The sequence below is a fragment of the Dechloromonas hankyongensis genome, assembly GCF_022012295.1.
Classification (GTDB): Bacteria; Pseudomonadota; Gammaproteobacteria; order Burkholderiales; family Rhodocyclaceae; genus Azonexus; species Azonexus hankyongensis.
In genome coordinates, this window is record NZ_JAKLTN010000003.1 from 113079 (window position 1) to 168138 (window position 55060).

At 63.8% G+C, this 55060-nt stretch carries 57 protein-coding genes (1 of these 57 running past the window's edge); 30 read left to right on the plus strand and 27 right to left on the minus strand.

Going from position 1 to position 55060, the window contains the following annotated elements; translation table 11 throughout:
* The 6 genes from LZ012_RS16135 to LZ012_RS16160 all read left to right on the plus strand — a co-directional run.
* Positions 1-75 carry the final stretch of a DUF2189 domain-containing protein gene (locus tag LZ012_RS16135; protein WP_275711901.1) on the plus strand. 699 nt of this gene lie to the left of the window's left edge, so 75 of the gene's 774 nt are visible here — the last part of the coding sequence; its start codon lies off the left edge, out of view; the stop codon is at positions 73-75.
* Positions 76-136: 61 nt separating this feature from the next.
* The gene (locus LZ012_RS16140; RefSeq protein ID WP_275711903.1) at positions 137-2194 is read left to right on the plus strand and encodes a M3 family metallopeptidase; all 2058 of its coding nucleotides are present in this window, start codon (positions 137-139) and stop codon (positions 2192-2194) included.
* A gap of 23 nt (positions 2195-2217) precedes the next feature.
* Positions 2218-2706, plus strand: a complete 489-nt coding sequence (locus LZ012_RS16145) for a glutaredoxin family protein (RefSeq protein ID WP_275711904.1) — start codon at positions 2218-2220, stop codon at positions 2704-2706.
* Entirely contained in the window at positions 2703-3467 is a 765-nt protein-coding gene (gene xth, locus LZ012_RS16150) for an exodeoxyribonuclease III (protein ID WP_275711905.1), read from the plus strand. The genes LZ012_RS16145 and xth overlap by 4 nt, the downstream gene beginning before the upstream one ends.
* A 5-nt stretch (positions 3468-3472) precedes the next feature.
* Positions 3473-4144, plus strand: coding sequence for a Crp/Fnr family transcriptional regulator (locus tag LZ012_RS16155; RefSeq protein ID WP_275711907.1), 672 nt, complete (start codon positions 3473-3475; stop codon positions 4142-4144).
* A gap of 73 nt (positions 4145-4217) precedes the next feature.
* Positions 4218-4409, plus strand: coding sequence for a YgaP family membrane protein (locus tag LZ012_RS16160; RefSeq protein WP_275711908.1), 192 nt, complete (start codon positions 4218-4220; stop codon positions 4407-4409).
* Between the two features lie 53 nt (positions 4410-4462).
* On the opposite strand, the gene rsmA is transcribed toward LZ012_RS16160, so the two are convergent.
* Genes rsmA through LZ012_RS16180 form a run of 4 tightly spaced genes read right to left on the minus strand, consistent with a single transcriptional unit; the run spans position 4463 to position 10081 of the window.
* Positions 4463-5230, minus strand: coding sequence for a 16S rRNA (adenine(1518)-N(6)/adenine(1519)-N(6))-dimethyltransferase RsmA (gene rsmA, locus LZ012_RS16165; protein ID WP_275711909.1), 768 nt, complete (start codon positions 5228-5230; stop codon positions 4463-4465).
* Positions 5227-6216 carry a 4-hydroxythreonine-4-phosphate dehydrogenase PdxA gene (gene pdxA, locus LZ012_RS16170; protein ID WP_275711910.1) on the minus strand — a complete coding sequence of 330 codons (990 nt, stop codon included), beginning with the start codon at positions 6214-6216 and terminating at the stop codon, positions 5227-5229. Before pdxA ends, rsmA begins: the two co-directional genes overlap by 4 nt.
* Complete coding sequence (locus LZ012_RS16175) at positions 6216-7532, minus strand: peptidylprolyl isomerase (protein WP_420839542.1); 1317 nt, start codon at positions 7530-7532, stop codon at positions 6216-6218. Before LZ012_RS16175 ends, pdxA begins: the two co-directional genes overlap by 1 nt.
* Positions 7532-10081: an LPS-assembly protein LptD gene (locus tag LZ012_RS16180; RefSeq protein ID WP_275711912.1), complete on the minus strand. Its 2550-nt coding sequence runs from the start codon at positions 10079-10081 to the stop codon at positions 7532-7534. Before LZ012_RS16180 ends, LZ012_RS16175 begins: the two co-directional genes overlap by 1 nt.
* A 91-nt stretch (positions 10082-10172) precedes the next feature.
* On the opposite strand from LZ012_RS16180, the gene LZ012_RS16185 reads away from it, so the two are divergent.
* The 11 genes from LZ012_RS16185 to hemF all read left to right on the plus strand — a co-directional run bounded on the left by LZ012_RS16185 (position 10173) and on the right by hemF (position 20931).
* A complete protein-coding gene (locus LZ012_RS16185; protein ID WP_275711913.1) occupies positions 10173-11195 on the plus strand; it encodes an aminoglycoside phosphotransferase family protein in 1023 nt (340 codons plus the stop codon).
* Positions 11196-11282: 87 nt separating this feature from the next.
* The gene (gene murU, locus LZ012_RS16190) at positions 11283-11954 is read left to right on the plus strand and encodes an N-acetylmuramate alpha-1-phosphate uridylyltransferase MurU (protein ID WP_275711914.1); all 672 of its coding nucleotides are present in this window, start codon (positions 11283-11285) and stop codon (positions 11952-11954) included.
* A complete protein-coding gene (locus LZ012_RS16195; protein ID WP_275711915.1) occupies positions 11951-13249 on the plus strand; it encodes an aminopeptidase P N-terminal domain-containing protein in 1299 nt (432 codons plus the stop codon). The genes murU and LZ012_RS16195 overlap by 4 nt, the downstream gene beginning before the upstream one ends.
* Positions 13242-14387 (plus strand): FAD-dependent monooxygenase, encoded by a 1146-nt coding sequence (locus tag LZ012_RS16200; RefSeq protein WP_275711916.1) that lies wholly within the window; start codon positions 13242-13244, stop codon positions 14385-14387. The genes LZ012_RS16195 and LZ012_RS16200 overlap by 8 nt, the downstream gene beginning before the upstream one ends.
* 66 nt (positions 14388-14453) lie before the next feature.
* On the plus strand, positions 14454-15326 hold the full coding sequence (locus LZ012_RS16205; protein ID WP_275711917.1) for a 1,4-dihydroxy-2-naphthoate polyprenyltransferase: 873 nt from the start codon (positions 14454-14456) through the stop codon (positions 15324-15326).
* 70 nt (positions 15327-15396) lie between these two features.
* A complete protein-coding gene (gene dusB, locus LZ012_RS16210; protein ID WP_275711918.1) occupies positions 15397-16410 on the plus strand; it encodes a tRNA dihydrouridine synthase DusB in 1014 nt (337 codons plus the stop codon).
* On the plus strand, positions 16407-16640 hold the full coding sequence (locus tag LZ012_RS16215) for a Fis family transcriptional regulator (RefSeq protein ID WP_275711920.1): 234 nt from the start codon (positions 16407-16409) through the stop codon (positions 16638-16640). Before dusB ends, LZ012_RS16215 begins: the two co-directional genes overlap by 4 nt.
* A gap of 95 nt (positions 16641-16735) precedes the next feature.
* Complete coding sequence (gene purH, locus LZ012_RS16220; protein WP_275711921.1) at positions 16736-18328, plus strand: bifunctional phosphoribosylaminoimidazolecarboxamide formyltransferase/IMP cyclohydrolase; 1593 nt, start codon at positions 16736-16738, stop codon at positions 18326-18328.
* 3 nt (positions 18329-18331) lie between these two features.
* Positions 18332-18631, plus strand: a complete 300-nt coding sequence (locus tag LZ012_RS16225; RefSeq protein WP_275711923.1) for an excalibur calcium-binding domain-containing protein — start codon at positions 18332-18334, stop codon at positions 18629-18631.
* A gap of 27 nt (positions 18632-18658) precedes the next feature.
* Positions 18659-19936: a phosphoribosylamine--glycine ligase gene (gene purD, locus LZ012_RS16230; RefSeq protein WP_275711925.1), complete on the plus strand. Its 1278-nt coding sequence runs from the start codon at positions 18659-18661 to the stop codon at positions 19934-19936.
* A 77-nt stretch (positions 19937-20013) separates the two neighbouring features.
* Entirely contained in the window at positions 20014-20931 is a 918-nt protein-coding gene (gene hemF, locus LZ012_RS16235; protein ID WP_275711926.1) for an oxygen-dependent coproporphyrinogen oxidase, read from the plus strand.
* A gap of 59 nt (positions 20932-20990) precedes the next feature.
* Here the strand turns inward: hemF and LZ012_RS16240 are convergent, their stop codons facing one another.
* Genes LZ012_RS16240 through hemC form a run of 5 tightly spaced genes read right to left on the minus strand, consistent with a single transcriptional unit; the run spans position 20991 to position 25188 of the window.
* Positions 20991-21230, minus strand: coding sequence for a hypothetical protein (locus LZ012_RS16240; RefSeq protein WP_275711927.1), 240 nt, complete (start codon positions 21228-21230; stop codon positions 20991-20993).
* Between the two features lie 25 nt (positions 21231-21255).
* Entirely contained in the window at positions 21256-22440 is a 1185-nt protein-coding gene (locus tag LZ012_RS16245; protein WP_275711928.1) for a heme biosynthesis protein HemY, read from the minus strand.
* Positions 22437-23483, minus strand: a complete 1047-nt coding sequence (locus tag LZ012_RS16250; RefSeq protein WP_275711929.1) for a uroporphyrinogen-III C-methyltransferase — start codon at positions 23481-23483, stop codon at positions 22437-22439. Before LZ012_RS16250 ends, LZ012_RS16245 begins: the two co-directional genes overlap by 4 nt.
* Positions 23480-24256, minus strand: coding sequence for a uroporphyrinogen-III synthase (locus LZ012_RS16255; RefSeq protein ID WP_275711930.1), 777 nt, complete (start codon positions 24254-24256; stop codon positions 23480-23482). The genes LZ012_RS16250 and LZ012_RS16255 overlap by 4 nt, the downstream gene beginning before the upstream one ends.
* Entirely contained in the window at positions 24253-25188 is a 936-nt protein-coding gene (gene hemC / locus LZ012_RS16260; protein ID WP_275711931.1) for a hydroxymethylbilane synthase, read from the minus strand. The genes LZ012_RS16255 and hemC overlap by 4 nt, the downstream gene beginning before the upstream one ends.
* A 52-nt stretch (positions 25189-25240) precedes the next feature.
* Between hemC and LZ012_RS16265 the strand changes: the two genes are divergently transcribed.
* From LZ012_RS16265 to LZ012_RS16285, 5 genes are all read left to right on the plus strand, one after another.
* The gene (locus LZ012_RS16265; RefSeq protein ID WP_275711932.1) at positions 25241-25666 is read left to right on the plus strand and encodes a thioredoxin domain-containing protein; all 426 of its coding nucleotides are present in this window, start codon (positions 25241-25243) and stop codon (positions 25664-25666) included.
* Positions 25663-26268, plus strand: coding sequence for a methyltransferase domain-containing protein (locus LZ012_RS16270; RefSeq protein WP_275711933.1), 606 nt, complete (start codon positions 25663-25665; stop codon positions 26266-26268). The genes LZ012_RS16265 and LZ012_RS16270 overlap by 4 nt, the downstream gene beginning before the upstream one ends.
* A 142-nt stretch (positions 26269-26410) precedes the next feature.
* Complete coding sequence (locus LZ012_RS16275; RefSeq protein WP_275711934.1) at positions 26411-26893, plus strand: hypothetical protein; 483 nt, start codon at positions 26411-26413, stop codon at positions 26891-26893.
* A gap of 94 nt (positions 26894-26987) precedes the next feature.
* On the plus strand, positions 26988-29597 hold the full coding sequence (gene pepN / locus LZ012_RS16280; protein WP_275711935.1) for an aminopeptidase N: 2610 nt from the start codon (positions 26988-26990) through the stop codon (positions 29595-29597).
* 224 nt (positions 29598-29821) lie between these two features.
* On the plus strand, positions 29822-30346 hold the full coding sequence (locus LZ012_RS16285; RefSeq protein ID WP_275711936.1) for an RNase H family protein: 525 nt from the start codon (positions 29822-29824) through the stop codon (positions 30344-30346).
* On the opposite strand, the gene LZ012_RS16290 is transcribed toward LZ012_RS16285, so the two are convergent.
* Genes LZ012_RS16290 through LZ012_RS16300 form a run of 3 tightly spaced genes read right to left on the minus strand, consistent with a single transcriptional unit; the run spans position 30336 to position 32643 of the window.
* Positions 30336-30851: a glutaredoxin family protein gene (locus LZ012_RS16290; protein ID WP_275711937.1), complete on the minus strand. Its 516-nt coding sequence runs from the start codon at positions 30849-30851 to the stop codon at positions 30336-30338. The genes LZ012_RS16285 and LZ012_RS16290 overlap by 11 nt on opposite strands.
* 23 nt (positions 30852-30874) lie before the next feature.
* Positions 30875-31651 (minus strand): LytR/AlgR family response regulator transcription factor, encoded by a 777-nt coding sequence (locus LZ012_RS16295; RefSeq protein WP_275711938.1) that lies wholly within the window; start codon positions 31649-31651, stop codon positions 30875-30877.
* A complete protein-coding gene (locus tag LZ012_RS16300; RefSeq protein WP_275711939.1) occupies positions 31630-32643 on the minus strand; it encodes a sensor histidine kinase in 1014 nt (337 codons plus the stop codon). The genes LZ012_RS16295 and LZ012_RS16300 overlap by 22 nt, the downstream gene beginning before the upstream one ends.
* Positions 32644-32700: 57 nt before the next feature.
* On the opposite strand from LZ012_RS16300, the gene argH reads away from it, so the two are divergent.
* Entirely contained in the window at positions 32701-34089 is a 1389-nt protein-coding gene (gene argH, locus LZ012_RS16305; RefSeq protein ID WP_275711940.1) for an argininosuccinate lyase, read from the plus strand.
* A gap of 136 nt (positions 34090-34225) precedes the next feature.
* On the plus strand, positions 34226-34603 hold the full coding sequence (locus LZ012_RS16310; protein WP_275711941.1) for an OsmC family protein: 378 nt from the start codon (positions 34226-34228) through the stop codon (positions 34601-34603).
* 73 nt (positions 34604-34676) lie between these two features.
* Here LZ012_RS16310 and LZ012_RS16315 read toward each other — a convergent pair whose 3' ends face one another.
* Both LZ012_RS16315 and LZ012_RS16320 read right to left on the minus strand, forming a co-directional pair.
* The gene (locus tag LZ012_RS16315; RefSeq protein ID WP_275711942.1) at positions 34677-36038 is read right to left on the minus strand and encodes a sigma-54-dependent transcriptional regulator; all 1362 of its coding nucleotides are present in this window, start codon (positions 36036-36038) and stop codon (positions 34677-34679) included.
* A gap of 14 nt (positions 36039-36052) precedes the next feature.
* Entirely contained in the window at positions 36053-37474 is a 1422-nt protein-coding gene (locus tag LZ012_RS16320; RefSeq protein WP_275711943.1) for a sensor histidine kinase, read from the minus strand.
* A gap of 333 nt (positions 37475-37807) precedes the next feature.
* On the opposite strand from LZ012_RS16320, the gene pal reads away from it, so the two are divergent.
* From pal to pedF, 3 genes are all read left to right on the plus strand, one after another.
* The gene (pal, locus tag LZ012_RS16325; protein ID WP_275711944.1) at positions 37808-38338 is read left to right on the plus strand and encodes a peptidoglycan-associated lipoprotein Pal; all 531 of its coding nucleotides are present in this window, start codon (positions 37808-37810) and stop codon (positions 38336-38338) included.
* A gap of 89 nt (positions 38339-38427) precedes the next feature.
* Positions 38428-38952, plus strand: coding sequence for an OmpA family protein (locus LZ012_RS16330; RefSeq protein ID WP_275711945.1), 525 nt, complete (start codon positions 38428-38430; stop codon positions 38950-38952).
* A gap of 94 nt (positions 38953-39046) precedes the next feature.
* Entirely contained in the window at positions 39047-39523 is a 477-nt protein-coding gene (gene pedF, locus LZ012_RS16335) for a cytochrome c-550 PedF (RefSeq protein WP_275711946.1), read from the plus strand.
* Positions 39524-39601: 78 nt separating this feature from the next.
* Here the strand turns inward: pedF and grxD are convergent, their stop codons facing one another.
* From grxD to prfA, 3 genes are read right to left on the minus strand one after another with little or no spacing between them, the layout of a single operon-like run.
* Complete coding sequence (gene grxD / locus LZ012_RS16340; protein ID WP_275711947.1) at positions 39602-39922, minus strand: Grx4 family monothiol glutaredoxin; 321 nt, start codon at positions 39920-39922, stop codon at positions 39602-39604.
* 12 nt (positions 39923-39934) lie between these two features.
* A complete protein-coding gene (gene prmC, locus LZ012_RS16345) occupies positions 39935-40756 on the minus strand; it encodes a peptide chain release factor N(5)-glutamine methyltransferase (RefSeq protein WP_275711948.1) in 822 nt (273 codons plus the stop codon).
* Positions 40757-40758: 2 nt separating this feature from the next.
* On the minus strand, positions 40759-41841 hold the full coding sequence (gene prfA / locus LZ012_RS16350) for a peptide chain release factor 1 (protein WP_275711949.1): 1083 nt from the start codon (positions 41839-41841) through the stop codon (positions 40759-40761).
* Between the two features lie 129 nt (positions 41842-41970).
* On the opposite strand from prfA, the gene LZ012_RS16355 reads away from it, so the two are divergent.
* A complete protein-coding gene (locus LZ012_RS16355) occupies positions 41971-43596 on the plus strand; it encodes a GGDEF domain-containing protein (protein ID WP_275711950.1) in 1626 nt (541 codons plus the stop codon).
* Between the two features lie 152 nt (positions 43597-43748).
* Here LZ012_RS16355 and LZ012_RS16360 read toward each other — a convergent pair whose 3' ends face one another.
* The 6 genes from LZ012_RS16360 to LZ012_RS16385 all read right to left on the minus strand — a co-directional run bounded on the left by LZ012_RS16360 (position 43749) and on the right by LZ012_RS16385 (position 50151).
* The gene (locus LZ012_RS16360) at positions 43749-44855 is read right to left on the minus strand and encodes a PQQ-dependent sugar dehydrogenase (protein WP_275711951.1); all 1107 of its coding nucleotides are present in this window, start codon (positions 44853-44855) and stop codon (positions 43749-43751) included.
* Positions 44856-44948: 93 nt separating this feature from the next.
* The gene (gene hemA / locus LZ012_RS16365) at positions 44949-46199 is read right to left on the minus strand and encodes a glutamyl-tRNA reductase (RefSeq protein WP_275711952.1); all 1251 of its coding nucleotides are present in this window, start codon (positions 46197-46199) and stop codon (positions 44949-44951) included.
* A 71-nt stretch (positions 46200-46270) separates the two neighbouring features.
* A complete protein-coding gene (locus tag LZ012_RS16370; RefSeq protein WP_275711953.1) occupies positions 46271-47338 on the minus strand; it encodes a sulfate/molybdate ABC transporter ATP-binding protein in 1068 nt (355 codons plus the stop codon).
* Positions 47335-48201, minus strand: a complete 867-nt coding sequence (cysW, locus tag LZ012_RS16375) for a sulfate ABC transporter permease subunit CysW (RefSeq protein WP_275711954.1) — start codon at positions 48199-48201, stop codon at positions 47335-47337. Before cysW ends, LZ012_RS16370 begins: the two co-directional genes overlap by 4 nt.
* Entirely contained in the window at positions 48198-49073 is an 876-nt protein-coding gene (gene cysT, locus LZ012_RS16380) for a sulfate ABC transporter permease subunit CysT (RefSeq protein ID WP_275711955.1), read from the minus strand. Before cysT ends, cysW begins: the two co-directional genes overlap by 4 nt.
* Before the next feature lie 79 nt (positions 49074-49152).
* Complete coding sequence (locus tag LZ012_RS16385; protein WP_275711956.1) at positions 49153-50151, minus strand: sulfate ABC transporter substrate-binding protein; 999 nt, start codon at positions 50149-50151, stop codon at positions 49153-49155.
* Positions 50152-50328: 177 nt separating this feature from the next.
* Between LZ012_RS16385 and LZ012_RS16390 the strand changes: the two genes are divergently transcribed.
* Positions 50329-50910 (plus strand): OmpA family protein, encoded by a 582-nt coding sequence (locus tag LZ012_RS16390; protein WP_275711957.1) that lies wholly within the window; start codon positions 50329-50331, stop codon positions 50908-50910.
* 72 nt (positions 50911-50982) lie between these two features.
* Here the strand turns inward: LZ012_RS16390 and LZ012_RS16395 are convergent, their stop codons facing one another.
* Together LZ012_RS16395 and LZ012_RS16400 are read right to left on the minus strand one after the other, a co-directional pair.
* Positions 50983-51294: a cytochrome c gene (locus LZ012_RS16395; protein WP_275711958.1), complete on the minus strand. Its 312-nt coding sequence runs from the start codon at positions 51292-51294 to the stop codon at positions 50983-50985.
* Between the two features lie 31 nt (positions 51295-51325).
* On the minus strand, positions 51326-52339 hold the full coding sequence (locus LZ012_RS16400; RefSeq protein WP_275711959.1) for an MBL fold metallo-hydrolase: 1014 nt from the start codon (positions 52337-52339) through the stop codon (positions 51326-51328).
* Between the two features lie 149 nt (positions 52340-52488).
* Here LZ012_RS16400 and LZ012_RS16405 point away from each other — a divergent pair, with 149 nt between their 5' ends.
* Positions 52489-53097 carry a c-type cytochrome gene (locus LZ012_RS16405; RefSeq protein ID WP_338033171.1) on the plus strand — a complete coding sequence of 203 codons (609 nt, stop codon included), beginning with the start codon at positions 52489-52491 and terminating at the stop codon, positions 53095-53097.
* Positions 53098-53401: 304 nt separating this feature from the next.
* Here the strand turns inward: LZ012_RS16405 and LZ012_RS16410 are convergent, their stop codons facing one another.
* Complete coding sequence (locus LZ012_RS16410; RefSeq protein ID WP_275711960.1) at positions 53402-54679, minus strand: FCSD flavin-binding domain-containing protein; 1278 nt, start codon at positions 54677-54679, stop codon at positions 53402-53404.
* Positions 54680-54690: 11 nt separating this feature from the next.
* Positions 54691-54996: a c-type cytochrome gene (locus LZ012_RS16415; protein ID WP_275711961.1), complete on the minus strand. Its 306-nt coding sequence runs from the start codon at positions 54994-54996 to the stop codon at positions 54691-54693.
* Between the last annotated feature and the right edge of the window lie 64 nt (positions 54997-55060).

The following is a 55060-nucleotide window of genomic DNA, read 5'->3' on the forward strand; positions in this document are numbered from 1 at the left end:
CTCTTCGGGCTGGTGGTGATCATGCCGATTCTCGGCCATGCCACGTGGCACGCCTATCTCGACCTTGTAGAATAGGCTGCTGAACAACGCCAATCCACGGGCGGCGTAGGCCGCCCGTTTTTGTTACCCGACGACCATGACCTCTACCGCCAATCCGCTGCTCGATTTCTCCGACCTGCCCCGCTTCGACCTGATCCAGCCGGAACACGTCAAGCCGGCCATCGAATCCCTGCTCGCCGACGGCCGCACGCTGATCGAACGGCTGACTGCAGAATCCACCCCGGCCACCTGGACCGATTTCGCCGGCGCCTTGTCCGACGGCCTGGAAGGCTTCGGCCGCGCCTGGGGCATCGTCGGCCACCTGCATTCGGTCAACGACGTGCCGGCCTGGCGCGAGGCGTACAACGAAATGCTCCCGGAGGTCTCCCGCTTCTATACCGAACTCGGCCAGAACCTGGCCCTGTTCGACAAGTACCGCGCCCTGAAGGGCCGTCCGGAGTACGCCACGCTCAGCCGCGAGCAGCAGAAGATCATCGACAATGAGATCCGCGATTTCCGTCTCAGCGGCGCCGAATTGCCGGAAGACCAGAAGCCACGCTACCAGGCGATCATGGAAGAACTGTCGCAGTTGGCCGCCAAGTTCTCGGAAAACCTGCTCGATGCGACCAGCGCCTTCGCCGAGATCATCACCGACGAAGCCCTGCTCGCCGGCCTGCCCGACGACGTCAAGGAAGCCGCCCGCTTGAATGCCGAGAAGGCCGGTCTCACCGGCTGGAAATTCTCGCTGCACGCGCCGTCCTACGGCCCGGTCATGCAGTACGCCGACAACCGCGAGCTGCGTGCCCGCATGTACCGCGCCTTCGCCACCCGCGCCGCCGAATTCGCCGACGGGTCGAGCAAGCCGGAGTGGGACAACACGCCGATCATGAAGCGCCTGCTCGAATTGCGCGCCGAAGATGCGCACATGCTCGGTTTCGCAAACTTCGCCGAAGTCTCGCTGCTGCCCAAGATGGCCGATACCCCGACCCAGGTCCTCGCCTTTCTGCGCGACATGGCGGCCAAGGCCAAGCCTTTCGCCCAGCGCGACATGGCCGAACTGCTCGCTTTCGCCAAGGACGAGCTGGGCATCGCCGATTTCCAGCCGTGGGACGCCGCCTATGTGTCCGAAAAGCTGCTCCAGGCCCGCTATGCCTTCTCCGAACAGGAAGTGAAGCGGTACTTCACCGAGCCCAAGGTCGTCGCCGGCCTGTTCAAGGTCGTCGAAAGCCTGTTTACGGTCAAGGTAAAGCCGGACAACGCGCCGGTGTGGGACCCCGACGTGCGCTTCTACCGCATCGAAACGCCGGCCGGCGAGCTGGTCGGCCAGTTCTACATGGACCTCTACGCCCGCGAAACCAAGCGCGGCGGCGCCTGGATGGACGAGGCCAGGTCGCGTAAGCGCACCGCCGGCGGCATGCAAAAACCGATCGCCTACCTCAACTGCAACTTCGCCCGCCCGGTCGGTGACAAGCCCACCACTTTCACCCACGATGAAGTGATCACCCTGTTCCACGAAGCCGGCCACGGCCTGCACCACCTGCTGACGCGTGGCGAGGAACTGGGCGTTTCTGGCATCCACGGTGTCGAATGGGATGCTGTCGAACTGCCATCGCAGTTCATGGAAAACTACTGCTGGGAATGGGAAGTGCTGCAGGGGATGACCGCGCATGTGGATACCGGCGCACCGCTGCCGCGCGCGCTGTACGACAAGATGTTGGCCGCCAAGAATTTTCAGAGCGGCATGATGACGGTACGCCAGCTCGAATTCTCGATTTTCGACATGCGCCTGCACTGCGAATTCGATCCTAAGGGCAACAAGACCGTGATGGACCTGATCCGCGAAGTGCGCGACGAGGTCGCCGTGCTGATACCGCCGGAATGGCACCGCTTTCCGAACAGCTTTTCGCATATCTTCGGCGGCGGCTACGCGGCCGGCTACTACAGCTACAAGTGGGCGGAAGTGCTGTCTGCGGACTGCTATGCGGCTTTCGAGGAAGCCGGCAATCCCTTCGATCCGGCGGTCGGCAAGCGCTACCTCGATGAAATCCTGGCCATGGGCGGGTCGCGCCCGGCACTGGAAAATTTCCGCGCTTTCCGCGGCCGCGACCCCAGCCCCGATGCACTACTCCGTCATAGCGGTATGATTGCGACCTGAGCGGTTCGAGGGAGAGAACAACCATGCGTTACCTGCTGATGCTTTGCCTGGCCATGACCGGCGCTTCGGCCACTGCTGAAACCTACCGCTGGACCGATCCGAACGGCAAGACAGTCATTTCCGACTCGCCGCCGCCGGGCCGGACCAAATCGGTGCTCAAGGCCGGTGCCAACGCCGAGCCGGGCGACAACCTCCCCTTTGCCGTCAAGAAAGCAATGGAGGCCTTTCCCGTCACGCTGTACTCGGCCGCCGAATGCACCAACGACTGCAAACTAGCGCGCGACCTGCTGAATAGCCGCGGCGTCCCGTTCACCGAAAAAGCGGTGCAGACGCAGGCCGAAATCGACGAACTCAAGCAACTGATCGGCGAGGCCGCGGTGCCGGCGCTCAAGGTCGGCAAGCAGAGTTACCGGGGCTTCGATGCGGCAGCCTATAGCAACCTGCTCGACCTCGCCGGCTACCCGAAAACCGCCCCCTACGGCAGCAAACCTGCGGGCGCCCTGAACAAGTGAAAATCGCCACCTGGAACGTCAATTCGCTGAAGGTCCGCCTGCCCCACCTGCTCGACTGGCTGGCCGCCGCCCAGCCCGACGCGCTGTGCCTGCAGGAACTGAAGCTCGAAGACCACAATTTCCCCAAGGCTGAGATCGAAGCCGCCGGTTATCAGGTCGCCTTCTCCGGCCAGAAGACCTACAACGGCGTCGCCCTGCTTGCCCGCCAGCCTATCCACGATGTCGTTTTCGGCAACCCGCACTTCCCGGACGAGCAGAAGCGCCTGATCAGCGGCACGGTCGGCGACACGCGTATCGTCTGCGCCTACATGCCGAACGGCCAGGCGGTGGGCAGCGACAAGTACGACTACAAGCTGCGCTGGCTGGATGCCCTGGCCGTCTGGCTCGGCGAGGAAATGGCCAAGTATCCGCAACTAGCTCTGTGCGGCGATTACAACATCGCCCCCGACGACCGCGACGTTCATGATCCGCAGCGCTGGGCCGGCGAAATCCTGTGCTCGGAACCCGAACGCGCCGCGTTCCAGCGCTTCATCGGGCTCGGCCTCGCCGACAGCTTCCGCCTCTTCGAGCAACCGGAGAAAACCTTTTCGTGGTGGGACTACCGCATGCTCGGTTTCCAGAAAAACCAGGGCCTGCGCATCGACCATGTCCTGCTCTCCGCGCCCCTGGCCGCAAAATGCTCGGCTGCCGGCATCGACCGCGCCCCGCGCAAGCTGGAGCGCCCGTCGGACCATGCCCCGGCCTGGGCGACGATAGCCTGACCACAATGCCGACGGCAGCGACAACCACCGAGCGCTTGCTTAGCCTGTATCCGGCCCTGTCCGGATTGCCGGCCGAACGGCTCACCGCCCTGACGCAGGCGGCGGCCGTCATGCACATCCCGGCCGGCAGCCAGGTCTTCGCAGAACATCAGCCCTGCCAGGGCTTTCCGCTGCTGCTCGAAGGCAATATCAAGGTCATCAAGCTGGCGGCCAGCGGTCGCGAACTGATGCTCTACCGCGTCATTCCGGGCGGCTCGTGCATCATCAGCTCCAGTTGCCTGCTCGGCCATACCGACTACAACGCGCGCGGCGTCGCCGAAACGCCGCTCACCCTGCTTGCCTTGCCGGTCGACGAATTTTCGCGCCTGCTGGTCGAGCATGCGACGTTCCGCGACTTCGTCTTCCATCTGTTTACCGAACGCATCGCCGAACTGATGCAACTGGTCGAGGAAGTCGCCTTTGCCCGCCTCGACCAGCGCCTGGCCAAGCTGCTGCTGGCCCGCCATGACAATGCGCTGAATGTAACGCACCAGCAGCTGGCCGACGAACTGGGCAGCGTGCGCGAAATCGTCAGCCGCCTGCTCAAGGGCTTTGCCGCCCAAGGGCTGGTCGCCCTCGGCCGCGAGCAGCTGACCATCGTCGACCGCCCCGGCCTGCAGAAAATCGCCGCTGTGTGACCAAAGTTACATACCCCGTCATATCGGGACGTTAAAGTGCCTCCGTCCCAACCAATCTGACGGAGAAAACACCATGGCTGCAAATGTTGGCGGTATCGACAAAATCCTGCGTATCGTGGCCGGCGCCGGCCTGATCGGCGCCACCGTGGCCGGCATCCTGCCGGCCTGGGGCTATATCGGCATCGTGCCGCTTGCAACGGGGCTCATGGGCTGGTGCCCGGCCTATTCGCTGCTCGGCATCAAGACCTGCCCGGCGAACAAGTAAGCAACCGTCCGGCAATAAAAAACCCGCTGCGGCGGGTTTTTTGTCGTCTGGCGTCAGCTCAGGTAATTGGCGATCCGGACATAGCCCTCGACCGGGATATCCTCGGCCCGCCGCGTCGGATCGATGCCCAGGGCGGCAAAGCCCGCATCGTCCAGCGTCCCCTTCAGGGTATTGCGCAGCATCTTGCGGCGCTGCGAGAAGGCGGTCAGCACTACCTGCGACAGCTTGCCCAGGTTTTTGGCGTTGAGCTCGGCAGCCGGCTTGGGAATCAGCCGAACGACAGCCGAGTTGACCTTGGGCGCCGGATCGAAGCTTTCCGGCGGCACGTCGATCAGCCATTCCAGCCAGAAACGGTATTGCAGCATCACCGACATACGGCCGAAATCGGCGTCGCCCGGCTCGGCGACCATGCGCTCAACGACTTCCTTCTGCAGCATGAAATGCATGTCGTAGACGTTTTCGGCGTAATCGGCGAGATGGAAGAGCAGCGGCGTCGAGATGTTGTAGGGCAGATTGCCGACCAGGCGCAGGTTCTGGCCGACGCTGGCGAAATCGAAGGCCAGTGCATCGCCTTCATGGATAGTCATGCGGTCCGGGCTGTGCTGTTTCCTAAGACGTGCGATCAGGTCGCGGTCGATCTCGACCACATGCAGGTGATCGACCCGGGCCAACAGAGGTTCGGTAATCGCGCCCAGACCGGGACCGATCTCGACGACGGTATCGCCGCGTTGCGGATTGATGGCCGACACGATGGCGGCGATGATGCCGCTATCGACCAGGAAATTCTGGCCGAAGCGTTTGCGGGCGACGTGGCCTTTCATGGGATTTTCCTTTGTGCCATGCGCGCCGCTTCGGCGACCGCCTCGAACAGGCTGCCGGGGTCGGCCTTGCCGGTGCCGGCCAGCTCGAGCGCCGTGCCGTGATCGACCGAGGTACGGATAATGGGCAGGCCCAGCGTGACGTTGATGCCATGGCCGAAGGTCGCGTACTTGAGCGCGGTCAGCCCCTGGTCGTGAAACATGGCGAGCACGGCATCGCCCTGGGCGAGTACCGGCGGGGTAAACATGGTGTCGGCCGGGTGCGGACCGCTGAGCAGCATGCCTGCGGCGCGCAGCTTGTCGAGCACCGGGGTGATCACCTCGATTTCCTCCCGGCCAAGGTATCCCCCCTCGCCGGCATGCGGATTGAGTCCGGCGACCAAAATACGCGGCTGGGCCAGGCCGTACTTGCCGCGCAGGTCGGCATGCAGGATGCGCAGCGTTTCCTCGAGTACCGCCGGCGTGATGGCGGCCGGCACGTCCTTCAGCGGCAGATGTGTGGTGGCCAGCGCAACGCGCAACGGGCCGCGCGCGGTGTCGCCGGCCAGCATCATGACGACCAGCGGGGTCGCGGTTTTCTCGGCCAGGTATTCGGTATGCCCGGTGAACGGCACGCCCGCCTGGTTGATGACTCCCTTGTGCACCGGTGCCGTCGCCATGGCCGCGAATTCGCCAGACAGGCAACCTTCCAGCGCACGGTCGAGCACGGACAGCACATAAGGACCGTTGGCCGCATCGAGGCGACCCGCTTCCGCCGGCTGGGCCAGCGGAACGTGCAGGACATCGAGCACGCCCGGCGCCGGCTGGTTTTCCGGCTGGTAATCCCGGAAGAGCATGCTCAGGCCGAGTTGCGAGGCGCGGGCAGCCAGCAGGTTCCGGTCACCGATCACGATCGGATGGGCCGGCCCCGGATGCACCGCCAGCTGCAGGCAGAGTTCCGGCCCGATGCCGGCCGGTTCGCCGCTAGTGACGGCAATGCGTGGCAACATCACTTTTCGTCGAGGCGGTTTTCGACATAGGTGCGGTCGCGCAGCTGACGCAGCCAGTCCTGGTACGCCTCGTCGAGCTTGCGTTCGCGGATGGCCTGACGGGCCACGGCACGCTGGCGCTCGGCCGAGACGTCGCGTTCGCGGCGTTCCTGCACCTGGATCAGGTGCATGCCGAACGGCGACTGGACCACCGGGCTGACCTCACCAACCTTCAGCGCATCCATGGCCCGTTCGAATTCGGGGACCGTGTCGGCGGGGCTCAGCCAGCCCAGGTCGCCGCCTTTGGCGGCCGAACCGTCCTGCGAATAGAGGCGGGCCTGCTCGGCGAAATCCACCCCGTTGATGATGCGCTCGCGCACGGCTTCCAGCTTGCGGCGCGCTTCCGCTTCGGACACCACTTCGTTGACCCGGATCAGGATATGGCGGGCCCGCGTCTGCTGCACCGATGCCGGCCCACTGCCGCCGCGCTTGCCGATCAGCTTGACGACGTGGAAGCCGGCCGACGAGCGCAGCAGTTCGCTGACCTCGCCCTGCTGCAGGCGGCCGGCGGCATCGGCATAAAGGCCGGGCAGACGGCTCAACGGACGCCAGCCGAGATCGCCACCCTGCAACGCGTCCGGTGCGTCGGAGAAAGCAGCCGTCAGTTCGGCGAAGTTCTCGCCGGCGCGCGCCCGCTTGAGCGCCTGTTCGCCACGCAGGCGCAGCTTCTGCAATTGTTCCGGGCTGGCCGACTCCGGGGCCCGCAACAGTATGTGCGCTAACTGGTATTCCTCGGCGCTGCCCGAAGCCGCCTGGGTGGCGAGATAGTTGTCGATTTCTCCTTCCGAGATGATCAGCTTGCTGTCCACTTCCCTTTCACGCAGACGAACTGAGACCATTTCATTGCGGATGTCCTCGCGGAAATTGGCGTATTGCAGGCCGTCCTTTTCCAGCGCAGCGCGGAAGTCGGGCAGCGACATCTTGTTACCGGCGGCGATGCGGCCAATGGCCTGATCAAGCTGGACGTCATCGACCCGCATCCCGGAATCCTTGGCGTACTGCAACTGGGCGCGATCCATGATCAGGCGTTCAAGCATCTGGCGTTCGAGAACGTCCTGCGGCGGCAAGGGCGTCCCTTGCTTCTGCAATTGCTTGAGGGCCGAGGCCAGACGATTGCGCAACTCGACGTAGGTGATCACGTCGGAGCCGACGACAGCCACGATGCGGTCAGCCTCGACCGGCTCCTGCGGCTCGGCGAACGAGACCTGCGAAAACAAGCTGCTCAGGCAGGCGATCAGAAAAACGAAGGTACGGGCGAATGGGGTCATGGACGTCATTAGGGGGTGAGCAGATGGCTGTCGGTGGGCAGTTCGTTGATCTTGCCATACCCCGGGATGCTGCGCCGGAGCATGCCGATCGGGTTGGAGCCGATGCTGCCGAAATCGTTGAGTTCGAGTTGCAGGAACAGTGTCTCGTTGGGTGTGCCGGAAATCGCCGCCAGTCGCTGCGCAACCAGACGGACCGACCAGCAGCTGGCGTTGTACTCGACGCCGGCGATCACCTCGAGCGCACGGCTGTCGCGCAGCGAGTAGTTATAGCGGCCGACAGCATACCAGTTCGCCGACAGAGGCCATTGGCCGGCAAAATCGACCTGATCGACCGTCGAACTACCTGTCAAGGCATCGCGGGTATAGCGGTAGCTGGCGGACAACACCTTGCCGAACGCGGGCTGAAAGCGCGCTCCGGCCGAGAAGCGTTCGATGACGTTTTCCCGGTAGTTGTACTCGGCGGCCAGGTCCGTATAGGTCTTGGGCGCCACCAACCCGTTGAACGCAGCGACGATGTTGGAGAAATTGTCCCGCCGGGTCGTCTCGCCAGCAATAGAAACACGCTGAGGCTTGAAGTAATAGCGCTGGCCGACCATCGCCTTGAAGCTTTCCACACCGGTCTCGCCGTCGAGCAAGCGTGTGGTCAGGCCGGCGGTCAACTGGTTGGCATCATTGATGCGGTCGTAGCCGCTGTAACGGTTTTCCGAAAATATCTGCGCGAAATTGAAGTCAGTCAGGCCGCTATCGAACAGCGGAATCTGGCTCTGGTCCTTGTACGGAATATTCACGTAATAGAGGCGCGGCTCCAGGGTCTGGATGTAGCCCTTACCGAACCAGTCGCCCTCGCGCTCGAAAACTACGGTCGAGTCGAGCGAAAAGGTTGGCAAGGCCCGACTGTAAGTATTGGGCAGGCCGGAAGTTTGATCGTCCAGCGAATATTTTGTCAGATGCAGGCCGACCTTGGGGGTGATCTGGAAAGCTGGATGGACGATGGGCAACGACACCTGCGGATAGAACACCATACGATCGCCCTGCACCTTGGTTGGATCGACATGGGTAAAGCGCGAATACTGGCCTACCGCCGAGAAATCGGTCTTAAACAGGTTCGGCTTGTAAGCAATGAGGTTCAGTTGCGGCTCGAGGAAGTAGGGACGCGCGATCGGGTTGGACGGGTCGATCTGCAAGGTCTGGTAACGCAGAACCTGCATATTGGTCTGCAGCCAGGGCGCAGGCGAATAGCCCAGCGACACCAGCCGAGGTAGCTGGGTTTGCGATGTTTGCAACAGGCGGGAGGTCATGTCCTGCCAGTAGTAATCGTCGGAAACGCCGTTCCAGTTAATCACCGCCGAAAGCCCACGCCCCAGGTTCTGTCGATGATCGATGCGATAAGCATAGCGGCTGCGCCCGAGCATCTCGTCGTTCGGCATGTACTCGAAGCGCGCCTGCCCCTCGTAGTGGTAATCGACGTAACGGGCATCGGCGCCCAGTTGTGTACCACGCTTTGACAGGTAGCGCGGCGCCAGGGTCAGGTCGTAATTCGGTGCTAAATTTAGATAATAGGGCACCGTGAAATCGAGACCGCTGCGTGTCGAAGTCGAGAAATGCGGATGCAGAATGCCGGAACGACGCAGGTTGTTCAGCGGGAAGGAGGCCAGCGGGGTATAGAGGATGGGTGCCCCCTGGAACCACAGGGTGGCATCCTTGGCCGTACCCTCGCCTTGATCGTAGTCAAGATGCGTTTCCGCAGTCTTCAGGTACCAATCGGCGCTCCCCGGCTTGCAGGTCGAATAGGTATTCGAGAAGAGCGACATCTGGTTCTCGCCCTCAAAGTCGATGCGCTCGGCGTAACCATTGGCCTCCGACTGGCGAGGCGGCGGCAATTGTGTCGGCAGCCCGTAACTGTTGGCCACGTTGAGCATCATCGGCGCGCCCGACGTATTTGCATTGCTACTCGCTACCGTCACTACCGTCTGTTGCTGGGCATAGAAGCGGCTCGGCACGTCGCGCACGATGTGATAGGTCACCTGCTCCGCCGAGCCGACCTGTTCTGTCATCTTCATGCGCAAATGCGGGCCGCTGATCTCGGAGCCATCCTGCAACAGGCGGACGGAGCCGGTCGCTTCGACTTCATCGTCGAGCGGGCGATAGGTCAGACGATCCGCATAAAGCAGGTTGCCGACCTTGCGCAACTCGACATTGCCCTCGGCCTCCGTCACCTCGTCGGACTGGCCTTCGATTTGATCGGCAATGATGAACAGCGGATAGCTATCATCATGTTTTAGCGCCACCGGCGCTTCTTCGAGTGGAGCCCTGGGCGCCTGTTCCTTCTCTACCGGTTCCTTTTTTTTCTTCAGGACATCGAATTTGCGCTCCTGGCGCAAATTGAGCGGTAGGTCGTTGGCCGCCAGAAGGAGCGGCGTCTGCACCTCTTCCTGCGCGGCCGAGTCGGCAGCCGGCGCGATTGTCCGTTCGAGGTCGATAGCCGCATATCCCGCCTGCGTGCCGGCAAACAGGCAGCAGACGAAAACAGCGAGCGGACGGCGGGGAAAACCGGGCATTCAGGCGTTCGAGGAAGAGTGAGGACCGGAACGACCGGAACCCGAGTGTTAAAATCCCGGCATTTTACAACGAACCCACCTCCGCCCGCTTATGCAAGCCTCGACGCGCGATCAACTTGTTACAAACTGGGTAGCCGAGCGCTTCCCCAATCAATCGGTCCAGATCACCCCGGCCTCGGCCGATGCCAGCTTCCGTCGCTATTTCCGGCTGACCTGGCCGGATGGCAGCACGCGCATCCTGATGGACGCGCCGCCGGAAAAAGAGGACTGCAAGCCCTTCATCCACGTCGCCGGCCTGCTCGCCAAGGCTGATCTGGCCGCCCCGCGCATTCTCGACAAGGATCTCGACAACGGCTTCCTGGTCCTCACCGATCTCGGCCGCATCGGCTACCTCGACGCGCTGAACGCAGACCTGTCGCTGGCCGACCTGCTGATTCGCCCGGTGCTCGATGTGCTGGTCAAATGGCAGCTCGCCTCCAGCGCTGCCACCCTACCGCCCTACGATGGCACGCTGCTGCGTCGCGAACTCGACCTCTTCCCGGAATGGTTCGTCGGCCGCCACCTCGGCGTCGAACTGAGCGACGACGAGAAGATCATGCTCGACCGCAGCTTCAAGTTCCTGATCAATTCGGCGCTGGCCCAGCCCAAGGTGTTCGTCCATCGCGACTTCATGCCGCGCAACCTGATGGTCGTCGAAAGCGCCGAACGCCTGACCCCGGGCATCATCGATTTCCAGGACGCCGTCTGCGGCCCGATCACCTACGACGTCGTCTCGCTGTTCCGCGACGCCTTCATCTCCTGGGACGAAGAACAGGAAATCGACTGGGTCGTCCGCTACTGGGAAAAGGCCCGCGCCGCCGGCCTGCCGGTACGCGAGGACTTCGGCGCCTTCTGGCGCGAGTACGAACTGATGGGCCTGCAACGCCACCTCAAGGTGCTCGGCATCTTCTGCCGCCTGAAGTACCGCGACGGCAAGGACAAGTACAGCGAAGACCTGCCCCGCTTCATAAACTACGCCCGCAAGACGGCCGGCCGCTACGTCCAGCTCAAGCCGCTGCAGAACCTGCTCGACCGCTTGGAAGGCAACACCGAGCAGATCGGCTACCGGCGGTAAGGACGAGTTGTTAGTCGTTAGTTATTAGCCGTTAGCAAAAACCCTCGCTCTGGACCACTCGATCCTCAATCCTAAAAACTCGATCCTATGAAAGCCATGATCCTCGCCGCCGGCCGCGGCGAACGCATGCGGCCGCTGACCGACCACACGCCCAAACCGCTGCTGGCGGCCGGCGGCAAGCCCCTGATCGTCTGGCATCTGGAACGGCTAGCTGCGGCGGGCTTCTCGAAAATCGTCATCAACCACGCCCATCTCGGCGGGCAGATCGAAACAGCGCTGGGCGATGGCTCGCAGTGGGGGCTCAGCATCGCCTATTCGCCCGAACCGCCGGGCGCCCTGGAAACCGCCGGCGGCGTCGCCACCGCCCTGCCGCTCCTTGGCGACCAGCCCTTCCTGGTGGTCAATGGCGACGTCTATTGCGACTGGGATTTTCGCCACGCCCATCAGTTGGCTGGCAAAAACGCCCATCTGGTCATGGTCGCCAACCCTGCCCACCACGCTGGCGGCGATTTCAGTCTGGACGGCGAGCGCGTCATTTACGCCCACGGTGAGCAAACACTGACCTACGCCGGCATCAGCATCTTCTCGCCGGAGTTCTTCGCCGGGGTAAAGCCCGGTACGGTCATGAAGCTGCGCCCGCTGCTCGATGCCGCCATCGCCGCCGGCACGCTGACCGGGGAACGCTTTACCGGCCGCTGGGTCGATGTAGGAACGCCGCAACGCCTTGCGGAACTGGATGCCGAATTGAGGAACGCATGACCCACGCCCACTTTCTCGCTCGCCGCAAGCGCCTGCTGAACGTCATTGGCGGGGGGATCGCCATCGTGCCGACCGCGCCGGAAGTCATCCGCAACCGCGACGCGCACCACCTTTATCGCTTCGACAGCTACTTCTGGTACCTGACCGGCTTCCCGGAACCGGAAGCCGTCGCCGTGTTGATCGGCGGCAAGAAACCCAAATCCATTCTCTTCTGCCGTGAAAAACATGAAGAGCGGGAAATCTGGGACGGCTACCGCTACGGCCCGAAAGCCGCCAAGGCTGCCTTCGGTTTCGACGCCGCCTACCCGATCGAGCAACTCGACAAGAAACTGGCCGAATTCCTCGTCGACCGCGACACGCTGTGGCACGCCATCGGCCACGACGCCGTCTGGGACGCCCGTATCGCCAAGGCGCTGAACGAAGTGCGCGCCCAGACCCGGGCCGGCAAGCGGGCGCCGCGCGCCATCCACGACCTGCGCGCCGAACTCGACGCCATGCGCCTGGTCAAGGACGCCGCCGAAGCCAACATCCAGCAGCGTTCGGCCGACATCGCCAGCGCCGGCCACGCCCGCGCCATGCGCGCCTGCCGCCCTGGCGTCGCCGAGTACGAGCTGGAAGCCGAACTGAGCTACGAATTCCGCAAACGCGGCGCCGATGCCCACGCCTATACGCCCATCGTCGCCGGCGGCGCCAACGCCTGCGTGCTGCACTACGTGTCCAACGACAAGGTGCTCAACGACAATACCCTGGTCCTGGTCGACGCCGGCTGCGAAGTCGAAGGCTACGCCGCCGACATCACCCGGACCTTCCCGGTCAATGGCCGCTTCAATGCGGCACAGAAGGACGTTTACGAAATCGTCCTCGCCGCCCAGGCCGCCGCCATCACCGCCGTCGCCCCCGGCCGCCACTTCATGGAAGGCCACGATGCCGCCGTGCGCGTGCTGACCCAGGGCCTGGTCGACCTCAAGCTACTCCACGGCGATGTCGATAATCTGATAGAGAAAGGCGATTTCCGCCGCTTCTACATGCACCGCACCGGCCACTGGCTCGGCCTCGACGTGCACGATGCCGGCGAATACAAGGTCGGCGCCGAATGGACCCGGCTGGAACCGGGCATGACGCTGACCGTCGAACCCGGCCTCTACATCCGCCCGGCCGACGACATCCCGCCGGCACTGGCCGGCATCGGCATCCGCATCGAGGACGACGTGCGCGTCACGACCGACGGCTGCGACGTCTACACCACGGCGCCGAAGACGGTGGCCGAGATCGAGGAAGTCATGCGCCATGACTGAGCCGGTCGTCGAACAGGTCGACATCCTGATCGTCGGTGCCGGCCCGGTCGGCATGACCCTGCACCTGGCACTGTCTGCCGGCGGCCAGAAATCCCTGCTGGTAGACCGGCGCCCCCTGGCAGCCCAGCAAGGCGACCCGCGCGCCCTCGCCCTGTCGCATGGCGCCCGCCAACTGCTCGAACAGATCGCCAGCTGGCCGACGCGTGCCGCGACGCCGATCGAAACCATCCACATCTCGCAGCAGGACGGCTTCGGCCGCACCCTGATCGACCGCACCGATTACGCCCTGCCCGCCCTCGGCTACGTCGTCCGGTACCGCGACCTGGCTGCCGCGCTGGCCGCCAACCTGGCGGCCGACGCCGTCCTGACCGAAGCCGAAATCCTCGACATCACCCCGGCCGACGATCACGTCACCGTCGCCCTGCGCCACGCAGGCCAGTTGCGGACCTTCCGCACCAAGCTGCTGGTGCACGCCGAAGGCACGCCAGGCGACGACCCGGCCGTTGCGGTCAGCGACTACGCCCAGCATGCGGTGATCTGCGAAGTCACGCCAACACCGGGGCACGACAAGCGCGCCTGGGAGCGTTTCACGCCGGACGGTCCGCTCGCTCTGCTGCCGCTCGGCGACGAATACTCCATTGTCTTTACGCTGCCGCCAGCCAAGGCCGATGCCGTCATGGCACTGGACGACGCCGCCTTCACCGCCGCCCTGCAAAAACAGTTCGGCCAGCGCCTGAGCTTCGCCAATCCCGGCCCGCGCAGCCGCTTCCCGCTCGCCCTGCGCCTGCGCGATACGCTGGTAAAGGGCGGCGAAGTATGGATAGGCAACAGCGCGCAGACCCTGCATCCGGTTTCCGGCCAGGGCTTCAATCTCGGCATCCGCGACGCCTGGCAACTGGCCGAAATCCTGCTCGCACAAGGCCTCGGCCGCGACAGCCTGAGCCGTTACGCCTCCAGCCGCCGCCTCGACCGCCGGGGCAGCGCCTGGTTCACCGACCAGATCGTCTGCACCTTCTCCAACGACTTCGCCCCACTCAAGCTGGTGCGCGGCCTCGGCTTGCTCGCCCTCGACGTCTGCCCGCCGGCCCGCCACTTCGTCGCCAAGCGCATGATCTGGGGCGCCCGCGCCTGGCCTTGATCTGCGCCAAGGGCGAAGGTGCGACGCCACGCTAAAGTCGCACCATTCGCTGCCCGTCCCACCCACATGAACAAAACCACCGCCTGGTTCCTTGCCTGCCGACCGAAGACGCTGACCGTTTCGCTGTCACCGGTGATCGTCGGCACCGCCGTCGCCTGGCATGACGTCGGCCATCTGCTCTGGCTGCCGCTGATCGCCGCCGCTCTGGGCGCCGCTTTCATCCAGATCGGCACCAACCTGTTCAACGATGTCGGCGACTTCCTGCGCGGCACCGACACCCCGGAACGCCTCGGCCCCAAGCGCGCCACGGCCGAAGGCTGGCTGACGCCGAGCAAGGTCCAGGCCGGCGCCTGGCTGTGTTTTGCACTGGCCTTCCTGTGCGGCATCTACCTCGTCGCCCATGGCGGCTGGCCCATCGTCGCCATCGGCCTCGCCTCGCTGGCGGCCGGCTGGGCCTACACCGGCGGCCCGAAGCCGATCGCCTACGGCCCGCTCGGCGAGGTTTTCGTTTTCGTCTTCTTCGGCTTGGTCGCCGTCGGTGGCAGCTACTACCTGCAGACGCTCGCCCTGTCGCCCATCGTGTTGCTGGCGGCAAGCCTGGTCGGCATCCATGCGGCGGCTGTGATCACCGTCAACAATTACCGCGACCTCGACGGCGACGCGAAAAACGGCAAGAACACGCTGGCCGTCCGCCTCGGCCGTCCCGCCACCCGCCGCATCTACGCCGCCGAAATGCTCGCCCCCTACGCCCTGCTGCCGCTGCTGGCGCCGCTCGGCTGGCCGGCCGCCCTGCCCCTGCTCTCCTTGCCGCTCGCCCTGCGCCTGATCCGACGTTTTCACCGCGAGCCACCCGGTCCAGTGTTCAATTCCATCCTCGCCGCCACCGCCGGCCTGCAACTCGTCTTCGCCTTGCTGTTAACCCTAAGCTTCACGATTTGACTATTTTTTAGGCGCCGACTCGGGTAAAATGCCCGCTTCCCCTGATCTACCCCGCAGCCCGCGTTCGCCCATGGAATTTGTCGGTTTTACCTTACGGAACAATCTCTTCGTCGCGCCGATGGCCGGGGTCACCGATCGTCCCTTCCGTCAGTTGTGCAAGAAATTGGGCGCCGGCCTGGCCGTGTCCGAAATGGTCACCTCCAACTCGCTGCTCTACGGCAGCGCCAAAACCCTGCGCCGTGCCAACCATACCGGCGAAGTGGCGCCGATCTCGGTGCAGATCGCCGGCGCCGACCCGAAAATGATGGCCGAGGCCGCCAAGCACAACGTCGACAACGGCGCCCAGATCATCGACATCAACATGGGCTGTCCGGCCAAAAAGGTCTGCAACGTGATGGCCGGCTCGGCGCTGATGCAGGACGAAAAGCTGGTCGGCCAGATTCTCGACGCCGTCGTCGGCGCCATTCCCGACACCCCGGTGACGCTGAAATTCCGCACCGGCTGGAACATCGCCAACAAGAACGCGCCGACCATCGCCCGCATCGCCGAGAGCGCCGGCGTGCGCGCCGTTGCCATCCATGGCCGGACCCGCTGCCAGCAATACACCGGCGAGGCCGAGTACGAGACCATCGCCGCGGTCAAATCGCTGATCAGGATCCCGGTCATCGCCAACGGCGACATCACGACGCCGGAAAAAGCTAAGCACGTCCTCGACGTGACCGGCGCCGACGGCATCATGATCGGCCGCGCCGCCCAGGGCCGCCCCTGGCTGTTCCGCGAAATCGAACACTATCTGAACACCGGCGAGCACCTGCCGCCGGCCGAGGTCAAGGAGATCCACGCCATCCTGCTGGCGCATCTCGAAGACCTCTACGCTTTCTACGGCCCGGAAACGGGGTTCAAGGTCGCCCGCAAGCACATCTCCTGGTACACCAAGGGGCTGGTCGGCTCGGCGGCCTTCCGCAAGGAAATGAACGTCCTGCCCAGCATCGACCAACAGATGCAGGCGGTGAACGACTTTTTCTGCCATCTGGCGGCAGAGCATGCACATTTAAAATACACAGAGGAGGCGTTGGCAGCATGAGCCAACATGACTTGGGGAAGTGCGTCATCAACGCACTGGAGCAGTATTTCCGCGACCTGGACGGGGAAAAGCCGGCCGCGATCTATGACATGGTTTTGCGCAGCGTCGAAAAGCCGATGCTCGAAGTGGTGCTGGCAAAAGCTGGCGACAACCAGACGCTGGCCGCCGAAATGCTCGGCATCAACCGTAACACCTTGCGCAAGAAACTTACCGAACACCAGTTGCTGTAGTTGCCAAGCATTGGCTGACAGCGACAGCTATTGGCTAACGACATCTCACGGGCAACCACTCGCTAACAACCGATTACTCATAACTCCTGACTACCATGACCATCAAGCAAGCGCTGATTTCCGTCTCCGACAAGACGGGCATTCTCGAATTCGCCCAGGGCCTCGCTGCCCAGGGGGTGAAGCTCCTGTCCACCGGCGGCACCGCCAAGATGCTGCGCGATGCTGGCCTCGCTGTCACCGAAATCGGCGACTACACCGGCTTCCCGGAAATGCTCGATGGTCGCGTCAAGACCCTGCATCCGAAGGTGCACGGCGGCATCCTGGCCCGCCGCGACCTGGCCGAGCACATGGCGACCATTGACGCCCACGGCATCCCGACCATCGATCTGGTCTGCGTGAACCTCTATCCGTTCGCCGCCACCATCGCCAAGGCTGGCGTCACGCTGGAAGACGCGATCGAGAACATCGACATCGGCGGTCCGGCCATGGTCCGCTCCTCGGCCAAGAACTACGCCGGCGTCGCCATCGTCACCGATCCGGAAGACTATGCCCCGCTGCTCGCCGAAATGAAGGCTAACGGCGGCGCCCTGCAACTGGCGACCCGTTTCGGCCTGGCAAAGAAGGCCTTCACGCACACCGCCCGCTACGACAGCATGATCGCCAACTGGCTGACCGGCCTCGACGAAGGCGCCGAAGCCAAGCCGGCCGAAGCTGCGCCGACCCCGGCGATCTTCCCGGCCAAGCTGCAGTTGGCCTTCGACCGTACCGAAATCCTGCGCTACGGCGAGAACTCGCACCAGCAGGCCGCCTTCTACCGCGACACCACGCCGCTGGCCGGCAGTATCGCTGCCTACACCCAGCTGCAGGGCAAGGAACTGTCCTACAACAACATCGCCGACTCGGATGCCGCCTGGGAATGCGTCAAGGCCTTCGACGCCCCGGCCTGCGTCATCATCAAGCACGCCAACCCGTGCGGCGTGGCCATCGACGGCACCCTGCTCGGTGCCTACGAAAAGGCCTTCCAGACCGATTCGACCTCGGCCTTCGGCGGTATCATCGCCTTCAATGGCGCAGTCGGCATCGACGTGGTCAACGCCATGAACGAGCGCAAGCACTTCGTCGAAGTGCTGATCGCCCCGTCCTTCACCGCCGAAGCCAAGGCCGCGCTGGCCTCCAAGGCCAACCTGCGCGTGCTGGTCGTGCCGCTTGGCCGTGACCTGAACAAGCTGGAACTCAAGCGCGTCGGCGGCGGTCTGCTGGTCCAGACCGCGGATGACTTCACCGCCCAGGCGTCCGGCCTGAAGGTCGTCACCAAGGTGCAGCCGACCGCCCAGCAGATCGAAGACCTGCTCTTCGCCGAGCGCGTTGCCAAGTTCGTCAAGTCCAACGCCATCGTCTTCTGCGGCGGCGGCATGACGCTGGGCGTCGGCGCCGGCCAGATGAGCCGCGTCGATTCGACCAAGATCGCCAGCATCAAGGCGCAAAACGCCGGCCTGCCGCTGAAGGGCTCGGTCGTCGCCTCTGACGCCTTCTTCCCGTTCCGCGACGGTCTCGACGTGCTGGCCGAAGCCGGTGCCGTCGCCGTCATCCAGCCGGGCGGCTCGATGCGCGATGAGGAAGTCATCGCTGCGGCCGACGAACACGGCATCGCGATGGTCTTCACGGGGGCACGTCACTTCCGCCATTGATCGATGAAAAATCTGGTTGTCCTGCTGATCCTTGCCAGCCTTGGCTGGTATGGCTACGGCAAGTATCAGCAAACGATCAGACTAGCAGTTTCCGAGCAGGTGTTTTCCACCGATTTGCCGAGCGAGCGTCCGACCACAAGACCAGACCGCCCCGCTAGCAAAACGTACACCTGCGATGGACGAATTTATTGTTCGCAGATGACATCCTGCGGAGAAGCCACCTGGTTCCTGAAAAATTGCCCGGGAACCAAGATGGACGGCAACAACGATGGCATTCCCTGTGAAAGACAGTGGTGCAAGTAAGTAAACAGAGGGTTAAGGATTAAAGCCATGAAACTACTGGTAATCGGTTCCGGCGGCCGCGAGCACGCCATGGCCTGGCGCCTCGCACAGACGCCCGGCATGCAGACCGTCTATGTCGCGCCCGGCAATGCCGGCACGGCACGCGAGCACGAGCTGCAGAACATCAACATCACCGATCCGGAAGCCTTGGCCGACTTCGCCGAACAGAACAAGGTACACCTCACCGTGGTCGGCCCGGAAGCACCGCTCGCCGCCGGCGTGGTCAATGCCTTCCGCGCCCGCGGCCTGAAGATTTTCGGCCCGACCAAGGAAGCCGCCCAGCTCGAGTCCTCGAAGGATTTCGCCAAGCGTTTCATGGCTCGTCACAACATTCCGACCGCCGCTTTCGAGACCTTCTCCGATGCCGCGGCGGCCCACGCCTATATCGACCGCCAGGGTGCTCCCATCGTCATCAAGGCTGACGGCCTGGCCGCCGGCAAGGGCGTCGTCGTGGCGATGAGTCTCGCCGAGGCGCATGCTGCCATCGACGACATGCTGTCAGGCAACAAGCTGGGCGATGCCGGCGCCCGCGTCGTCATCGAGGACTTCCTCGATGGCGAGGAAGCCAGCTTCATCGTCATGGTCGATGGCAAGAACGTGCTTGCTCTGGCCTCCAGCCAGGACCACAAGCGCATCTTCGACGGCGACCAGGGCCCGAATACCGGCGGCATGGGCGCTTACTCCCCGGCCCCCTGCGTCACCCCGGAAGTGCACGCCAAGGCAATGCGCGAAATCATCCTGCCGACGGTGCGCGGCATGGCGGCCGATGGCATCCCCTTCACCGGCTTCCTGTACGCCGGCCTGATGATCGGCAAGGATGGCTCAGTGAAGACGCTGGAATTCAACTGCCGCATGGGCGACCCGGAAACCCAGCCTATCCTGATGCGCTTGAAGTCCGACTTCGTGAAGCTGCTCGAACACGGCATCGACGGCACGCTGGACCAGGTCGAAGCCGAGTGGGATCGCCGCATCGCTCTGGGCGTCGTGCTCGCCGCCGCCAATTATCCGGAGACCCCGAAGAAGGGCGACGCCATCATCGGTCTGCCCAAGGGCAACAGCTTCGGTGAAGACTGCCACGTCTTCCATGCCGGCACGGCCGACCAGGACGGCCAAGTCGTCACCAACGGCGGCCGGGTACTGTGCGTGACGGCGTTGGGCGAAAACGTCAAGCTGGCCCAAAAGAGCGCCTACGAGGCGGTCGCCCAGATCGGCTGGGACGGCATGCAGTTCCGCAAGGATATCGGCCACCGCGCAGTCAGCCGCTGAACTATTTAAACAATAAACAATCCGACGGGCGGCTCATTCTAGTGATGAGCCGCCCGTTTCATTTCCCCGGAGCATAGATGGACACCACCCGCCTCAAAGATTTCTTCACCGGCCTGCAAAGCCGCATCGTCAGCGAACTGGAGGCTTTCGACGGCCAGCCTTTCCGCACCGATTCCTGGGTGCGTCCGGAAGGTGGCGGCGGCATTTCGCGGCTGATTGAGGAAGGCGTTTTCTTCGAGCGCGGCGGCGTCAATTTCTCGCACGTCACCGGCAAATCGCTGCCCGCCTCGGCCACCGCCGTGCGTCCGCAACTGGCCGGCCGCTCGTGGGAAGCGATGGGCGTCTCGCTGGTCCTCCACCCGCGCAATCCGTACTGCCCGACTGCACACATGAATGTGCGCTGCTTCGTCGCCAGCAAGGAAGGCGAAGCCGATGTCTGGTGGTTCGGCGGCGGCATGGACATGACGCCCTATTACGGCCAGCGAGACGATGTCGTGCATTTCCACCGCACCTGCAAGGACGCCCTGGAGCCCTTCGGCGACGAGGTCTATCCGAAGTACAAGAAGTGGTGCGACGAGTACTTCTTCCTGAAACACCGCAACGAGCAACGCGGCGTCGGCGGCATTTTCTTCGACGACCTCAATGAAGGCGGTGCCGGCGGGGAAAGTCCGTTTGAACGCTGCTTCGCGCTCACCCAGGCGGTCGGCAACGCCTTCACCACTGCCTACCTGCCGATCCTCGCCAAGCGTCTCGACACCCCCTACGGCGAGCGCGAGCGCGACTTCCAGGCCTATCGCCGGGGCCGCTACGTCGAATTCAATCTGGTCTGGGATCGCGGCACGCTGTTCGGCCTGCAATCGGGCGGGCGCACCGAATCGATACTGATGTCGCTACCGCCCGTCGTCAAATGGCGCTACGACTGGAAGCCGGAAGCCGGCACGCCGGAAGCTGAACTGTACGAGGTCTTCCTGCAGCCGCAGGATTGGGCGGTCTAGGATCGAGTTGCCTTGGGGCTTGAGCGAAACGCTCGATCCTCGATCCTGGATTCCAGCAACTACTTCAACTTGCCCTTGACCACACGGACGCGCGCCGGGTTCTTGACGCCCATCTTGCCGCCACCGCCGGCCAGATTGCCGCAAGCACAAGCGGCCTTGATGTGCGGCACGGAGTTGACGATCACCGTGCAATCCAGGCATTCGTAATAGACGTCGCCACCCGTCGGCAGCGCGGCCGGATCGGGTGCCGGCTCGACCGGATAAAAGTTGTAGATTTTCCGCAAGTCGATATTCAGCATTTCCCCTCCTTTGATTTGGGCGCGCCTAGTTTTCGTTGAACTGAGCACTGGCCCGATAGTGTTTGTTGGCTTCTTCAGCCTTGTCGAGCTGGTCGAGCAAGTGCGCCAGCTCCAGGTGCGTCTCCTGCGCCGCCTGCACCGAGAGCGAAGCTTCCAGATAGCTTTGTGCTTTGCCCCACAGGCGCTGGCGCTGGCACATCCGGCCCAGGGCCAGGAGCAGCACGGCATCGTCCGGATGACGGCGCAGCCAGCCTTCGGCCTTGGCGATGCGGGCGGTCGGCTCGCTTCCCGACAGGCGGCCGTAAATGGCGACCAGTTCGGATTGCCAGGTGTCGTCGTCGGCCTGGTCGAGTGTCGCTTCGATCAGCTTCTGCGCCTCGCTGTCGGCCTGCAAGGCCATCAAGCCCCGCGCTGCCGCCAGCATGACGCGACCGCCGCGCTCATCTTCAGGAATACTGCGCAGGTAGCCAACCAGTTGCCCCCGGTCGTGACGCCGCCCGGCGATATTGGCCAGATGGGCTTGGCTGAGGACTTCGCGCACCACCTCGGCGGGCAGCGCGTCGCGCTTGGCTAGTTGGCGCACCAGCTTGAGCACGCCCGGCCAGTCGCCGGCACCCTGACGCGCCCGCAATTCGAGACGCAGTGCGGCAATGTGGCGCCCCTGCTTGCCTTGCAAACGGCCCAGCGCCTCCAGCGCATCGGCAAAGCGCCGTTCCTCGTTGGCCATTTCGGCATCGAGCATCAGGGTCGCCGCTTCGGTCCGCGGGTCGTCGGTCTTGGCGTGCTCCAGCCAGTATTGCTGCTTTTCCGGCTCGCGCATGCGCTGCGCGGCGCGGGCCGCGATCAGCGCCGACAGGCCGGGCGCCGTCCCGGCACCATGGGCCTCGGCGGCCTTCTTCATGGCCTGGCCGAAGCGCCCCTCGAACAGCAGACGCACGGCATCCTGAAACACCAGACCGGCCAGATCGCGCTGACGCCGGGCGCGATACTCGCGAACCCGCCGGGGGAGGCCGAAGGTGGCGGACGACATGCGCAGCACCGCATAGAAAGCTAAAAAGAGGGCAAACAGGGCGACGATGAACAGATTCAGCGAAATCTCGACCCGCCACGGCGGCACGACCAGCAGCAGATAGCCGTCATTGAGGCGGGCGCCCAGGGCAACGGCCACCGCCAGCCCGGACAGGGCCAGTATCCAGAACAGCCCCCTCACCGCTTTTCCTTGGCCTGGCGCAGGCTGCGCAGCGCAGCCTGGGTCTCGTTGAGATTGGGCAGTTCGACATTGATCTCGGTTGCCGTCATCTGGCGCAGGGTCGATTGGGCCGCCACCACCGCCTTGTCGTTGGCGTCGAAATGCCGACCCAGCCATTCCTGGGCGACTTTCAGTTCATTGCGGTAAGTCCATTGATCGCGCGAAAACAGGGCGAGACGGGCATTGAGCAGGCGCAGCTTGAGGTTCTCGCGCAGGAAATAGCCCTGCCCGGGAGCCAGCAGCGCCGAATCGTCGCGGTCGAAACGCTGGATGCGAACCAGGCCCTTCAGTTCCTGCCATACCTCGCCGCCGGTGCGCTGCCACCAGGGGGCCGCGGCGGCGGCCTTCTGGGCTTCCGACTTTTCGACCGGACGGCCGTAGGCGGTCAGCGGCAGCTTGTCGATGCCGAGAATGAGTTGTTCGAGACGCAGGCTGACGCCCGGCATATCGACAAAAGGCAGGGCGTTCAGTTTTTCCAGATCTTTGGCCAGTGCCTTGCGCAGAGGCAGGTATTGCGGACGATCCAGGCGGGCAAGCCGGGAATCGGCCGTCTGCAGGGCGAGGATGGCGACCGGCACGTTGCCGGCCAGTTGCAGCTGCTGCCCGGCCAGCGTGATCGCCTGCTCAACCTCGAGCAGGGTCGCCTCTTCGCGGCCGCGAGCGATATCCTGGTTGAGCGCCTTGAGCGCCTCGGTCTGCGCCTGGAATTCGGTGAACCGCCCGTCGACAGCGCCCAGCTTGGCCTGCAGCGCGTCGATCTGCTCGCGCATCTGCTTCTGGGCACCGCGCTCTTCCTTGTTGCCGGTGTCGAATTCGCCCAGCTTGCGGCTGACCTCATGTTGCAGGTCGTTCAGTTTCTGGCGGGTTTCGAACCATTGCCAGCCGGCCAGCGCCAGGGCGGCGACTGCGACCGCCAGCCATGCTCCCCGGCGGCCGGAAGGGCGAGCTGCAAGCGGGGCCGAACTTGGTTTCTGAGGGGGAGGAGTATCGTTATCGGACATCATTTCGGCCAATTATAAGCACGCAAGCCGGCGAGAAGGCCGGCATCGGCGGCATCGGTAAGGATAATGTTGCTCAAACCCAAAGTCCGGGCAATCTCGGCAATGCGGGCATGCGGTACGAACAGCGGGGTCTGCTGCAGGAAGGTCCGCCCCTCGCCATCGAGCAGATCGACTAAGTGGCGCAAGCCTTCGCTACTCGACACGGTCAGCGCATCGAGACGCCCCTCCCGCCAGGCGGCGAGCAGCGGTGCGACGCCGGCCGAGGGTCCGGAACGGCGGTAACAGGCGATGCAATCGACCGTCGCCCCGCGTTCGCGCAGCGTGTCGGCAAGCAGTTCGCGCCCGCCGTCGCCGCGGAAGATGGCTACCCGGCGGCCCGTCATCCGTTCCGCCGCCAGTTCTGGCAGGGCGAGCAGGGCTTCTGAATCGAAACGTTCGGTCGGTGCGATGCAGCCGGCCACGCCCCGTTCCGCCAGGGCCTTGACGGTTCCCGGACCGACGGCCGCCGGTTGCAGCGCTACCGGCCACGGGCCAGGCGCCAGGAGCACCGGCAAGGCATGGTCGACCGCGTTCGGGCTGACGAATACCGCCAGCGCGTATTCGCCGAGCCGAGCTGCGGCTTCAAGCAGCGGCTGCGGATCGGCCGCCGGCGCTATTTCGAGCAGCGGAAAAACCAGGGGCACGCCCCCGTCAGCAGCGATCGCCTCGGCCAGCGGCGCAGCCTGCGCCTGCGGCCGGGTGACGACCACGGTGCGTCCGGCCAGCGGGCCGCTCATTTGCAGTGGGCGAGCTTTTCCAGGATGGCGTCGGCGCCCTTGGCGCGCAGTTCGGCCGCCAGTTGCAGGCCGAGCGCTTCGTCGTCGGCCGGGTTGCCGCGCAGTTCGGCGCTGACCATTTCCTTGCCGTCGGCGGTGGCGACGAAACCGCGCAGCCACAGTTGGCCATTGTCGATCACCGCGTAGCCGCCCAGCGGCACCTGGCAGGAGCCGCCCAGGGCGCGCGAGAAGGAGCGTTCGGCCTTGACGCAGTGGGCCGTCTCAGCGTCGTTGAGCGGAGCGACGACGGCAGCCATCGCGCTGTCGCCATCGACCAGTTCGATGCCCAGCGCGCCCTGCCCCGGCGCCGGCAACGACTGTTCCGGGGTCAGCACGGATTTGATGCGGTCCTTCAGGCCGAGGCGAATCAGGCCGGCCGCGGCCAGGATGATGGCGTCGTATTCGCCGGCATCAAGCTTCTTCAGGCGGGTATCGAGGTTGCCGCGCAGGCTCTTGATGACCAGCTGCGGATATTTGGCGCGCAGGATGGCTTCGCGGCGCAGGCTGGAGGTGCCGACCACGGCGCCGGCCGGCAGATCGTCCAGGCCGTTGTACTTGTTCGAGACGAAGGCGTCGCGCGGGTTTTCGCGGGCCGAGATGGCGGCCAGCACGAAGCCTTCCGGCATCACCATGGGCACGTCCTTCATCGAATGCACAGCGAGGTGGGCCCGGCCTTCCTGCATGGCGACTTCGAGTTCCTTGATGAACAGGCCCTTGCCGCCGATTTCGGCGAGCGGGCGGTCGAGGATCTGGTCGCCCTTGGTGGTCATGCCGAGAATGACAACTTCCGCCCCCGGATTTAAACTCGATAAGCGATCTCTAACGTGCACCGCCTGCCACATGGCCAGACGGGATTCGCGGGAGGCAATGACGATCTTGGAAGGACGGGACATGATGCGGCGTTGGACAGGGCTATTAGGAACACTGATTCTAGCATGCGCCCCCATGGCTTCCATTGATGCATCCGAGCTTTTAGCCGCCGCCGACCTGCGCGCCGAAGCCGGGCAGGCCGCCCGCGCCGGCGGCCCGCTGATCGTCCTCTACAGCCGTGCCGATTGCCGGTTCTGCGCAACGGTCAAGCGCGACTATCTCCTGCCGCTGACCTCCAACCATCAGCATGGCCAAACGCCGGTCATTCGCGAAATCAGTCAGGATCGCCACACCGCGCTAACCGACTTCAAGGGCCAGGCGACAACACATGCCGGCTTCGCCAGCCGCCAGAAAATCAAGCTGGTGCCGGTGGTCGCCTTCTACGGGCCGGACGGCCGCCAGTTGGCCGCCCCCATCGTCGGCACGCGGATTCCCGATTTCTACCAGAGCTACCTCGACGACGCGATCGAGCAGTCGGCTCGCCAGCTGAAGACACAATGAACGACACCATCAAGCCGCCGGAGCAGCGTCCGGAACACCCTGATTTCTGGAACAAGCGCTTCGACGAAGGCGTCACGCCGTGGGATGCCGGCAAGGCACCGGAGGCCTTTGCCGCCTTTGTCGCCGCTCAACGGCAGCCGCTGACCACGCTGATCCCCGGCTGCGGCAGCGCCTGGGAGGCAGCCCACCTGGCCGAATGCCGCTGGCCGGTCACCGCCCTCGATTTCTCGCCGATCGCCGTCGCCCGCGCCCGCGAAGTGCTGAGCGATGCAGCCGTCGATCTGGTCTGCGCCGACTTCTTCACCTACCAGCCGGCACGGCAACTCGACCTGATCTACGAGCGCGCCTTCCTGTGCGCCCTGCCGCGCACGCTGTGGGCCGGCTGGGGACGACGGGTCGCCGAACTGCTGCCGTCCGGTGCCCTGCTCGCTGGCTATTTCTTCGTCTGCGACCAGCCGAAAGGCCCACCCTTCGGCATCCTGCCCGAACAGCTGGCCGACCTGCTGGAGGCCAATTTCACCCTTATCGCCGACAGCGCCGTGAGCGATTCCATTACCGTCTTCGCCGGGCGCGAACGCTGGCAGGTGTGGCAACGCCGCTGACGCTCCGGATGGCACAAAGGAACTCTCGGCGGCCAAAACGTTCCTATTTGCAGGCCTCCGGATAACATTTTGTTGCAATCGGCTTGTCGGCAGAATCCGCCCTTGAGTCGTTACTTGGTCACCACAACGAAGGAATATCCGTATGAAACGTCTTCTAATCGCTGCCACACTGGCCGCCGCTGCTACCTTGAGCGCCCCGGCCTCCGCCCAGGTTTCGATCAGCATCGGCCAGCCTGGATTTTATGGCCGCCTGGATATCGGCGGCTTCCCCGCCCCCGCCCTGCTCTACCCGCAACCGGTGATGATCCAGCCGGTACCGATGGGCCGCCCGCCGCTTTATCTGCGCGTGCCGCCCGGACACGCCAAGCACTGGAGCAAGCACTGCCACGAATACGGCGCCTGCGGCGAACGCGTCTATTTCGTCCGCGACAGCTGGTATCAGCGGGAATACGTTCCTCGTTACCAGGAACGCTACGGCCATCGCGATTACGATCGCCACGATGGCTACCGCGACGGTTATCGTGACGGCCGTCGTGATGACCGCCGCGATGATCGCCACGAACGCCGGGGCGACGACCGGGGCGACCACGGGCACGGCCATGGGCACGGTCGCGGCCGCGACTGACCAGCCAATGCGGGCGCCGCCAACCGGTGGCGCCCGGCAGCACGAGGGGGTTTGACGTATCATCGGACGTTTCCGCCCCAGCACTGCACCACCCATGAAAACCGATACCCCACAGACCGTCTATCTCAAGGACTACACCCCGCCGGCCTACCTGATCGACCACGTCGAACTGGACTTCGACATCCGGGCCGACGGTACCACGGTCACCAGCACTCTAGCCATGCGCCGCAATCCGGTTGCCACCCCGGCAACCCTGGTTCTCGACGGCGAGGAATTGCATACCCTGAGCGTCGCCGTAGACGGCAAGCCGGCGACGTACACCGAAACGCCGACCAGCCTGAGCCTGAACGACCTGCCTGCGGCCTTCACGCTGCAAACGGTGGTCCGCATTCAGCCCGACCATAACACCCGCCTGTCCGGCCTCTATCGCTCGACCGACGGCTATTTCACGCAATGCGAGGCGCAGGGTTTCCGCCGCATCACCTGGTTCATCGACCGGCCGGATGTGATGTCGCGCTACACCGTGACCCTGCATGCCGACCAGGCGACCTACCCCGTCCTGCTCGCCAACGGCAACCCGGTCGCCGCTGGCGCAGAAGCCGATGGACGCCACTGGGCGACCTGGGAAGATCCGTTCAAGAAGCCGGCCTATCTGTTCGCCGTCGTCGCCGGCAAGCTCGACGTACTGCGCGATAGCTTCCGCACCGCCTCCGGCCGCGAGGTGCAGCTCGCCATCTACGTCGAACCGGACAAGCTCGACCAGTGCCCGCACGCCATGGACGCCCTGAAGAAATCCATGAAATGGGACGAGGAACGCTTCGGCCTCGAATGCGACCTCGACCACTACATGATCGTCGCCGTCGGCGATTTCAACATGGGGGCCATGGAAAACAAGGGCCTCAACATCTTCAACACCAAGTACGTGCTGGCGCGCAGCGACGTCGCGACCGACGTCGATTTCGAGAACATCGACCGCGTCGTCGCCCACGAGTATTTCCACAACTGGACCGGCAACCGCGTCACCTGCCGCGACTGGTTCCAGCTGTCGTTGAAGGAAGGCCTGACCGTCTTCCGCGACCAGGAATTCGGCGCCGACCTGCACAACCGGCAGACCGCCCGCATCCGCGAGGTGCGCGGCCTGCGCGCCGCCCAGTTCCCAGAGGATGCCGGCCCGATGGCGCATCCGATCCGCCCGGCCAGCTTCGTCGAGATCAACAATTTCTACACCGCCACCGTCTACGAAAAGGGCGCCGAGGTCATCCGCATGATCCAGACCCTGATCGGCCGCGACGGCTTCCGCGCCGGCATGGACGAATACTTCCGCCGCCACGACGGACAGGCGGTGACCTGCGAGGATTTCGTCGCCGCCATGGCCGCCGCCTCGGGCTTCGATTTCGCCCAATTCATGCGCTGGTACAACCAGCCGGGAACGCCGCATGTCGCCGCTAGCGGCAGCTTCGATGCCGCCGCCGGACGCTACACGCTGCGCTTCACCCAGTCCAACCCGCGTGCCTCGGACGCCGCCCCTTACCTGATCCCGGTCCGCGTCGCGCTGTTCGATGGCGAAGGCCACCTGCTGGCCGGCAGCGAACAAACGCTGCAACTCACCGCAACGGAGCAGGAATTCCATATCGACAATCTGGCGGCCGAACCGGTGCCCTCGCTGCTGCGCGATTTCTCGGCCCCGGTCTATCTCGATTTCGCCTACACGCCGGAACAGCTGACCCTGCTGCTGGCCCACGAAAGCGATCCGTTCAATGCCTGGGAAGCCGGCCAGCGCCTGGCCTCGACGCTGATCCTCGACGCCGCCCGGGCCATCGCCGCCGGGCAGTCACCGCAGTGGCCGGATAGCTTCGCGGCAGCCGCCCGCCGCCTGCTGCAGACCCAGGCCCAGCGCGGCGCCGCCTTCGTCGCCGAAGCACTCACACTGCCCGGCGAGGGCACGCTGGCTGAGATGATGGAAGTCGTCGATCCCGACGCCCTGCACGCAGCCCGCAACGCCCTGCGCCGCCACCTGGCCGAAGAACTCGAAGGCGAATTCTCCGGCCTCTACGCCGCCCTCGCCATCAGCGAAGCCTACGCCCCGACCGCCGCCCAAGCCGGTCGCCGCGCCCTGCGCAACGTCTGCCTCGGCTACCTGATGGAACTCGACACCGACGCGGCACGCCGGCTGGCGCTGCAGCAGTTTGAAAAAGCCGACAACATGACCGACCAGTTCGCCGCCCTGGCGTCCCTGGCCAACGTCAATGCCGAACTCTGCCCGCAACGCGAACAGGCGCTCGCCGCCTTCTACGCCACGTGGCAAGACGAAGCGCTGGTTGTCGACAAGTGGCTGGCCGTGCAATCGACCAGCCGCCGTCCAGACACGCTGGCCACGGTCAAGGCGCTGACCGCCCACCCGGCCTTCGACGCCGGCAACCCGAACAAGATCTACGCCCTGATCCGCAATTTCGGCGCCAATCTGGTCCGCTTCAACGCCGCCGACGGCAGCGGCTATGCCTTCATGGCCGACCGCATCCTCGACCTGCACGACCGCAACCCGCAGGTCGCCTCGCGCCTGGCGCGCTGCTTCGACCGCTGGAAGAAGTTCGACGACACGCGCCAGGACCATGCACGCGCCGCGCTGCAACGCATCCGCAACCATCCCGACCTGTCGCGCGACGTACTGGAAGTGGTCACCCGCTCGCTGGGCGAGGCGGCGTAGCGCCCACACATTGCGATACGCACTGTTGCAAACCGTTACTTGAAACGCCGGGGGCCTGCCCTTATCTTGGACACATGTGCTGAACCAGACATCAGCCATGACGGCCCCTCTCCTCCCCCTGACCCCCAGGGCCGTCCAGAAAGCCTCGTACTTCCCCCGGTACGGGGCTTTCGCCTTTCTGGCCTGCGGTTTCGGATTAGCCGGGTGCGGCTACACTAGCCGCCATGGCCAAACGCAGAAAAAAGAAGGTCGAGCGCATCGTCCACCTGTCCGCGGGACCGCTGCCCGAACGCCTGCGCCTACGCTTCCCCGAGCAAGGACTGGTATTCACCGACGCCAGCCGCCTGGGTCACGGCGGTCTGGCCGCCGTCCTCTATCGGACGGCCGAGGCGCCACCCCAAGCCTTCACGCGCTGCGTGGCGCCGATCGGCAGCAATGAACTGGAATTGCAAGCCGCCATTTTCGGCCTCGAACAGGCCGCGCGACTCTTCGCCGGGCAGAACTTCGCGCTCTTCTCCGACAATCAGGACGCCATCGCTCGCCTGACGCTGTGCAAGCAACGGGGCGCCGCCCACGACCCGCAACTGGCCGCGCGGTTTCCCGAGCAGGATCTCGATGCGCTGCTGCAGCCCGCCACGCCGAGCTGGATTCCGGGGCACGGCCGTTGCCGCGGCAATGCCTTGGCCGACCAGCAGGCGCGACTGGCAGCCGGCGGCGAATTGCTGCCTGAAAAGCTGGTCAGCCCTTGATCCAGGGCTGCAGCAGCTGACGCAGCGCCCCTTCATTCCAGCCGTTGATCACCTCGTCGCCGACCACGATCAGCGGCACGCCGTTGCCACCCAGTTTGTGGTGCTCCTTAAGCGCTTCCGAGCTTTTCTCGATGTCGTATTCGGTATAGCGAATGCCGTTGGCGGCGAAGAACTCGCGGGTCAGCTTGCAGTAACCGCACCAATCGGTCGCATAGAGTCGGACCTCCGGCTGGCTGCTCGATGCCATCTCGGTCACCGCCACGCGGTGTTGCAGCAAGGGCCGGCCAAACCAGAATGCTGCTGCCAGGGCGAGCAGGAGGAACAGCCAGCGACCGGCACCACCGCGCTTCGCGCTTGCCACATTCGGACCATATTCGCGCAGCTCCGGCGGCGGCATCGGGCTGCCCGCCTTGGCGTAAGCCTTTTCGCAGGCCGGGCATTGCCAGTCCGGTGTCGTGTCGTCCGCTTTCCGGGCGTAATTGCAGTGCGGGCAGATACGGCTCATGTCGGTTCTCGTCGCAATCGGTTTCAGGAATTCTTGATCAGCGCCTTGGCCGGCGCCCACTGCCGGCGGCTGACCGGCAGCTTTTCCGGGATACCGCGCAGCAGCGCCCAACCGTAGGCTTCGGCGTCGTCGCCCGCCGCTTTCTCGAAGCCGGCCAGCGCCGTCCGGGCGACCAGCACGGCGCGGTGCAGGCGCATGAAGCGGTCGGCGAACTCGATCTCGAGATGGGTCAGCGCCTCATCGAGCAGGTATTCGCGCTCGGCGGTACGCGCCGTCACGTACTTGAGATCGGCCTTGAAATAGAGGATTTCGCCGACCGGGACGAGGAGCAACCGGCCGCGCTCGTGACAGGACAGATGGGTGCGCCCGCCGCCGCGCATCTCTTGGCCGATCCCGGCCAGCACCGATGCATCCGGATGTTGCACCGGCACCTTCTGCAAGGCGGCCAGCAGGCGCTGGGCGCGCACCGGCTTGAGCAGGTAATCGACGGCATTCAGATCGAAGGCCTGGACGGCGTAGTTGTCGTAGGCCGTCGTGAAAATGACGGCCGGCGGCTTTTCCAGGCGGCCGAGATGGGTCGCCAGTTCGATGCCGTCCATGCTGGGCATGCGGATATCGGCGAGCACGACATCGACCGGATGGTCGCGCAGGAAGTCGAGGGCCTGCATGCCGTTCGCCGCCTCGGCGATGACCATGCCGGGCAGTTGCAGGGCCAGATCGGACAGCAGGGCACGCAGGCGGTCGCGCGCCAGCGGCTCGTCATCGACGATCAGTATTTTCAAGGGGTTTTCTGTGGACATGGCAGGGTAATGCGCACCTCGTAGCGACTGTCTTCGATCACGGTTTCCAGCCGGGCTTCGAGATCGTAATACAGGGCGAGGCGTTCGCGGATATTGGTCAGAGCCATCCGGTTGCCAGCGGCATGCTGGGCCTGACCGGTGGTCGGGTTGGCGATGGCGATATGCAACTCGTTAGCCTTTTGCTCGATGGCGATGCGCACCACGCCGCCTTCCGCCGATGGCTCGATGCCATGGTAGACGGCATTTTCGAGCAGGGGTTGCAGCATCAGCGGCGGAATGGGGAGGTCCATCGCCACGCTACCTACCCGCCAGTCGACGCTCAAACGCTCGCCCAGGCGCAATTTCTCCAGTTCCAGGTACTGCCGGCCCAAGGCGATTTCATCGGCCAGGCAGACCATCTCGCCCGGGTCGCGCATCGCCGCCCGGAACAGGTCGGACAGGGACTCCAGCGCCTCCTCGGCCTGCTGCGGCCGGGCGCGGATCAGCGACAGCACGGCATTCAGCGAGTTGAACAGAAAATGCGGCCGGATACGGGAATTGAGGGCGGCCAAGCGGGCTTCAGCCTGGGCCGGCGACAGTGCGCGCGAACGCAATTCGAAATAGCCGAGCAGCAGCATGGTCGTCGCCATGGCCAGCAGCACGGCGCGCAGCGCGCCCCCGGTTTCGACCAGCGCCAGGCTGCGGGCATAGAGAAACATGCCGGCGGCCAGCCCGCCGGCCAAACCGACGACACAAGTCTGCCCAACGCGCAGGGGCAGACGCCACAGCATGTCGCGCAGCAGGGAAAGCAGGCCCAGTTCGATCAGGAGTAGAGGTTCGACGACGGCCGCCAGTTGCAGATAATTGTCCAGCCATTTGCCGATATCGCTGGCCTGGACCAAGGCCGCCAGCGCGGCCAGTGCATTGACACCGATCAGCACACGCAGCATGACCCCGAAATTGCGCCAGTCGGGCAAGGGGTAGGTTGCCGGAAAGTGCCGTATACTTGTCATCTTTGTGCGGGTTTCTCTGAAATTCGTCGCCGATCTGCCCCATTCTAGACCAGAGTCATGACTTCCAACGCCAATCAATACACCTGGGCCGGCCGCTTCTCCGAGCCGGTTTCCGATCTCGTCAAACGCTATACGGCTTCGGTCGACTTCGACAAACGCATGTGGCGTCAGGACATCCGCGGTTCGCTGGCGCACGCCAAGATGCTGGCCAAGCAGGGTATCATCAGCGCCCAGGATTTCGCCGACATCGAGCGCGGCATGGCCATCGTCACCCAGGAAATCGAGTCCGGCCAACTGGAATGGTCGATCGACCTGGAAGACGTGCACCTCAATATCGAGAAGCGCTTGACGGCACTGGTCGGCGATGCCGGCAAGCGCCTGCATACCGGCCGTTCGCGCAACGACCAGGTGGCCACCGACATCCGTCTTTACCTGCGCGACGCCATCGACGACATCCAGGCCCTGCTCAAGGCCTTCCGGGGCGCCCTGGTCGATCTGGCCGAGAAGGAAGCGGCTACGGCCATGCCCGGCTTCACCCACCTGCAGGTTGCACAGCCGGTCACCTTCGGCCACCACATGCTGGCCTATTTCGAGATGTTCGGCCGTGACGGCGAGCGCTTCTCCGACTGCCGCAAGCGCGTCAGCCGCCTGCCGCTCGGTGCCGCCGCGCTGGCCGGCACCACCTATCCGATCGACCGCGAATTCGTCGCTGCCGAGCTGGGCTTCGAGGGCGTCTGCGAGAACTCGCTGGATGCTGTCTCCGACCGCGACTTCGCCATCGAATTCACCGCCGCCTGTTCGCTGTTGATGATGCACATCAGCCGCCTCTCGGAAGAACTGGTGATGTGGATGAGCCCGCGCGTCGGCTTCATCCAGATCGCCGACCGCTTCTGCACCGGCTCGTCGATCATGCCGCAGAAGAAGAACCCGGACGTGCCGGAACTGGCGCGCGGCAAGACCGGCCGCGTGTACGGCCAGCTGATGAGCCTGCTGACCCTGATGAAGTCGCAGCCGCTGGCCTACAACAAGGATAACCAGGAAGACAAGGAACCGCTGTTCGACGCCGTCGACACCGTCACCGACACGCTGCGCATCTTCGCCGACATGGCCGGCGGCATCACGGTGCGCGCCGACAATATGAAGGCCGCGCTGACCCAGGGCTTCGCCACCGCCACCGACCTCGCCGACTACCTGGTCAAGAAGGGTCTGCCCTTCCGCGACGCGCACGAAGCAGTCGGCCACGCTGTCAAGGCCGCCGAAGCCAAGGGAGTGGACCTGCCGCAGCTGACGCTGGACGAAATCCGCGCCTTCTGCCCGCAGGTGGAAGCCGACGTCTTCGCCGTGCTGACCGTCGAAGGCTCGCTCGCCTCGCGCAACCACATCGGCGGCACGGCCCCGGCACAGGTCAAGGCGGCTATCGCCCGCGCCCGCCAACGCCTCGGCTGATTCGCCTCACCCACATGCAAAACCGCCGGCAAAACCGGCGGTTTTTTTGCGTCTATTTAATTAGCGGTTTAATATATAAGCATTCAATAATATTTATTGATTAACCTGCCAATACAATCAAACCAGGACGCACAGCATGTATAGCACCGTTGTCGACAACACCCCGCTGATCAAGGTGAGCAGTGCCAAGCACGAAGCCAGCTATGCCGTGAATGGTTCCCTGATGAACCCGCTGGAAGCCTTCTATGCCTCACTGGCCGGCTGTGCGGCAGTCTTTGCCAAGAAGGCCTGCAAGGAACTCGGCGTTCCGGCCGACGGCATCGCCATCGACTGCAAACCCTTTGCCGGCCCCGGCGGCCCGCTGACGCTGGCCAGATTCCGCAGCGAAGTCCGCTTCCCCGAGCATTTCACCGCCGAACAGAAAACCAGGGTTCTCGACAGCATCGCCCATTGCGCGGTGAAGGAAATCGTCATCGACGGCTCCGATATCGACTTCCAGGTTACCGAAGTCTGACCTGCTGAAACGGAGAAACGCTCGACAACCACCTTCGGCCCTTCAGGAAGGCGACCATAAAGGCACAAGAAACTCACAGTCCACTGCGCTCCCGGACCTCGAGTTCGTCGTAACTTCTCAATTTCCGCCACAGCGACACCCGGTCTATTCCCAGAACTTTGGCCGCCTGCGCGCGATTGCCTTCGCAACAGGCAAGAACCTCCAGCACATGCTCCTTTTCCAGCTGGACCAAGGTAGGCATCTGCTCCGGAATGGCCTTCGGGAGCGATAGGCGCCGGCCGGTGCGAATCGGCTCCGGCAGCACTGCGACGTCAATGAGCGGCCCTGCTGACAAGGCCATCGCACGCTCCATGACGTTTTCCAGTTCGCGGATATTGCCGGGAAAATCGTAATCCAACAGGCAATCGAGCGCTTCCGGACTGAGTCGCGGCGGCGCTTTTCCCATGCGGCTGGCAAAGCGAGCCATGAAATGACTGGTCAGTATCGGCAAATCCTCCTTGTGCTCCCGCAACGACGGAATCCGAATACCGACCACATTGAGCCGGAAGTACAGATCCTGGCGCAAGCGGCCTTCGGCGACGGCCAGTTCCGGATCGCGATTGGTGGCCGCGACAATCCGGATATTCGCTTTCTGCAACTGGGTTCCCCCGACGCGCATATACTCGCGCTCCTGCAAGAACCTGAGCAGCTTGACCTGGATCAGGGGCGACATTTCGGTCACTTCGTCGAGGAAAAGCGTCCCGCCCTCCGCCGCTTCGATCAGGCCCATCTTGGTTGCCGCCGCACCGGTAAAGGCGCCCCGCTCGTGGCCGAACAGCTCGTTGGCCAGCAGTTCATCGGAAAGCACGCCGCAATTCACCGCCATAAAGGGTTTGGCCGCGCGCATGCTGAGCTCATGAACATGCCGGGCGACCAGTTCTTTTCCGGTCCCAGTTTCGCCATGGATCAGTACCGAGCATTCGCTCGGCGCAACGCGGGCCACCATGGATAACACGTCGTCCATGACCAGCGAATTGGCCACAATCCGATGGGTGCTGGCCGCTTTGGACAGCGCCACCTTGAGCGCCGTATTTTCAATTTTCAGACTGCTCTTTTCGAAGGCCTCCTGCACGATCTTGCGCACATCGGCCAGACGGAAAGGTTTTTCGACGTAGAAAAATGCTCCGGCGCGCATCGCCTCAACCGCCGATTCGGTGCTGGCATGCGCCGTGATGACAATGACTTCCGTCGCCAGATTCTGCTCCTTGATACGCCGCAACAGACTCAGGCCGTCCATACCCGGCATGCGCAGGTCAGTCAGGACCAGCTGGTACTCGGCATTGGTGAGCAGTTCAAGTGCCTGTTCAGCTGTCGCCGCGTCGTCCACCGCATATCCCTCGCGCTTGAGGACATGCATGAGATTCTGGCGAGCGATTTCCTCGTCATCGACAATCAATATTCGGTGATTACTCACGCTTTTTCGCCCTCGGCATTCGGGTTATCCGGAATATGCATCCACAGTCGCGTCCCCCCGGTGGTCACAGCCTCGGCAGAAATGATTCCGCCGTGCAGGCTGACAATTTCGTGCGTCACGAACAAGCCCAGGCCTGTTCCTTTCCCCACCTGTTTGGTCGTGAAAAAGGGGTCGAAGATCCTCGGCAAGATATCGCCGGGAATGCCGGAGCCGCTGTCCTCGATTTCCAGCGTTATCCCGTGCCCTTCGGGAAACTCCTCACGCCATGCGCGGATCGCGATCCGCCCATCGCCCGGAATGGCATCGACGGCATTCTTGATGACATTGATCAGGACCTGCTGAAAACGCGGCGGATCGACGTCGATGCTCAACTGCGCGTCGATATCGATACTCAGTGAAATCCGCGCTGGCAATGCATTGCGCAGCAGCGCCAGCGATTCGTTGACCAATTCGAGGACGTTCCTCGATACAACGTGCAGGGTGCTGCTCCCGGCAAAATCGAGCAGCGAAGAGACGATCCGCTGCGAACGCATCACCTGATCGTCGATCTGTCCTAGCAACAGCCGGGTTTGCTGCTCCGGCAACTCAGACCATTCTTCCTGGAGAATCTGGCAGGACGAGGAAATATTGGAAAGTGGATTGTTCAGTTCATGCGCGACACCGGACAGCATGGTTCCCAATGCCACCAGCCGCGATGAACGGGCCAGGCTGGCCTGACGGGTCTCCAGCTCGCGCAGGGTATTGTTGATCGAGCGGGCCAGGGACTCGACCTCGTCGCCGGTATCCTTGCCGTCGACGCGCCCGACCTCGCCGCGGGCAACCTTGCTCAGGCTCGTCTCGATCTCGCGTAGCGGCCGGACCACGCTGCGCGTCACCAACAACCCGGCAATCAGTCCCAGGGCCAGACTGGCCCAGATGGTGTGGACCAGATAGGCATCATGGCGCTGCAAGGCCGCCTCGACCTGCTCCTGCGCCTCCTGATTCAGTCTTTCGCCGAGCCGGAGCGCCTTGCTGCCGGTCTGGAAGGCCTGATCGGTCAGCGCCTGGGTCATCGATTCGTTTTGCGCACCATTCAGCAGATCGTGCAGGCAGTTGATATACGAACCGACCGAACTTGCCTCATCCGCGCTGATGGCGAGAGGAATGCTCCTGACCCTGTCGAATGCCAGCAAGGCCGCACTGCCCTGGACGATGGCGGCCTCCAGGTCGGTGACCTTCTCGTAGAGCAGGAAATTCTTTTCCAGACGCCGCGCATTCCGCAATTCATCGTAGAACGTCGTGACCTCCTTCTGCTTGGCCAGCTCGTCCTTGAGGAGGCGAAACTGGACGAGCGCGCTGACGACGAGAACGACGAACAACGCGCCGACTGCCGAGTAGCCGAACAGTATCTTTGAATGCAGTGATCTGAATGCTTTCATTGTTTCGTTTCTGCAACGCCCATACGTTGCATAGTGCAACATCCACAAAGGTGTTTTTTAGATTTAAATTCAAGGGAATGCAATCATTTTCGGCGCCATGATCCCGCGACGTTGCATATCGCAACGAAACACGGCAGCAGCAGACCGGAAAAAGAAAAAATTCCCTTTGATACCAGCAACTTAGAAAAACGAGAAGTTGGCATGTGACATGCTAAGCAATGAGCGATCCATGCCCGTATGCCGTTTCCGATGCGTTAGGGATCCACGCTAGCGCTAAGTTCATCAGGCGTATGCCGACTTAGCAACTCCAGTCCATTCAATCAACGAAATTCCATGAACAATATTTTCAGCAAAACCCTGCTTGCCTCCGCCGTGTGCCTGATGGCGGCCTGTTCCACCACCGGTGGAAATGTCGAACCGGCAACCCCGAAAAACGTCGTAGCCGTAGACGCGCCCCGCCCGGTCGCCGACACATCCGGTGGACTCTCTGCTGCAGACCTCGCTGCTCTCCGTGATCCGGCGAATCCGCTGTCGAAGCGCAGCGTATTTTTTGACCTCGACAGCAACGTCATCAAGCAGGACTACGCTTCGGTGATCGAAACCCACGGCAAGTTCCTGGCCAGCCGACCCGGCGTCAAGGTAATGATTCGCGGCAACGCCGACGAACGCGGCACGGCCGAATACAACCTCGCACTCGGCCAGCGCCGTGCCGACGCCACCAAGCAAGGCCTCATTGCTTACGGTGTGCGCGACAACCAGATCGAGACGGTCAGTTTCGGCAGCGAAAAGCCGGTGGCCCAAGGCCACACGGAAGCCGCCTGGGCAAAGAACCGCCGCGCGGACATTGCCTATCCCGGCGAATAAGGCACTCCGGATCACGCTGTAAATTGATGTCGACCAAAGCCCAGGCATCAACACGCCGGGGACGAAGAACAAGGGACCAAGCACACTGCGTGCTGCTGTCCCTTGCTCTCGCCTTGTTAAGCGCCTGCTCCGGCGTCCCCCGAAACACGGGGCCAGAGGTATCGCTGCCGGCCACCACCGACCAGCAACCACCAGCAGTTGCAACGCTGCCCGACGAGAAGGAGACTGCAGAATCCCCGCCCGGACCCACGGACGACTCGTCACCAATTGCCGAAGGAACAGCGAAAGAGCAGTCGTCGGAGCGAAACATTTACTTTCCGGTCGGTAACGCGCATATCGCCCTCAGCGGTTTGCAGAAGCTGGAAAGGCACGCCCTTTATCTTCGGCAAAACCCGAAACGCACCGTGACGCTGATCGGCCACTCGGAAAGCTTCGGCAGCCGGAATTACACCTTGGCCATCATGGAAAAACGGCTGGCCACGGTCGCCGCCAAACTCCATGAACTGGGTGTCGAAAAGTCGCGCATACGGCAGATCATCTTTGGCAGCCAGGGCAATCAGAGATCCTGTACGGCAGCGATTTGCCGACAGCGGGTAGAAATTCAATTCCATTGAGGCAACTGTAATGGGTCCGGATGCTGTCGAGCTTGTGCCTCATGAAAGAGCGCCTCGGTCGAAGCCCAAAAACCGAATCATCAGGAGAGTAGTCATGAAGTTCCCGATCTATTGGCGCAGCCTACCCATTGGACTGTTGGTCATTTTCGTTTCACTGAAAGCACTGGCCCACGGCGACGTCACCCCGCATCCCATCGACACCAGCGGACTGAAACCCGTGGGTCAGACGTCGGTCGATGCCAACCCATACCGAGGCAACGAGAAGGCCGTTGCGATCGGCGCCGAAGGGTACATGCACAATTGTGCCGGCTGCCACGGACTGAATGCGGTATCCGGCGGCGTTGCCCCCGATCTGCTTGCATTGGCCAGGGATTGCGTCGGCATGAAGGCAGCCGAGCAGGCCGCCTGCCTGAAAGAGTCCGATGAATACTTCAAGGACATCACGCTGCACGGCAAGAAAAATGGCGAAGGCCGTTTCACCATGCCGGCCTACGGCAGCGTCTTTACCGACGAGGCCGTGTGGGCCGTCAAATCCTATCTGGATGCCCGCACTTTCGAGATGAACCGCTGACCACGCAACCAACCGGACAAACGTCGAAAAAACAAAAGCCCGCCTAACGGCGGGCTTTCTTCATGACAACTAGCGCCTTCAGACGGCGATGCCTTCCAGCAGTTGCTGCAATTCGCCGGACTGGTACATCTCCTTCATGATGTCGCAGCCGCCGATGAATTCGCCCTTGATGTAGAGTTGCGGAATGGTCGGCCAGTTGGCGTATTCCTTGACGCCGTTGCGGATTTCCTCGTCGGCCAGCACATTGACAGTGACGAAATCATTGACGCCGCACACCTTCAGGATCTGCACGGCAGTCGCCGAAAAGCCGCACTGCGGAAAGCGGGCGTCGCCCTTCATATAGAGGACGACCGGGTTGTTGGTCACGGTTTCGCGGATGCGTTGCTGAACGTCGGACATGCTATCTCCTGATTACAGATGGGCGCCTGAAACGCGGTCTATACCGGCCAGGTCGGGATGAGTGAATGCTGATTGGAACCCTGCTGCGGTCAATAAGTTCCGGCTGGCCGCGCCCTGGTCGTAGCCATGCTCGAACAGCAGCCAGCCCCCGGGGTTCAGGTGGTCCGCCGCCGCGGCGACGATGCGCCGGATGCAGGCCAGTCCGTTGCCGCCGGGTTCCCGGTCGGTCAAGGCCATGCGCGGCTCATGCGGCAGGCCGTTCAGTTCCAAATGCGGGTCGCCTTCGGCCACGTAGGGCGGGTTGGAGACGATCAGGTCGAAGCGCTGCCCGGCCAGCGGCGCGAACCAGTCGCCTTCGTGGAAGGCAACCCGTGCCCCGAGTCGGCCGGCGTTGTTGCGGGCTACCGCCAAGGCGCCTGCCGACAGGTCGACGGCCGATACGGTGGCGGCTGGACATTCCAGAGCCAGCGAAATGGCGACGATGCCCGAACCGGTACCGAGATCGACGACCGCCGGCGACTGCCGCCCCCCCAGCTTATCGAGCGCCAGGTCGATCAGCACCTCGGTTTCCGGGCGCGGAATCAGCACGTCGGGCGAGACCTGGAAAACCCGGCCGCGGAATTCTGCCTCGCCGACCAGATAGGCCAGCGGCTCGTCGCCGGCGCGGCGCTCGACCCATTCGGCAAACTGATCGAAAGCCGGCGCCATGACCGGTGTTTCCGGGCGTGCCAGCAGGTCGGCATGGGTGCAGCCAGTGGCATGTTGCAGCAGCAGGCGGGCATCGAGCCGATCGATCTTGCCGCGTGCGAAGGCCAGTGCTTCGCCGAGGGTCATGCTCAGTTCTGTTCCGCCAGTTCGGCCAGCTGGTCGGCCTGGTGTTCGGAGGCCAGCGCGCCGAGCAGCTCGTCCATGTCGCCGTCCATGATGGCGGCGATCTTGTAAAGCGTCAGGTTGATGCGGTGGTCGGTAATCCGGCCCTGCGGGAAGTTGTAGGTGCGGATGCGCTCGGAGCGGTCGCCGGAACCGATCAGGGATTTGCGCGTGCTGGAAATGTGCGCCTGCTGGGCGCGCACCTGGACGTCCTTGATGCGGGCCGCCAGCACGCGCATGGCCGAGGCCTTGTTGGCGTGCTGCGAGCGGCCGTCCTGGCACTCGGCGACGATGCCGGTCGGGATGTGGGTGATGCGCACCGCCGAGTCGGTCTTGTTGATGTGCTGGCCGCCGGCGCCCGAAGCGCGGTAGGTATCGATGCGCAGATCGGCCGGGTTGAGGTTCACGTCCTCGACCTCGTCGGCTTCCGGCATCACGGCGACGGTACAGGCCGAAGTGTGGATGCGGCCCTGGGTCTCGGTTTCCGGCACGCGCTGCACGCGATGGCCGCCGGATTCGAACTTCAGCCGGGAATAGGCGCCGTTGCCGGCCAGCCGGCAGATGATTTCGCGATAGCCGCCGAGTTCCGACTCGCTGGCCGACATGATCTCGACCTGCCAGCGCTGGCGCTCGGCGTAACGGGAATACATGCGGAACAGGTCGCCGGCGAACAGCGCCGACTCGTCGCCACCGGTGCCGGCGCGGATTTCGAGCAGAACGCTCTTTTCGTCGTTGGGGTCCTTGGGCAGCAGCAGCTTTTGCAGCTCGATCTCGAGTTCCGGCAGGCGGGCCTTGGCGGCCGCCATTTCCTCCTCGGCGAATTCGCGCATGTCCGGATCGGCCAGCATGGCCTCGGCTTCGCGCAGATCGTTTTCGGCCTGGCGGAAGGCGTTGAACTGGATGGCCACCGGCTCGACCTCGGCTCGCTCGCGCGACAGCTTGCGGAACTGTTCCATATTGTCCGCGGCGTCGGGTGCCGACAGCATACGGTCGATTTCATCGAGGCGATCGACCAGCAACTCCAGTTTTTGGCGGATGCTCGATTTCATGGGACAGGCAGCCAGGTAATTGATTCAGGGGGCGAAATTTTAACCGAGAACGCCGTTCGTCGGCGATGGAAGGCGATTGCCAGCCGCGACATATGACGCAATAATCATGGGCTTCTCGGCTGACCCTTCATGCAAGAAGTCTCCCACTCCCTCATCGCCCTGGCGAAAACGCTCGAACTGCGTTGGCAAAGTTACCGCAGCAGCAGCGAGTTCGACCAGTTCGTCGAGTTCACGCTGTCGCTGAACGGGCTGACCGAGCGCCTGACTCAGCACAACCTGCCCGGCCTGGCCAGCGCCTGCCAGGAACTGGAGAACCGTGCCCTCGCCTTCTTCACCGACCACACCTTGCGTCCGGTATCGGAAGAGCAAGCCGAAGCGATCAGCCAGCAGTTAAATACCATCCTGCAACTGCTGCATCGGCACGAAACGCCGGCAGTGATCACCAAGCGTCTGTCCGACGGCCCCGATACCGAACACGACCCCTGGGTGCGCCAGCGCAACGTGCTGATCGTCTCCCGCCACGGCCACCCGTGGCGCGCCGCACTGGTCGAGCAGCTGTCCTTCTACGGTTTCCGGCCGCACGCCATCGACTGGGAAGACGAGCCGGAACTGGACGAGGCGCCGCTCGCCGTCATCCTGGTCCCCGACCAGGAAAACAGCAGCTATCCGCAGCAGGCGCTGGCCGCCCTGCAGCGCCTCAAACAGCGCTACGTCGCCAGCTACGTCTATTGCCTGTCGGTGCCGTCGTCGCTGGAGTCCATCGTCAGCCTGCAGCGGGCCGGCGCCAATGTCTGCATCCCGGCCGAAGTCAAATTGAGCGACATCCTGTCGCGCATTCTCGACCTGGTCGAAAGCCGCGAGCAGGAAACGCATCGCGTGCTCATCGTCGAGGATTCGAAGACTGCCGTCGCCCACATCCAGCGCGCCCTCGACCTGCACGGCATCGACAGCCGCGCCATCCACACCCCGCTGTCACTGCTCCAGGCCTGCGCCGAATACCGGCCGCACGCCATCCTGATGGACATGTACATGCCCTTCTGTACCGGCGTCGAAGTCACCCGCGCCCTGCGCCAGATTCCCGAATACCAGTCGCTGCCTGTCATCTACCTGTCCGGCGAGACCGACATCGCGCAGCAGGTCGAAGCGCTGCGCCTGGGCGGCGACCAGTTCCTGACCAAGCCGGCCAATCCGATCATCCTGGCCTCGGTGGTCAAGACCAAGATCGAACGCTACCGCGACATGCTGCGCTCCGGCCGCCACGACAGCCTGACCGGGCTGCTCAACCACTCGGCAGCCAAGGGCCAGCTCGAGCAGATGGTGCGCCGGGCGCTGCCGGCCGGCCAACTGGCGGTGGCGATGATCGACATCGACCGCTTCAAGTCGATCAACGACAACTACGGCCACCCGGTCGGCGATCAGGTCATCCGCAGCCTGGCCTGGCTGCTGCGCGGCCGCCTGCGCAATACCGACCTGATCGGCCGCTATGGCGGCGAGGAGTTCATCGTCGCCCTCGGCGGCGTCGATCTGAACCAGGCCATGCACCTGCTCGACCGCATCCGCGAGGATTTTTCCCGGCTGCCGCACGCCCACGGCCGCGGCGCGCTGCGTGCCAGCTTCAGTTGCGGCATCGCCGCCGTGCCCAGCCAGGTCACCGCCGGTTGCCTGATCGAGGCAGCCGACGAAGCGCTGCTCCAGGCCAAGCGGGACGGGCGCAATCGCATCGTCGCGGCCAGCCGGAAACGTACGCCGCAGTAAATCCCGATCAGTCGCCCGTGCAGTTAAGCGTCATTCCGCGTCCCACAGGGACTTCCGTTGGTCGCAGGCGAGAATCCGGGAATGGCGGTTTCTCTGGGTTCCCGCCTGCGCGGGAACGACAAATTCAAAGCTTTTCCTCTTACCTGAACAGCCTAACGGCGATAGGTGATCCGCCAGATGGCACCGGCCTCGTCGTCGGCGACGAGCAGCGAGCCGTCGGGCAGCACCAGCACATCGGACGGGCGGCCGCGTACCTTGTCACCATCCAACCAACCCTCGGCGAACGGTTCGTAGGACCGTGCGCGCTCGCCATCCACGCGGACGACACTGACCCGATAGCCGATCTTGTGGGCACGATTCCACGAGCCGTGCTCGGCGATGAACACGCTGCCTCGGTATTCGGGCGGGAACATGCTGCCTGTGTAGAAACGCATGCCGAGCGCGGCGACATGCGGGCCGAGCTTCTGGGCCGGCGCTTCGAATTCCCGGCAGGTGCGCTGCTGGCCGAATTCCGGATCGGCGATGTCGCCGCCGTGACAATACGGAAAGCCGAAATGCAGGCCGGCTACCGGCGCCCGGTTCAGCTCGTCGGGCGGCAGATCGTCGCCCATCCAGTCGCGGCCGTTATCTGTGAACCACAGCGCGCCGCTACCCGGCTGCCAGTCGAAGCCGACGCTGTTCCGGACGCCGCGGGCGTAGACTTCCGGTTCGCTGCCGTCCGGGTTCATGCGCAGGATCAGCGCGTAGCGGTCGGGGTCGGCGGCACAGACGTTGCACGGCGCGCCGACCGGCACATACAGCTTGCCGTCGGGACCGAAGGCAATGAATTTCCAGCCGTGGTGGCGATCATCCGGCAGGCGGTCGGTGACGACTACCGGCGCCGGCGGCCGGTCGATATGGCGATCGATGTCGTCATAGCGCAGGATGCGGTTCTGCGCCGCCACGTACAGATTGCCGTCGCGCCAGGCGACGCCGGTCGGCAGGTTCAGGCCCTCGGCGATCTGGGTAACGGCGGTTGCCCGCAGGGCGCCGTCGTAGCGCACGGCATGCACCTTGCCGGCCTTCATCGAGCCGACATAAACGGTGCCGCCATCGGCGCCGTGCCGGCCGAGTGCCATCTGGCGGGCGTTGTCTACCTTCGCCCACAGCGCGATGGAAAAGCCGAGCGGCACGCGCAACTGCTCAGCGACCGTCCCGGCCACTACCGGCGCGGAGAGCGCGAGAGTAAACAAGAAGAGGACGGGGATCGAGCGCCACATGCGTTCACCATAGCTCGCCGCCGGTGAAAATGCAGCTTGGCTAACTGCGCCGTTTGCCCGGTTGCCCAGTGCGACCGGGCAAGCATATTTGGCTTAGTCGCCGGCGTGCAGGTGGAACAGGCGGGCGGCGGCCGATTGCAATTCGGCTCGTTCGCCGCCATCGGCGACGTTCAGCGTCTGGGTCGGGGCGTGCAGGAACTTGTTGGTCAGGCGATGCGACAGGTGCTCGAGGACCTTTTCCGGATTCTCGCCCTTGGCCAGCAGCTTCAGCGCATGCTCCATCTCGTGACGGCGCATGCGTTCGGCCGAGTCGCGCAGCGAGCGGATAACCGGTACCGTATCGCGTGATTCCAGCCAGCCGAGGAAATCCTTGACCCGGTTGGCAATGATGTCCTCGGCCTCGACCACGGCGGCCTGCCGCGATTCGAGACCGCTCTCGACCACCTGCGCCAGGTCGTCGACGGTGTACAGGAAGATGTCGTCGAGCTGACCAACCTCTTCCTCGATGTCGCGCGGCACGGCCAGGTCGACCATGAACATCGGGCGGTGGCGACGCGCCTTGATCGCCCGTTCGACCATGCCCAGGCCGATGATGGGCAGCGGGCTGGCGGTGCATGAAACAACGATGTCGTGCTGGGACAGATGCTCGCCCAGATCGTCGAGGCGGATGGCCGTGCCGCCGTATTGTTCGGCGAGGGCGCGGGCGCGCTCGACGGTCCGGTTGGCGATGGTCACCTGCTTCGGTTTCTGTGCGCAAAAATGCGCGGCGCACAGTTCGATCATTTCGCCGGCGCCGATGAACAGGATGCGCTGGTCGGCGATGGACTCGAAAATGCGTTCGGCCAGATGCACGCCGGCGGCGGCCATCGACACGATGTTGGCGCCGATCGCCGTCGTGCTGCGTACTTCCTTGGCCACCGAGAAGGAACGCTGGAAAAGCTTGTGCAACTGCGTGCCGAGGGTGCCGTTCTCTTCGGCGGCGCGTACCGCATCCTTCATCTGGCCGAGGATCTGCGGCTCGCCGATGACCATGGAATCGAGGCCGCTGGCCACGCGGAAGGCGTGGCGGATCGCGGCCGGCTGGTCATGGGTATAGATGTAGGGGGTCAGCTCGTCGCGGGCCACCTGATGGTAGTGGGCCAGCCAGTCGACCACGACGTCCGGCGACTCGGCGCTACAGTAGATCTCGGTGCGGTTGCAGGTGGACAGGATCGCCACCTCGCGCACCGGCCGGTCGCGCGTCAGGTCGGCCAGCGCGTGACCGAGCTTGTCGGCGCCAAACGCCACCCGTTCACGGATGGCGAGCGGCGCGGAATGGTGGTTGATGCCGAGGGTAAATATCACCGGGTTAGGCTGGGCGGTCGAAGTGGGGGCCGATTATAACACCCGCACCCGGCCGCCCGATTTGCCCGGGATCAGAACAGGAAGGCCTGCTTTTCGGGCGCAGCCCTGGGTTGATCGTCGGCACCGAAGACGCGCATCTGACGCGGCCGGAACCACACCGCCTGGCCGACCGCCAGTTGCAGGCTTTCATGCCGCTCGCGCGACAGCTCGACTTCGACGATTTCGTTGCCGTGCAGCAGTTCGACGCGCACCACCGGTCCGATGGGGTGCACGTGCTGGACGGTCGCCTGCAGGCTGCCTTCGCTGGCGACACGGGCGATGTCGATATCGTGCGGCCGAACGAAAGCGGTCGCCCGCTCGGCCACTTCCTGGCGTTCGACTTCGGCGTAGCAGCCCTGCTGCCGGCTGTGGAAGACGTTCACGTTGCCGAGGAACTGGTACACGAAAGGCGACGCCGGGCTGGAATAGACCTCGTCCGGCGAGCCGATCTGTTCGATCTTGCCGTGGTTCATGACCACCACGCGGTCGGCCACTTCCAGCGCCTCCTCCTGGTCGTGGGTGACGAAGACGCTGGAAATATGCATGTCGTCGTGCAGGCGGCGCAGCCAGCGGCGCAGTTCCTTGCGCACCTTGGTATCGAGGGCGCCGAAGGGCTCGTCGAGCAGCAGCACCTTCGGTTCGACGGCCAGTGCCCGGGCCAACGCGATGCGCTGGCGCTGGCCGCCAGACAGCTGCGACGGGTAGCGGTCGGCCAGCCAGTCGAGCTGGACGAGGCCAAGCAGCTCCATGACCCGGCGCTTGATGTCGGCATCGGACGGCCGCTCCTTGCGCGGCTTGACGCGCAGGCCGAAGGCGACGTTTTCGAACACCGTCATGTGGCGGAACAGCGCGTAGTGCTGGAAGACGAAGCCGACATTGCGGTCGCGGGCATGCAGGTGGGTGGCATCGGCGCCGGAAAACAGGATGTCGCCCTCGTCGGCCGTTTCCATGCCGGCGATGATGCGCAGCAGCGTCGTCTTGCCGCAGCCGGAGGGCCCGAGCAGGGCGACCAGTTCGCCGGTCGGGATGTCGAGGTTGATGTTGTCGAGCGCGACGAAATTGCCGAAGCGCTTGGAGATGTTGCGGATTTCGATGCTCATTGGGTTTTCTCCGGCGCCAGCACGGTATTCAGCATTTCCGTTTCCTTCTTCATGCGCCATTCGACGACGGTCTTGGCGACCAGCGTGACCAAGGCGAGCAGGGCGAGGATGGAAGCCGCGGCAAAGGCGCCGATGGCGTTGTATTCGTTGTAGAGGATTTCGACGTGCAGCGGCAGGGTGTTGGTCTCGCCGCGGATGTGGCCGGAGACCACCGACACCGCGCCGAATTCGCCCATCGCCCGGGCATTGGCGAGGATCACGCCGTAGAGCAGGCCCCACTTGATGTTGGGCAGCGTGACGCGCCAGAACATCTGCCAGCCCGAGGCGCCGAGCGACACCGCCGCCTCTTCCTCGTCCTTGCCCTGCGACTGCATCAGCGGGATCAGTTCGCGGGCGATGAAGGGGAAGGTGATGAACAGGGTCGCGACGATCATGCCCGGTACGGCGAAGATGATCTTGATGTCATGCTCGGCCAGCCACGGGCCGAAGGTGCCCTGCGAACCGAAGAGCAGGATGAAGACGAGGCCGGCGACTACCGGTGACACGGCGAAGGGCAGGTCGATCAGCGTGATGAGCAAGCTCTTGCCCTTGAAGTCGAACTTGGCGATGGCCCACGCCGCCGCCACGCCGAAGACGATGTTGAAGGGCAGCACGGCGAGCGCGATGGCGATGGTCAGCCAGATTGCCGAGCGGGTCTCCGGCTCTTTCAAGGCTTCCAGATAGACCGGCACGCCCTGGGCCAGCGCCTCGACGAAGACGGCAATCAGCGGCAGACCGAGGAAGAAGAACAGGAAGCCGAGGCCGATGGCGAGCAGCGTATAGCGCACCCAGACCGGTTCTTGCGTAGCACGGGTCGATTTCATTGGGTGCTCCCGGCGGCCTTTGCGGCGGCGACTTCCAGCGGCTCGCTGTTCTTGTGGCGATTGGCCGTCCACCACTGCAGCATGTTTACCGCCAGCAGCATGATGAAGGACAGGCCGAGCATGACCACGGCCAGCGCCGTGGCGCCCAGCACGTCGTACTGTTCCAGCTTGGAAATGATTAGCAGCGGGGTGATTTCGGAGACCAGCGGCAGGTTGCCGGCGATGAAGATGACGGAGCCGTATTCGCCGACGGCACGGGCGAAGGCCAGTGCGAAACCGGTGAGCAGCGCCGGGAAAATGGCCGGAAAAATGACCTTGACGAAGGTCTGCCAGCGCGAGGCGCCGAGCGAGGCGGCCGCTTCCTCGACCTCGGTTTCGATGTCCTCGATCACCGGCTGCAGCGTGCGGACGACGAAGGGCAGCGTGATGAAGGTCAGCGCGAAGACGATGCCGAGCGGCGTGTAGGCGACCTTGATGCCGAGCGGCTCCAGGTACTGGCCTAGCCAGCCGTTGCCGGCGTACAGCGTGGCCAGCGTGATGCCGGCCACTGCCGTCGGCAGCGCGAAGGGCAGATCGACCAAGGCATCGACGAAACGCTTGCCGGGGAAGGGATAGCGCACCAGGATCCAGGCCACGATCAGGCCGAAGAAAGCGTTGATGGTCGCCGCCAGGAAGGAGGCGCCGAAAGTGACGCGGAAGGCGGCCAGCGAGCGTTCGCCGAGCGCGATATCGATGATCTGGGCGAAGCCGAGTTCGGAGGCCTTGAGCACCATGCCGCCGAGCGGCAACAGGATGAGCAGGGAAAGATAGACCAGCGTGTAGCCCAGCGCCAAGCCGAAGCCGGGCAGCACGCGGTGGGTTTTAGCATCCATGAAACGAGTCTTCTTATTGATGAATCTGCCGTTCCCGGACGGAAACGGCAGATGATAGTAGCGCGGTCGAGCCGCCGGCTTACTTGCCGGAGTAAATCTGGTCGAAGCTGCCGCCATCCTTGAAGTGGGTAGCAAAGGCCTTGTTGGCGCCACCGAACACCTCGTCGACGGTGAAGGTCTTCACCGTCGGGAAGAAGTGGGCGTACTTCTTCAGCATTTCGGGATCACGCGGCCGCAAGTAGTTCTGCGCGGCGTTTTCCTGGCCCTCCTTGGACCACAGGTATTCGAGGTAGGCCTGCGCCTGCTTGCGGGTGCCCTTCTTGTCGACCACCTTGTCGACCAGCGCCACCGGGAATTCGGTCTGCATGGTCAGGCTGGGATAGACGACCTCGAATTCGCCCTTGCCGAATTCCTTGGCGATCATCTCGGCTTCAGATTCGAAGGTGATCAGCACGTCGCCCATCTTGCGCTGCATGAAGGTCGTCGTCGCATCGCGACCGCCGGCAGCGAACAGCGGGGCGTTCTTGAGCAGCTTGCCGAGGAATTCCTGCGCGCTCTTGTCGTTGCCGCCCGGCTGGCGGAGCGCCCAGGCCCAGGCCGACAGGTAGGTGTTGCGGCCGTTGCCGGTATTCTTCGGGTGCGGGATGATCATTTGCACGCTGGGCGCGGCAACGTCGGACCAATCCTTGATCGCCTTCGGATTGCCCTTGCGCACGATGAAGACCATCGTCGAGGTATAAGGCGAGGCATTGTTGGGGAATTTCTTGGCCCAGTCCTTGGCCACCAGGCCCTTTTCGGCCAGGAATTCGATGTCGTTGGCCTGGTTCATGGTCACCACGTCGGCTTCCAGACCGTCGGCCACGGCACGCACCTGCTTGGTCGAACCACCGTGCGACTGCTTCAGCTCGACGCTTTCGCCGGTCTTGGCCTTCCAGTACTTCTGGAACATCGGGTTGTAATCCTTGTAGACGTCGCGGGCCACGTCGTACGAAGCATTGAGCAGAGTCGCATCGGCCAGGGCGGCACTAGCCACCAGGCTGAGCAGTACGGTGGCGATCGATTTGCGGAATTGGGTCATGTTTTACCTCTCGTTGGACGCCGTTAATTTAGCGAATTCCTATATAACCACAAAGAAGAAATTTGAATTTGTTTATACCTATAGACAAAATTCATGCCGCCCAATGCCGGTCACATCTGGTCGCCTGACAGGCGAGCGGCTATCATGCGACATTCTCCAGCTGCCAAAGATTCCGCAATGCGCGCCTCACTGCCTGCCACCCTCCTGCTTTCCGCCCTGCTGGCTGCCTGCTCGACCAAGGGCGACATTCCGCCAAGCAAGCACATTTCGCAAAGTGGCCCGCTGCGCGTCCACCCCGGACTGCTCGGCAAGCCGGTGCCTGCCGAACTGCAAGCGGAATCAGCCGTTGCGGCAACCTCGGCTGCCGCGCCGGGCGCAGCGGCTGGCGAAGCAGCGATCAAGATGGACCCGATCGGCCTGCGCACCCAGCGCAGCGTCTATTTCGACCTCAACAGCGCCGACCTCAAGGCCGACTACGATCCGGCCCTGCGCGCCCACGCCCGCTACCTCGCCGAGCACCCGAAGGCGCGCGTGCGCATCGAAGGTAACGCCGACGAACGGGGCAGCGCCGACCACAACCTGCGCCTCGGCCTGAAGCGTGCCGAGAACGTGCGCTCGACGCTGGTTGCCCACGGCGCTCCGGAAAAGCAGGTCCGCATCAAGAGCCTGGGCGAGGGCAAGCCGAAGCTGACCGGCCACGACGAATCGTCATGGTCCGAAAATCGCCGCGCCGACGTGGTGTACGAAGTCGAGAACTGATCCGGCCCGCCAGCCTTGATCAGGCGGGGCGGCTCCCCGCCCCTATCGCCACCGCTCAGCCGGTGCAGCGACTCACTGGGTGAAGTGGTAATACTGCTGGTTTAGCCAGGCCGCCAAGCTTGCCTCGTCTTCCGGAAACAAACCGGCGTTGATCTGCGTGTTGCAGAACGCCACGCGCTGCAGCAACTCCCGCTGGTTCGACAGCATGCGCCCGTCGCGGGTATACATCTTGCTGCCGTCACCGCCGTACATCCGGGCATGACAGGCGACGCAATGCTTCTGGTGCAGCGCGGGCGCTGCTTTCAGATCGACCGTTCCCCACGGCGCCTCGGCCAGCGCCAGTGGCGATAGCATCAATAACGGGAAAAACCAGAAAGTTTTCATCAGAAACTCCCAGTGGGAATGTAGCCAGCGGCTAGAAACTGGCGGCCTCGGCCTCAAGATACGCCAGGCTAACGTACTTGCCGATATTCACATCAAACCCTTTGGTCTCCCGCGCCCGCGATGCGACGCGCGGGTCGCGCAGGACCAGTTCCTTGGCGGCCTCCAGCGGCAAGCCATCCTTGATCGCCTGTTCGCAGGGACGGTAGATACCCTCGAAAAGTTCCCGGTTCCAGGTCAGAACGCCCGCTCCCGGCTGGCCATGTCCGGGCAGCCAGATGCGGCTGCCGACCTTGCTTTCCAGCTGATCATACGCTTTCAGCGTGCCCAGGTAGGAACCATCGTCCATATTGGCGATCCGCCGGTCCATGGCGACGTCGCCGACGCAGGTCAGCCGGTCCTCGACGACTTCGACGCATAGATCCCCCGGCGTATGCACCCGGCCGTAATGGTGGATGCGCAGCGTGACGTCACCGAAGCGCAATTCGGCGCCGTCGGCCACGGGCAGGCGGGGCGGCTCGACGCGCGTGCCCAGCGTCGCCTGGTTGGTCCATTGTTCGAGCAGGGTGCGCCACAGCTTGCCCTGCACGCCCTGCACTTCGCGGATCGTGTCGGGATGGGCATGGAGCGGAAGGTCCTTGCCATAGGCATCGACAAAGGCATGGTTCCCCAGCCAGTGATCGCCGTGGTAATGCGTGTTGATGACGGCCACCACCGGCTTGCGCCACTGCTTGCGGAGCTGCCGGATCGCCATTTCGCCGATCTGCACCGAAGCGCCGGAGTCGATGACGACCAGCCCCTTGGCGGTATCGACGAAGGTCAGGTTGCACATCATTCCCTGGTTTTCCGGGGTCGGAAAACCATCGGGAGAGAAAATCATCCACACATGCGGCGACACCTGGCGCAACGGATGGTCGCGCACCGCCGGGCCGCGCACGAAGTCATCGACTTCCCGAGCCCAGGCGCCGACTGCCGGCCAGGGGCCGAATTCGGCGGCGAGCAGGCCGGACAATGCGGCGGTAGTCTTGAAAAAATGGCGCCTGTTCATCGATGTCTCCTGATTCGAACAGCCTCGCCGCTGCGCCGATACAATGGAAGCGCATCGCGCAGCAGGCGCTGCCGCATGTTGTTTGAAAGACCAACGTAAGAGAATTATTATTTGATAATGTAGTTCAAACAATCAACTGGGGGAATAAATTGGGACACATCACTCGCCGCCTGCTCGCCGCAGGCCTGCTCGGCTTCTGCCTGAGCGCATCCGCGCAAGCCAACGATCTGGCGCGCGCCGAGGAAATCGTCGGTGGCCGCTGCTTTCTTTGCCACGGTCTGAACGGCGAAGCGGCCAGCGCCGTTTTCCCGCGCCTGGCCGGCCAGCACGCCGACTACATCGCCAAGCAGCTGGGCGACTTCAAGTCCGGCAAGCGGGTCAGCGACACGATGAGGCCGCAGGCGGAAGAACTGACCCCGGCCGAAATGAAGGCCCTGGGTGCCTTCTTCCAGGCCAAGGTGGTCGGCCCGCGGCCGGCGCGGGACAAGGAACTGCTCGCCGTCGGCAAATACATTTTCGACCGCGGCAATCAGTTCAGCGGCCTGCCCCCCTGCGCCAGCTGCCACGGCGCCAAGGGCCTGGGCACCCCGCAGCTGCCCCGCCTCGCCGGCCAGCATCCGCGCTACATCGAGGACCAGCTCAAGCAGTTCAACAAGCGCGAGCGGACCAACGACAACGCCGTCATGCACACCATCGCGTCCAAGCTGAGCGAACTGGAAGCGCATGCTGTCGCCGAGTACATCGCAACCCTGGACTGAACCCCGACAGGAGGCCGTCAACAGGCCGCCGCCGGGCGGCCTTTTTCCGCGCACTGCGTCCAGGCCGGGGCGCGTTTCCACGACAACGCACCTCAGCGGTGCCGGCGCCGCCCCCTGAACCAGGACCACAGCGCTTCGCCGAGATAGGGCAAAACGGCCACCCCGCCGAGCAGGACAAGGATTTCACCGGTCATCATGATCGTCACCTCCGGAATGGAGACAGGGACGCCTAGCCAGCAAGCATAGGGCATGCCGAAACGAAAAAGGCCGCTTGCGCGGCCTTTGAGTCGGCTACAGAAAATGTTCAGGCCAGCATGTCGGCCCAGATGTTCTTGGCCCAGCCCAGGGCGACCTTGCCTTCCAGCTCGTTGCGGGCGGCCGACACGCCACCGGCGCCCTTGACCGGCTGCACGGTCTTGGTTGCGGCGTCGTACTGATGGACGGACGACACGTGGATGACATTCTTCGAATCGACAAAGCTGTAGCAGGTGTTCATCACCACCGGCTCCGGATTCGGCTCCTGGCCGGACAGCAGATTCAGAATAGCGGCGGCGGCGAGCTTGCCATGCTGGTTGGCCATGTGCCCGGACTTGGGCATGGTCGGGGCCGGGAAGATGGCATCGCCGAGGACGTGGATGCCCGGCGTGCTGGTCGACTCCATGGACAGCCAGTTGATGTCCACCCACCGGTTGTTGATCAGCTTGATGCCCGACTTGGCCGCGATGTCGCCGGCGCGGTGCGGCGGAATGACATTGAGCACGTCGGCCTTGAACTTGTCGAACTCGAGGACGGCGGTATTGCTGCCGGCATCGACATCCTTGACCTCGCTGTTGTTGCGGTACTCGATGATGCCCGCGTACAGGTCGCTCCACGCCTTGGTGAACAGTCCTTTCTTGGACATCACGTCCTCGTTGGCGTCGAGGATGACGACCTTGGATTTCGGCTTGCTCCGCTTGAAGTAGTCGGCGACCAGGCAGGCGCGCTCGTAGGGTCCGGGCGGGCAGCGATAGGGCGCCTTGGGGATGGAGATGGCATAGACGCCGCCATCCTTCATGCTTTCCAGCTGCTTGCGCAGGGCAACGGTCTGGGCGCCGGCCTTCCAGGCGTGCAGGACCTTGTTCTGGGCTTCGGCGCCCTTGAGGCCGGGGATCTCGTCCCACATGAAATCGACGCCCGGCGACAGCACCAGACGGTCATAGCTCAGTGCGCTGCCACCCTTCAGGGCGATCGTTTTCTTCGCCGCATCGACCGCCACCACGTCATCCTGGATCACCCGCACGCCCCACTTGCTGCGCAGGCCCTCATAACTGACCGTGATGTCTTCCATCGTCTTCTGGCCGCCGATCACCAAGTTGGAGATCGGGCACGAGATGAAGGTCGGGTTGCGCTCGATCAGCGTCACCTGGACGCCGCCTTCGCTCCACATGCGCAGGTACTTGGCGACCGTCGCGCCGCCGTAGCCGCCGCCGACCACGACGACATGGCCGCTCGCCTTGCCGCCGCCGGCACAACCGTACAGCGAGGCCATCGCACCGGCCGCGGCGCCGACTTTCAGGAAATCACGTCTTTTCATCAGCATCATGGTGGTCTCCCTTATTTTTGTGCGGCGAAATAGGTGGCGATCAGGTCGAGCTGGGCCTCCGTATAGCCCTTGCTGATCTGATGCATGATCGAGGCGGGCTTGTCGCCGCTCCTGAAATCGGCCAGTTTCTGCAGCAGCTTGGCCTTCTCCATGCCGGCCAGGGCGTCCATGCCTGACCCTTTGACGGCCTGGCCGTTGGTGCCGTGGCAGTTGGCGCAGGTGGCGGCCAGATTGCGGCCGAGGTTGGCATCGGCGGCGTACGCCGTACCGGCGGTCGCCAGCAACAAGGCTGCGGCCAGGGGTGCGAACAGTTTCATCGGGATATCTCCTTCCTCGTGTGATTGTTTGTCATATAGCCGAAGCATTTTTATTCGCCGGAGG

Bases quoted from the DNA above. Each gene is read 5' to 3' on its own strand.
- LZ012_RS16415 (WP_275711961.1), bottom strand. From the start codon at position 54,996: ATGAAACTGTTCGCACCCCTGGCCGCAGCCTTGTTGCTGGCGACCGCC.
- LZ012_RS16265 (WP_275711932.1), top strand. From the start codon at position 25,241: ATGGCTTCCATTGATGCATCCGAGCTTTTAGCCGCCGCCGACCTGCGC.
- LZ012_RS16140 (WP_275711903.1), top strand. From the start codon at position 137: ATGACCTCTACCGCCAATCCGCTGCTCGATTTCTCCGACCTGCCCCGC.
- LZ012_RS16320 (WP_275711943.1), bottom strand. From the start codon at position 37,474: ATGAAAGCATTCAGATCACTGCATTCAAAGATACTGTTCGGCTACTCG.
- cysW (WP_275711954.1), bottom strand. From the start codon at position 48,201: ATGAAATCGACCCGTGCTACGCAAGAACCGGTCTGGGTGCGCTATACG.
- cysT (WP_275711955.1), bottom strand. From the start codon at position 49,073: ATGGATGCTAAAACCCACCGCGTGCTGCCCGGCTTCGGCTTGGCGCTG.
- purH (WP_275711921.1), top strand. From the start codon at position 16,736: ATGACCATCAAGCAAGCGCTGATTTCCGTCTCCGACAAGACGGGCATT.
- LZ012_RS16160 (WP_275711908.1), top strand. From the start codon at position 4,218: ATGGCTGCAAATGTTGGCGGTATCGACAAAATCCTGCGTATCGTGGCC.
- LZ012_RS16205 (WP_275711917.1), top strand. From the start codon at position 14,454: ATGAACAAAACCACCGCCTGGTTCCTTGCCTGCCGACCGAAGACGCTG.
- LZ012_RS16240 (WP_275711927.1), bottom strand. From the start codon at position 21,230: ATGCTGAATATCGACTTGCGGAAAATCTACAACTTTTATCCGGTCGAG.
- LZ012_RS16355 (WP_275711950.1), top strand. From the start codon at position 41,971: ATGCAAGAAGTCTCCCACTCCCTCATCGCCCTGGCGAAAACGCTCGAA.
- purD (WP_275711925.1), top strand. From the start codon at position 18,659: ATGAAACTACTGGTAATCGGTTCCGGCGGCCGCGAGCACGCCATGGCC.
- LZ012_RS16275 (WP_275711934.1), top strand. From the start codon at position 26,411: ATGAAACGTCTTCTAATCGCTGCCACACTGGCCGCCGCTGCTACCTTG.
- LZ012_RS16215 (WP_275711920.1), top strand. From the start codon at position 16,407: ATGAGCCAACATGACTTGGGGAAGTGCGTCATCAACGCACTGGAGCAG.
- LZ012_RS16390 (WP_275711957.1), top strand. From the start codon at position 50,329: ATGCGCGCCTCACTGCCTGCCACCCTCCTGCTTTCCGCCCTGCTGGCT.
- pepN (WP_275711935.1), top strand. From the start codon at position 26,988: ATGAAAACCGATACCCCACAGACCGTCTATCTCAAGGACTACACCCCG.
- LZ012_RS16400 (WP_275711959.1), bottom strand. From the start codon at position 52,339: ATGAACAGGCGCCATTTTTTCAAGACTACCGCCGCATTGTCCGGCCTG.
- hemC (WP_275711931.1), bottom strand. From the start codon at position 25,188: ATGTCCCGTCCTTCCAAGATCGTCATTGCCTCCCGCGAATCCCGTCTG.
- pal (WP_275711944.1), top strand. From the start codon at position 37,808: ATGAACAATATTTTCAGCAAAACCCTGCTTGCCTCCGCCGTGTGCCTG.
- dusB (WP_275711918.1), top strand. From the start codon at position 15,397: ATGGAATTTGTCGGTTTTACCTTACGGAACAATCTCTTCGTCGCGCCG.
- grxD (WP_275711947.1), bottom strand. From the start codon at position 39,922: ATGTCCGACGTTCAGCAACGCATCCGCGAAACCGTGACCAACAACCCG.
- prmC (WP_275711948.1), bottom strand. From the start codon at position 40,756: ATGACCCTCGGCGAAGCACTGGCCTTCGCACGCGGCAAGATCGATCGG.
- hemF (WP_275711926.1), top strand. From the start codon at position 20,014: ATGGACACCACCCGCCTCAAAGATTTCTTCACCGGCCTGCAAAGCCGC.
- LZ012_RS16180 (WP_275711912.1), bottom strand. From the start codon at position 10,081: ATGCCCGGTTTTCCCCGCCGTCCGCTCGCTGTTTTCGTCTGCTGCCTG.
- LZ012_RS16385 (WP_275711956.1), bottom strand. From the start codon at position 50,151: ATGACCCAATTCCGCAAATCGATCGCCACCGTACTGCTCAGCCTGGTG.
- pedF (WP_275711946.1), top strand. From the start codon at position 39,047: ATGAAGTTCCCGATCTATTGGCGCAGCCTACCCATTGGACTGTTGGTC.
- LZ012_RS16250 (WP_275711929.1), bottom strand. From the start codon at position 23,483: ATGATGTCCGATAACGATACTCCTCCCCCTCAGAAACCAAGTTCGGCC.
- murU (WP_275711914.1), top strand. From the start codon at position 11,283: ATGAAAGCCATGATCCTCGCCGCCGGCCGCGGCGAACGCATGCGGCCG.
- LZ012_RS16270 (WP_275711933.1), top strand. From the start codon at position 25,663: ATGAACGACACCATCAAGCCGCCGGAGCAGCGTCCGGAACACCCTGAT.
- LZ012_RS16200 (WP_275711916.1), top strand. From the start codon at position 13,242: ATGACTGAGCCGGTCGTCGAACAGGTCGACATCCTGATCGTCGGTGCC.
- LZ012_RS16225 (WP_275711923.1), top strand. From the start codon at position 18,332: ATGAAAAATCTGGTTGTCCTGCTGATCCTTGCCAGCCTTGGCTGGTAT.
- LZ012_RS16300 (WP_275711939.1), bottom strand. From the start codon at position 32,643: ATGACAAGTATACGGCACTTTCCGGCAACCTACCCCTTGCCCGACTGG.
- LZ012_RS16185 (WP_275711913.1), top strand. From the start codon at position 10,173: ATGCAAGCCTCGACGCGCGATCAACTTGTTACAAACTGGGTAGCCGAG.
- LZ012_RS16295 (WP_275711938.1), bottom strand. From the start codon at position 31,651: ATGTCCACAGAAAACCCCTTGAAAATACTGATCGTCGATGACGAGCCG.
- LZ012_RS16395 (WP_275711958.1), bottom strand. From the start codon at position 51,294: ATGAAAACTTTCTGGTTTTTCCCGTTATTGATGCTATCGCCACTGGCG.
- argH (WP_275711940.1), top strand. From the start codon at position 32,701: ATGACTTCCAACGCCAATCAATACACCTGGGCCGGCCGCTTCTCCGAG.
- LZ012_RS16195 (WP_275711915.1), top strand. From the start codon at position 11,951: ATGACCCACGCCCACTTTCTCGCTCGCCGCAAGCGCCTGCTGAACGTC.
- LZ012_RS16290 (WP_275711937.1), bottom strand. From the start codon at position 30,851: ATGAGCCGTATCTGCCCGCACTGCAATTACGCCCGGAAAGCGGACGAC.
- LZ012_RS16255 (WP_275711930.1), bottom strand. From the start codon at position 24,256: ATGAGCGGCCCGCTGGCCGGACGCACCGTGGTCGTCACCCGGCCGCAG.
- rsmA (WP_275711909.1), bottom strand. From the start codon at position 5,230: ATGAAAGGCCACGTCGCCCGCAAACGCTTCGGCCAGAATTTCCTGGTC.
- LZ012_RS16145 (WP_275711904.1), top strand. From the start codon at position 2,218: ATGCGTTACCTGCTGATGCTTTGCCTGGCCATGACCGGCGCTTCGGCC.
- LZ012_RS16410 (WP_275711960.1), bottom strand. From the start codon at position 54,679: ATGATGCTGATGAAAAGACGTGATTTCCTGAAAGTCGGCGCCGCGGCC.
- LZ012_RS16175 (WP_420839542.1), bottom strand. From the start codon at position 7,532: ATGACGTCCATGACCCCATTCGCCCGTACCTTCGTTTTTCTGATCGCC.
- LZ012_RS16370 (WP_275711953.1), bottom strand. From the start codon at position 47,338: ATGAGCATCGAAATCCGCAACATCTCCAAGCGCTTCGGCAATTTCGTC.
- LZ012_RS16360 (WP_275711951.1), bottom strand. From the start codon at position 44,855: ATGTGGCGCTCGATCCCCGTCCTCTTCTTGTTTACTCTCGCGCTCTCC.
- pdxA (WP_275711910.1), bottom strand. From the start codon at position 6,216: ATGTTGCCACGCATTGCCGTCACTAGCGGCGAACCGGCCGGCATCGGG.
- LZ012_RS16285 (WP_275711936.1), top strand. From the start codon at position 29,822: ATGGCCAAACGCAGAAAAAAGAAGGTCGAGCGCATCGTCCACCTGTCC.
- LZ012_RS16155 (WP_275711907.1), top strand. From the start codon at position 3,473: ATGCCGACGGCAGCGACAACCACCGAGCGCTTGCTTAGCCTGTATCCG.
- LZ012_RS16310 (WP_275711941.1), top strand. From the start codon at position 34,226: ATGTATAGCACCGTTGTCGACAACACCCCGCTGATCAAGGTGAGCAGT.
- prfA (WP_275711949.1), bottom strand. From the start codon at position 41,841: ATGAAATCGAGCATCCGCCAAAAACTGGAGTTGCTGGTCGATCGCCTC.